44 protein-coding genes, 1 pseudogene and 1 CRISPR repeat array (1 of these 46 only partly in view) are annotated in these 57671 nt (G+C 35.9%); of the genes and pseudogenes, 19 read left to right on the top strand and 26 right to left on the bottom strand.

The window, feature by feature from the left end:
- Positions 1-180, top strand: the 3' portion of a protein-coding gene (gene ribA, locus A9G03_RS06610; RefSeq protein ID WP_065634900.1) for a GTP cyclohydrolase II. Its footprint begins 423 nt before the window's first position; the window shows 180 of its 603 coding nt (coding positions 424-603); the start codon falls outside the window, past its left edge; the stop codon is at positions 178-180.
- A 156-nt stretch (positions 181-336) separates the two neighbouring features.
- Here the strand turns inward: ribA and A9G03_RS06605 are convergent, their stop codons facing one another.
- From A9G03_RS06605 to zipA, 4 genes are all read right to left on the bottom strand, one after another.
- The gene (locus tag A9G03_RS06605) at positions 337-525 is read right to left on the bottom strand and encodes a 2-hydroxymuconate tautomerase (protein ID WP_065634899.1); all 189 of its coding nucleotides are present in this window, start codon (positions 523-525) and stop codon (positions 337-339) included.
- A gap of 9 nt (positions 526-534) precedes the next feature.
- Complete coding sequence (gene luxS, locus A9G03_RS06600) at positions 535-1050, bottom strand: S-ribosylhomocysteine lyase (RefSeq protein ID WP_065634898.1); 516 nt, start codon at positions 1048-1050, stop codon at positions 535-537.
- A 72-nt stretch (positions 1051-1122) separates the two neighbouring features.
- The gene (ligA, locus tag A9G03_RS06595; RefSeq protein ID WP_065634897.1) at positions 1123-3201 is read right to left on the bottom strand and encodes an NAD-dependent DNA ligase LigA; all 2079 of its coding nucleotides are present in this window, start codon (positions 3199-3201) and stop codon (positions 1123-1125) included.
- 188 nt (positions 3202-3389) lie between these two features.
- Entirely contained in the window at positions 3390-4316 is a 927-nt protein-coding gene (zipA, locus tag A9G03_RS06590) for a cell division protein ZipA (protein ID WP_179854748.1), read from the bottom strand.
- Positions 4317-4736: 420 nt separating this feature from the next.
- Here zipA and A9G03_RS06585 point away from each other — a divergent pair, with 420 nt between their 5' ends.
- Entirely contained in the window at positions 4737-5933 is a 1197-nt protein-coding gene (locus A9G03_RS06585) for an efflux RND transporter periplasmic adaptor subunit (RefSeq protein WP_065634896.1), read from the top strand.
- A gap of 19 nt (positions 5934-5952) precedes the next feature.
- Positions 5953-9171 (top strand): efflux RND transporter permease subunit, encoded by a 3219-nt coding sequence (locus A9G03_RS06580; RefSeq protein ID WP_065798758.1) that lies wholly within the window; start codon positions 5953-5955, stop codon positions 9169-9171.
- 479 nt (positions 9172-9650) lie between these two features.
- Here the strand turns inward: A9G03_RS06580 and ruvC are convergent, their stop codons facing one another.
- Both ruvC and A9G03_RS06570 read right to left on the bottom strand, forming a co-directional pair.
- The gene (gene ruvC / locus A9G03_RS06575) at positions 9651-10139 is read right to left on the bottom strand and encodes a crossover junction endodeoxyribonuclease RuvC (protein WP_065634894.1); all 489 of its coding nucleotides are present in this window, start codon (positions 10137-10139) and stop codon (positions 9651-9653) included.
- Positions 10139-10882, bottom strand: coding sequence for a YebC/PmpR family DNA-binding transcriptional regulator (locus A9G03_RS06570; protein WP_065634893.1), 744 nt, complete (start codon positions 10880-10882; stop codon positions 10139-10141). Before A9G03_RS06570 ends, ruvC begins: the two co-directional genes overlap by 1 nt.
- A 341-nt stretch (positions 10883-11223) precedes the next feature.
- On the opposite strand from A9G03_RS06570, the gene rbsD reads away from it, so the two are divergent.
- From rbsD to rbsR, 6 genes are read left to right on the top strand one after another with little or no spacing between them, the layout of a single operon-like run.
- Positions 11224-11643 (top strand): D-ribose pyranase, encoded by a 420-nt coding sequence (gene rbsD, locus A9G03_RS06565; RefSeq protein ID WP_065634892.1) that lies wholly within the window; start codon positions 11224-11226, stop codon positions 11641-11643.
- 32 nt (positions 11644-11675) lie between these two features.
- Entirely contained in the window at positions 11676-13190 is a 1515-nt protein-coding gene (gene rbsA, locus A9G03_RS06560) for a ribose ABC transporter ATP-binding protein RbsA (protein ID WP_065798757.1), read from the top strand.
- A complete protein-coding gene (gene rbsC, locus A9G03_RS06555; protein WP_065634890.1) occupies positions 13177-14127 on the top strand; it encodes a ribose ABC transporter permease in 951 nt (316 codons plus the stop codon). The genes rbsA and rbsC overlap by 14 nt, the downstream gene beginning before the upstream one ends.
- Positions 14128-14163: 36 nt before the next feature.
- Positions 14164-15051, top strand: a complete 888-nt coding sequence (gene rbsB / locus A9G03_RS06550) for a ribose ABC transporter substrate-binding protein RbsB (RefSeq protein ID WP_065798756.1) — start codon at positions 14164-14166, stop codon at positions 15049-15051.
- Between the two features lie 56 nt (positions 15052-15107).
- Positions 15108-16049, top strand: a complete 942-nt coding sequence (gene rbsK / locus A9G03_RS06545) for a ribokinase (RefSeq protein ID WP_065798755.1) — start codon at positions 15108-15110, stop codon at positions 16047-16049.
- A 3-nt stretch (positions 16050-16052) separates the two neighbouring features.
- Positions 16053-17045, top strand: coding sequence for a ribose operon transcriptional repressor RbsR (gene rbsR, locus A9G03_RS06540; RefSeq protein WP_082209415.1), 993 nt, complete (start codon positions 16053-16055; stop codon positions 17043-17045).
- 126 nt (positions 17046-17171) lie between these two features.
- Here rbsR and fis read toward each other — a convergent pair whose 3' ends face one another.
- From fis to A9G03_RS06515, 5 genes are read right to left on the bottom strand one after another with little or no spacing between them, the layout of a single operon-like run.
- Entirely contained in the window at positions 17172-17468 is a 297-nt protein-coding gene (fis, locus tag A9G03_RS06535; RefSeq protein WP_034883623.1) for a DNA-binding transcriptional regulator Fis, read from the bottom strand.
- 7 nt (positions 17469-17475) lie between these two features.
- The gene (dusB, locus tag A9G03_RS06530; protein ID WP_065634886.1) at positions 17476-18483 is read right to left on the bottom strand and encodes a tRNA dihydrouridine synthase DusB; all 1008 of its coding nucleotides are present in this window, start codon (positions 18481-18483) and stop codon (positions 17476-17478) included.
- Between the two features lie 35 nt (positions 18484-18518).
- Positions 18519-19385 (bottom strand): 50S ribosomal protein L11 methyltransferase, encoded by an 867-nt coding sequence (prmA, locus tag A9G03_RS06525; RefSeq protein WP_065798753.1) that lies wholly within the window; start codon positions 19383-19385, stop codon positions 18519-18521.
- A complete protein-coding gene (gene panF / locus A9G03_RS06520; protein WP_065634884.1) occupies positions 19360-20811 on the bottom strand; it encodes a sodium/pantothenate symporter in 1452 nt (483 codons plus the stop codon). Before panF ends, prmA begins: the two co-directional genes overlap by 26 nt.
- 8 nt (positions 20812-20819) lie before the next feature.
- Positions 20820-21056 (bottom strand): YhdT family protein, encoded by a 237-nt coding sequence (locus tag A9G03_RS06515; protein ID WP_065798752.1) that lies wholly within the window; start codon positions 21054-21056, stop codon positions 20820-20822.
- A 178-nt stretch (positions 21057-21234) separates the two neighbouring features.
- On the opposite strand from A9G03_RS06515, the gene ilvC reads away from it, so the two are divergent.
- On the top strand, positions 21235-22713 hold the full coding sequence (gene ilvC, locus A9G03_RS06510) for a ketol-acid reductoisomerase (protein WP_065798751.1): 1479 nt from the start codon (positions 21235-21237) through the stop codon (positions 22711-22713).
- Positions 22714-23795: 1082 nt separating this feature from the next.
- Positions 23796-24723: a CRISPR direct-repeat array (repeat unit 28 nt; unit sequence GTTCACTGCCGTGTAGGTAGTTTAGAAA).
- A gap of 385 nt (positions 24724-25108) precedes the next feature.
- Positions 25109-25681 (top strand): cell division protein ZapC, encoded by a 573-nt coding sequence (locus A9G03_RS06505; protein WP_065798750.1) that lies wholly within the window; start codon positions 25109-25111, stop codon positions 25679-25681.
- Here the strand turns inward: A9G03_RS06505 and A9G03_RS06500 are convergent.
- Both A9G03_RS06500 and greB read right to left on the bottom strand, forming a co-directional pair.
- Positions 25671-26771, bottom strand: coding sequence for a YcbX family protein (locus tag A9G03_RS06500; protein WP_257006550.1), 1101 nt, complete (start codon positions 26769-26771; stop codon positions 25671-25673). The genes A9G03_RS06505 and A9G03_RS06500 overlap by 11 nt on opposite strands.
- 152 nt (positions 26772-26923) lie before the next feature.
- Complete coding sequence (gene greB / locus A9G03_RS06495; RefSeq protein WP_065634879.1) at positions 26924-27409, bottom strand: transcription elongation factor GreB; 486 nt, start codon at positions 27407-27409, stop codon at positions 26924-26926.
- Between the two features lie 42 nt (positions 27410-27451).
- Between greB and A9G03_RS06490 the strand changes: the two are divergent.
- From A9G03_RS06490 to A9G03_RS06480, 3 genes and pseudogenes are all read left to right on the top strand, one after another.
- A pseudogene (locus A9G03_RS06490) lies at positions 27452-29617 on the top strand (Tex family protein); the annotation flags it as partial.
- A 682-nt stretch (positions 29618-30299) separates the two neighbouring features.
- On the top strand, positions 30300-31745 hold the full coding sequence (locus A9G03_RS06485; protein WP_143425828.1) for a hypothetical protein: 1446 nt from the start codon (positions 30300-30302) through the stop codon (positions 31743-31745).
- Between the two features lie 62 nt (positions 31746-31807).
- Positions 31808-32296 (top strand): hypothetical protein, encoded by a 489-nt coding sequence (locus A9G03_RS06480; protein ID WP_065798746.1) that lies wholly within the window; start codon positions 31808-31810, stop codon positions 32294-32296.
- 389 nt (positions 32297-32685) lie between these two features.
- On the opposite strand, the gene A9G03_RS06475 is transcribed toward A9G03_RS06480, so the two are convergent.
- From A9G03_RS06475 to A9G03_RS06430, 10 genes are all read right to left on the bottom strand, one after another.
- Positions 32686-33552, bottom strand: a complete 867-nt coding sequence (locus tag A9G03_RS06475) for a YjjW family glycine radical enzyme activase (RefSeq protein ID WP_065798745.1) — start codon at positions 33550-33552, stop codon at positions 32686-32688.
- On the bottom strand, positions 33527-35074 hold the full coding sequence (locus A9G03_RS06470; RefSeq protein ID WP_442903109.1) for a YjjI family glycine radical enzyme: 1548 nt from the start codon (positions 35072-35074) through the stop codon (positions 33527-33529). The genes A9G03_RS06475 and A9G03_RS06470 overlap by 26 nt, the downstream gene beginning before the upstream one ends.
- A 144-nt stretch (positions 35075-35218) precedes the next feature.
- A complete protein-coding gene (gene ushA, locus A9G03_RS06465; protein ID WP_081297556.1) occupies positions 35219-36904 on the bottom strand; it encodes a bifunctional UDP-sugar hydrolase/5'-nucleotidase UshA in 1686 nt (561 codons plus the stop codon).
- Positions 36905-36933: 29 nt separating this feature from the next.
- The gene (locus A9G03_RS06460; RefSeq protein WP_065798743.1) at positions 36934-38235 is read right to left on the bottom strand and encodes a pyrimidine-nucleoside phosphorylase; all 1302 of its coding nucleotides are present in this window, start codon (positions 38233-38235) and stop codon (positions 36934-36936) included.
- 163 nt (positions 38236-38398) lie between these two features.
- On the bottom strand, positions 38399-38794 hold the full coding sequence (locus A9G03_RS06455; RefSeq protein WP_065634872.1) for a cytidine deaminase: 396 nt from the start codon (positions 38792-38794) through the stop codon (positions 38399-38401).
- A 4-nt stretch (positions 38795-38798) separates the two neighbouring features.
- On the bottom strand, positions 38799-40799 hold the full coding sequence (locus A9G03_RS06450) for a bifunctional 2',3'-cyclic-nucleotide 2'-phosphodiesterase/3'-nucleotidase (protein WP_065798742.1): 2001 nt from the start codon (positions 40797-40799) through the stop codon (positions 38799-38801).
- Between the two features lie 26 nt (positions 40800-40825).
- Positions 40826-41995, bottom strand: a complete 1170-nt coding sequence (gene add / locus A9G03_RS06445) for an adenosine deaminase (protein WP_082209414.1) — start codon at positions 41993-41995, stop codon at positions 40826-40828.
- Between the two features lie 357 nt (positions 41996-42352).
- Entirely contained in the window at positions 42353-43606 is a 1254-nt protein-coding gene (locus A9G03_RS06440) for a nucleoside permease (RefSeq protein ID WP_065634869.1), read from the bottom strand.
- A gap of 224 nt (positions 43607-43830) precedes the next feature.
- Positions 43831-44547, bottom strand: coding sequence for a purine-nucleoside phosphorylase (gene deoD / locus A9G03_RS06435; RefSeq protein ID WP_065634868.1), 717 nt, complete (start codon positions 44545-44547; stop codon positions 43831-43833).
- A 54-nt stretch (positions 44548-44601) separates the two neighbouring features.
- Positions 44602-45831: a phosphopentomutase gene (locus A9G03_RS06430; protein ID WP_065798740.1), complete on the bottom strand. Its 1230-nt coding sequence runs from the start codon at positions 45829-45831 to the stop codon at positions 44602-44604.
- Positions 45832-46427: 596 nt separating this feature from the next.
- On the opposite strand from A9G03_RS06430, the gene murB reads away from it, so the two are divergent.
- The 3 genes from murB to birA are packed head-to-tail and all read left to right on the top strand — an operon-like array spanning position 46428 to position 49522.
- A complete protein-coding gene (murB, locus tag A9G03_RS06425) occupies positions 46428-47438 on the top strand; it encodes a UDP-N-acetylmuramate dehydrogenase (RefSeq protein WP_065798739.1) in 1011 nt (336 codons plus the stop codon).
- Between the two features lie 10 nt (positions 47439-47448).
- On the top strand, positions 47449-48573 hold the full coding sequence (locus A9G03_RS06420; protein WP_065798738.1) for an MFS transporter: 1125 nt from the start codon (positions 47449-47451) through the stop codon (positions 48571-48573).
- Positions 48566-49522, top strand: coding sequence for a bifunctional biotin--[acetyl-CoA-carboxylase] ligase/biotin operon repressor BirA (gene birA, locus A9G03_RS06415; protein WP_065798737.1), 957 nt, complete (start codon positions 48566-48568; stop codon positions 49520-49522). The genes A9G03_RS06420 and birA overlap by 8 nt, the downstream gene beginning before the upstream one ends.
- Before the next feature lie 73 nt (positions 49523-49595).
- Here birA and A9G03_RS06410 read toward each other — a convergent pair whose 3' ends face one another.
- A complete protein-coding gene (locus A9G03_RS06410) occupies positions 49596-51908 on the bottom strand; it encodes a zinc/cadmium/mercury/lead-transporting ATPase (RefSeq protein WP_065798736.1) in 2313 nt (770 codons plus the stop codon).
- 255 nt (positions 51909-52163) lie between these two features.
- Between A9G03_RS06410 and A9G03_RS06405 the strand changes: the two genes are divergently transcribed.
- Entirely contained in the window at positions 52164-53360 is a 1197-nt protein-coding gene (locus A9G03_RS06405) for an MFS transporter (RefSeq protein WP_065634862.1), read from the top strand.
- A 60-nt stretch (positions 53361-53420) separates the two neighbouring features.
- Here A9G03_RS06405 and surE read toward each other — a convergent pair whose 3' ends face one another.
- Both surE and ypfJ read right to left on the bottom strand, forming a co-directional pair.
- On the bottom strand, positions 53421-54206 hold the full coding sequence (gene surE / locus A9G03_RS06400; protein ID WP_065798735.1) for a 5'/3'-nucleotidase SurE: 786 nt from the start codon (positions 54204-54206) through the stop codon (positions 53421-53423).
- 22 nt (positions 54207-54228) lie between these two features.
- Entirely contained in the window at positions 54229-55086 is an 858-nt protein-coding gene (gene ypfJ / locus A9G03_RS06395; RefSeq protein WP_065634860.1) for a KPN_02809 family neutral zinc metallopeptidase, read from the bottom strand.
- A gap of 846 nt (positions 55087-55932) precedes the next feature.
- Here ypfJ and proP point away from each other — a divergent pair.
- Positions 55933-57438: a glycine betaine/L-proline transporter ProP gene (proP, locus tag A9G03_RS06390; RefSeq protein ID WP_065798734.1), complete on the top strand. Its 1506-nt coding sequence runs from the start codon at positions 55933-55935 to the stop codon at positions 57436-57438.
- Positions 57439-57671 lie beyond the last annotated feature (233 nt).

The following is a 57671-nucleotide window of genomic DNA, read 5'->3' as shown; positions in this document are numbered from 1 at the left end:
GTATCTGATATTAGACTATTAACCAATAATCCTGAAAAAATAAGAGTGCTTGAACAAGCAGGCATAAAAATTACTGAAAGGGTGCCGTTAGAAGTGGGTGAAAATCCTAATAATGAGCACTATTTGGCAACCAAAGTCAGTAAAATGGGGCATTTACTTCACCTTCATTGCAATCACTAAGTATTTTATATCATGTTAAATATTACAAACGTTGCTAAAGATTTAGACTAGATAAACCTTAAAAACACAATGATCTTTAAGGTTTTATATTAAATATGGATAGTGTGCTTAAATTATGACAAGGCTTGTCATTTTTAAATTGAGTTTTGGGTTTAATTAATCTTTATCGCACCGCAAAACGCCACCATTCGCAATTTGGTCTTTTGAAATTTCGTGCATAATAATTTGGACTGCTTCAGGCTTACAATTTAGAGTTTCGGCAATAGCATTGGTTACACGTTTAGCCATTTCTCTTTTTTGTTCTATAGTGCGACCTTCTAAAAAGTCAATAACAACGTTTGGCATATTATTTCCTTATTGATTAATTTTCACGAGTTGTTCTTCAGTTAATGCAATATCATGATTATTGCAAATTCCAATTCCTGACTGAATAATTTTATCTGCAATTACTTTCGCTTCATCTAATGAGTGCATTTTATAAGTCCCACACTGATATTCATTTAATTCGGGGATCTGTTTTTGTGATTCAACTTTTAAAACATCATGCATAGATTTTAGCCATGCATCAACCACTAATGATTCATCTGGTTTACCAATAAGGCTCATATAAAATCCGGTTCGACATCCCATTGGCGAGATATCAATAATTTCGACTTTATCACTATTAAGATGATCGCGCATAAATCCTGCAAATAGATGTTCTAATGTATGAATGCCTTTTTCTGGCAATAACTCTTTATTGGGAACAGTAAAACGAAGATCAAATACACTAATATCATCACCTTTAGGCGTTTTCATTGTTTTAGCAATACGGACAAAAGGTGCTTTCATTTTAGTATGATCGACTTTAAAACTATCTAATAATGGCATGACATTCTCCTTAGTTTTTGCTACTTCACTATTTTCAATAAATAGTGAAGTAGATGCCAGTATATTTGTTATTTATTCATTAAGTAAATTGATAAACTCTTGCTCATCAATGATTGTTATACCCAGCTGTTGTGCTTTGTCTAATTTAGAACCGGCAGATTCACCAGCAACAACAATATCGGTATTTTTAGATACGCTACCCGCCACTTTAGCGCCTAATTGTTTTAATTTATCTTTTGCTTCATCACGGGTTAAACTCGATAATGTACCTGTTAGCACCACAGTTTTACCTAAAAATGGTGAATCGATGTTACTAATTGGAGATTGTGGGGAAACCGCAGGCCAATGAATACCGATTTCATCGCTCGTTAATTGTGTTATGACATCACGATTATGCGGTTCTTGAAAGAAATCAATAATACTTTCGGCAATTACTGCACCAATATCATTGACGGTTTGTAATTGTTCAAGTGAAGCACTTTCAATCGCTTTTAAATCACCTAATTGATTAACTAAATTTTCAGCCGTTACTTCACCCACATTAGGAATACCCAATGCAAAAATAAAACGGTTTAATGTCGTATTTTTGGATGTGGTTAATGCATTTAATAAGTTATTAGCCAATTTTTCGCCTACTTTATCTAAAGAGCATAAAATTGGCAGTGTTAATTTATAGAGATCAACAGGTGTTTTAACATAATCTTTATCGACAAGCTGCTCAATGAGTCGATCGCCCATACCATCAACGTTCATCGCTCGGCGTGAAACAAAATGTTTAAGCGCTTCTTTTCGTTGAGCTGGACAAATTAATCCACCCGCACAGCGTGATATCGCTTGTCCTTCATCTCGAACAATTAACGAGCCACAAATTGGGCAATGAGTTGGAAAGGTGATGGCTTTACTATCAGTGGGTCTACGATCTAGTATTACCGAGACAATTTTGGGAATAACATCTCCGGCTCTACGTATTGTAACATAATCGCCTTCACGAATGCCTAATCTGATTATTTCATCGTTGTTGTGGAGGGTAGCATTACTGACAATAACGCCGGCAACTGAAACAGGTTCTAATCTTGCAACTGGTGTTATCGCGCCGGTTCTTCCAACTTGGAAGTCAACTTTTTTTAATTGCGTCACTTCTTCTTGCGCCGGAAACTTAAATGCTGTTGCCCAACGCGGTGCTCTGGCTACAAAGCCAAGCTCATTTTGTAATGAAATACTGTTAACCTTAATCACAACGCCGTCGATGTCAAACCCAAGTGACATTCTTTCTTGACCAACCTGATTAAAATAATTTAGCGCAGCTTGTGCGCCTTGGCGAATTTCAACTTTATTACTAACGGGTAATCCCCATGCCTTAAACTGCATCAAACGTTGATAATGGGTATCGGGTAACGTAGCACCTTCAACAATACCAACCCCATAACAAAAAAAGGTTAAAGGTCTTTTAGCGGTAATTTTAGGATCTAATTGTCGTAGTGATCCGGCTGCGGCATTACGAGGGTTTGCAAATAATTTTTCATTATGTTTTTGCGAATCGGCATTGAGTTTTTCAAATCCTTTATGTGTCATAAACACTTCGCCTCGAACTTCCAAACGCTCAGGGATATTGTCACCAATTAACACTAAAGGAATCGTTTTAATTGTTTTAACATTAGCTGTAATATCTTCCCCTGTTGTGCCATCACCACGTGTTGCCGCTTGAACAAATTTACCCTTTTCATAGAGTAAACTTACCGCTAATCCATCAAGTTTTAATTCACAGCAATATTCAACAGAGTGGTTTTCCGGTAAATTCAATCGGTCTTTAATTCGTTTATTGAAGGCAAGAAAACTCGATTCATCAAATACATTATCCAACGATAACATTGGTATTTGATGCCTAATCGTTGAGAATTGCCCTAACGGACTACCGCCTACTCGCTGGGTGGGTGAGTCAGGTGTAATTAGCGACGGATATTGCTTTTCTAATGATTGAAGTTGTTTGAATAATTTATCATACTCCACATCCGGGATTTCAGGGGTATCAAGAACATAGTAACAGTATTCGTGATGTCTAATTAAAGCACGTAATGATACTATTTGTTGTTTGATATCTTCATTCGGTATAGTTTGGTGTGCAGTATTTTCGGGTTTATTTGATAATGGCATAGTGTTCGACTCTTAAATTAATACATGAGCGTTAAAAGATTATCACATTCCTATTACTCTGATTTTGTCAGATAAGACAATTATTATTTCCAAACAGCCAATTTTATGAGCTGTTCAAAGTTTTAATTACCACCCTCAAATTACATTGAAGGTGGTATTGAAGAATCATTACTGAAAAGACGTTGGGATTAAATTTCGTTACACGCTTTTTTGATACGCTCTTTGTAACTATCAATTTTTTGCGGTGTCAGCATATGATGTTCATCATCTAACACAACACCATTAACATCGTCAGCAATACGTTGGGCAGTTTGAAGCATCAGTTTAAAGTTTTGTTGATTGTTACCTTGAGTCGGTGCAACCATAAAAATTGAAACCCCTGGCGTTGTAAATTCATGCATGGTTTCAGGATCGAGATAGCCTGGATTAACCATATTTGCCAAACTAAAGAGTATTGGACCATTACCGGCAGGGTCAACATGCCGATGGAAAATTCGCATATCGCCAAATTGAAACCCTGATTGCATAATACTGCCTAATAAAACATCGCCTTGCAATAACTTACCGTTGATGCCTTTAATGTTCAAGATAATGATTTCGGTTTTATCTTCATCATTTTTATTGATGTTAAGTTTTTCTTGTTTTGTTTTTTGTGTAGCCGGTTGAATTTTATCTTCCCGTTTAGCATCAGCTTTTTCAATTGATACATCAGGTTGAGCTTCAACTTTTGACGGTTCATCGTCAAATAGATCATGATTCAAGTTTATATTTGGCTCTTTAGAAACTGGCGCTTGTGTTGTTGGCTCTTGATGATTATTATTAACAAATAGATCCTCTTGCTTAGGCATGGTTTCTTGAACGAGTTCATCCGGTGTGTTTTTATCTACACTTTCACTATTTTTTTTGTTTTTAGGTGTGATTAATATCACATCATCTTCTTCTATATCATCGATATAGCTATTTTCATACTGTTGAGTATTTTGCTGGTTTTTCTTCCTTTTATCAGAATTAAATAAAGAAGAGCGCTCCTTTTTATTGATCCAAAATCCGTGAATCAATAATGCAATAATGACCAAGGACGCAACAACAATTAGAACAATACGTAAATTATCCATAATAACCATCTCAGAATTAAATTAAATATAGACTCAAATTATTCAAAACTATTTTTGAATAAAAATGATTACGGAGTATAACACCTGTAAATTTTTTAGTTATTCTTAGTAAATACAAATTAATATCACTTGAAAAGCTAGGTTTACCGTTTTACTTATTAGTATAACATTTTATCTAAACTATTTTATAGCACAAAAAATCAATTAACACATAGTACTTTATTTATTTAAAAAAGCATAATAACCAATATCATTTTTTTACTATCATCCCTTAGTTTGGCATTTTTTAGAACTCTGTGCTATTAAGCTGTAAAGATACTTACAATTTATGCATATTTTTTGTAAAATCCTCGGTTACTTTTGAATTACATTCAATGTTATTAAAAAAATAATTATTAAGTTTACTGAGGTCATTTTGATATGAGATTTAACAAACTATTATTAACCGTACCAGTAGCATTAAGCAGTCTACTTTTATTAACTAGTTGTGATAATAGCAAATCACAGGGCGGTAATAATCAAATACCAAAAGTAACCGTTTTTAAAGTTGAACCTTTGGACTTCACCTTAAAAATCAGTTTACCTGGTCGCGTAGTTGCGTCTCAAATTGCTGAAATTAGACCTCAGGTTGGTGGTATTGTGCTAAAACGCGAATTTGAAGAAAGTTCGAATGTCAAAGCAGGCCAATCACTTTATCAAATCGATCCAGCAATTTATCAGGCTAATTACGATAGTGCCGTTGCCAGTGTTGCTAGTGCCAAAGCGAATGCTAATATTGCGCAACTGACTTTAAAACGTTATGCAGGATTATTAACAACCAAATCGATCAGCCAACAAGATTATGATAAGGCAGCCGCTGATGCAAAACAGGCGGAAGCCAGTGTATTAGTTGCTCAAGCAGCAGAACATACAGCCAAAGTTAATTTAGATTACACCAAAGTGTATTCTCCTATTGATGGTTACATTGGTAAATCAAGTGTGACTGAAGGCGCGTTAGTGTCGGCTGGGCAAGCAAACCCGTTAGCATTAGTTCAACAGCTTGATCCGATTTATGTTGATATGACCGAAGCTGCAACCCGATATAATAAATATCTTCAAGAAGAAAACGTTATTTATGAACCAGCAAAAGGGGATAATGTTGAATTATACTTTAATGATGGGTCTAAATATGCTTTACCTGGTAATATCAAGTTTTCTGATATGACTGTTAATGAAACGACTGGAACGGTTACATTGCGATCTCAATTTGCCAATACTGAAGGCAAAATTTTACCTGGTATGTTTGTTAAACCGCAATTGACTCTTGGTTATATTAAAAATGCTGTACTTGTTCCACAACAAGGTATTACCAGTAATGTCAAAGGTGAATATACCGCTAAAATTTTAAAACCCGATAATTCAATTGAGTATCGCCAAGGTATCCAAATTTACACTGGTGTAAGTGGTTATTGGGTGGTAACTAAAGGCATTAATGTTGGGGAACAAGTGATTACAACAGGCTTACTTAACTTAACTGCTGTTGAAATGGGACAACCAATGAAAGGACAAATTGTGGGTGAGCCAGCTACTTTATCACAAGACCAGTTAGACAATATCATCAAAAACAGTGTGAAATAAAACAGGGGTAGATTTAATTATGGCTAAGTTTTTTATTGATAGACCTGTTTTTGCATGGGTTATTGCTATCATGATGATGTTAGGCGGTGCCTTATGTATAAAGTTGCTAGCTGTCGAACAATATCCCGATATTGCACCGCCTGCTGTTACAGTAACGGCAACTTATCCAGGTGCTGATGCGCAAACAATCGAAAATACAGTAACTCAGTTGATTGAACAAAATTTAACAGGTTTAGATAACTTGATTTATATGAAATCAACCAGTAGTGCACAAGGTGTGGTTCAAACTACATTAACATTTGCACCTGGAACTAATCCTGATTTTGCGCAAGTACAAGTATTGAATAAAGTAGAAAGTATCAAGTCACGCTTACCTGATAGTGTGCAAAAAAATGGGGTGTCAGTTGCTAAAAATAACACTAACTTTTTAAAGGTTATTGGTTTTTATTCGACAAACCCACAGAAAACACAAGCAGATATTGCTGACTTTGTTTATTCTACCGTACAAGATCCTATTCGTCGTGTTCAAGGTGTAGGCGATACACAGCTGTTTGGTTCTGAATATGCTATGCGTATTTGGTTAGATCCAAATAAATTAAATTATTTTAATTTATCAATTGAAGAAGTTACTGCTGCAATTCAAGCACAAAATGCTCAGGTTACAGCAGGTCAGTTAGGTGCTTTACCTTCAACTGAAGGTCAAGAACTCAATGCTACAATTACAGCTCAATCTCGTTTAAAAAACCCTGAGCAATTTCAGAATATCTTAGTTCGTGTAAATACCGATGGTTCTAATGTCTTATTAAAAGATATTGCCAATGTTGAAATTGGTGCAGCCGATTATAATTTTATTTCTCGTTACAATGGTAATGCATCAGCAGGTCTGGGGATCTATTTAGCAACGGGTGCTAACCAATTAAATACTTCAGAACAAGTCGATAAAAAAATTCAGGAATTATCTAAAATTTTTCCCGAAGATATCAAATTTGCTTATCCTTACGATACAACACCATTTGTTAAATTGTCGATTAGTAATGTGGTTCATACATTAATTGAAGCAATCATCTTAGTTGTTATCGTAATGTATGTGTTTTTACAAAACCTTCGTTCAACTCTAATTCCGACAATTACCGTACCGGTTGTACTATTGGGTACCTTTGCGGTGTTATATATATGTGGATTTACTATCAATACGTTATCAATGTTCGCGATGGTATTAGCAATCGGTCTATTGGTCGATGATGCTATCGTGGTTATTGAAAATGTTGAGCGTATTATGCATGACGAAGGGTTGTCGCCTTATCAAGCAACAGTCAAGTCGATGGAACAAATAACCTCAGCATTAGTGGGGATTGCCGTAGTACTTTCTGCAGTATTTGTGCCAATGGCATTCTATGGCGGCGCAGCGGGTGGTATTTACCGTCAGTTCTCCATCACTATTGTTACGGCGATGTCTCTATCGGTTTTAATGGCGATCGTATTAACACCTGCTCTTTGTGCTCAAATTTTAAAAGCGCCAACTAAAGACGGTGTCGTAGTCAAACAATCAATCGCGGCGAAATTAGCTACTATTCCTCCATTTACTTGGTTTAGTGAAGTCACTCACCGCTTTTTTGGTTGGTTTAACAACTTTTATAATAAAAGTTTGCATCTATACGAAAAAGGCGTAATTAAATTTATTCGTTACCCTTTAATCAGCTTTGTTTGTTATATTTTAATTGTTATTGGTCTTATTTTTGGTTTCCAGCGCTTACCAACAGGGTTCTTGCCTAATGAAGACCAAGGTGTGCTTATTGTTATGGTAGAACTACCACCCGGTGCGACATTAGAGCAAACCATGGCAGTATTAGATAAAACGACTAAGTTTTATACTACAAAAAAAGCAGACTCTGTTAAAGAGGTATTTACCGTTGCTGGTTTTAGTATGATCGGTCGTGGTCAAAATATGGGGCTTGGTTTTATTCGATTAAAAGATTGGGATGAGCGTAAACGTTCAGATCAAAAAGTCGATGCACTTGTTGCAAGTGGTTATGGATTTGCATCTACCGTTACTGATGGTCGAGTTATTATTACAAATTTACCAGCGGTACCTTCACTCGGTATGGCAAATGGTTTCTCTTATATGCTTAAAGATTCGGCTGGTCTAGGACATGAAGCATTAATGGCAACATTCTTCAAAGTGTTAGGTGCAGCCAGCCACAATCCTAGTTTGCAACAAGTTCGACCTGGTAGTATGTTAGATGTACCACAATACAAAATTAATGTTGATTTTGAAACAGCTCAAGCTTTAGGGGTATCAGTCAGTAGTGTAAATACCGTATTATCAACGGCTCTAGGTTCGGCTTATATTGATGACTTTGTCTACAATAACCGAGTTAAAAAAGTCTATTTGCAATCCGATGCACCTTATCGAATGCTACCTGATGACTTTAGTTATTGGCATGTAAAAAATCAAAAAGGTGAAATGGTACCTTATGATGCTTTTGCAACTACTTCAAAAAGTTATGGTTCGCCATCGCTTGTTCGATACGATGGGGTTGCTGCAATGGGGATCAGTGGTTCTGCGGCGCCAGGTTTAAGTTCTGGTCAAGCAATGGCTATTATGGAGCAAATATCTAACGAGATATTACCTAATGGTTATACTTTTGACTGGACAGATATTTCTTATCAAGAACGCCAAACTGGTTCACAAACAACCACACTTTATATTATCTCAATAATTGTTGTGTTCTTATCATTGGCTGCGCTATATGAAAGCTGGACAGTGCCAATATCTATCCTATTTGTTATACCGCTTGGTATATTAGGTACAGTTTATGCAACTATGTTTAGGGGGCTTGATAACGATATTTACTTTATCGTTGGTTTATTAACCACAATGGGCTTATCGGCTAAGAATGCTATTTTGATTGTAGAATTTGCCAAAGATGCACTTGATAAAGAAGGTAAATCATTAATTGATGCAACACTTGAAGCATGTCGATTACGTTTACGTCCGATTTTAATGACATCATTTGCGTTCATTTTAGGTGTTTTACCATTAGCTCTCAATAGTGGTGCTGGTTCTGCAAGCCAGAATGCAGTAGGTACGGGGGTAATTGGTGGTATGTTAACTGCAACATTTTTAGCAATATTTTATGTGCCGTTATTCTTCTTGTTTGTGACAAAATTGTTTACAAAACATAAGAATAAACCTGTTTTATTAACAGAGCAAAATATGAGCAAGGATAACAAGTAGCTGTAATTAAATTACCTATACCTAACTGTTGCTAGGTATAGGTTGAAAAAAAATTTGAAAAGTTATTAGGTTCTTTTACAACCCTCTATTTTAAGTGAACAAAAATGCGCTACTTTAGTTAGCGCATTTTTTATATTCTCTATATTGCATTTATTATTGCTTATTAAAAAGTTTGCTATCACATTAAATTTGCTAATTTAGCAATAGCATTTTTAGTTGTTATACCCAAAATAGAACCAAAGGTCGAATAAACGATTTTGAAAGTCAGTAGGTTATTTTTATAGCCATTTTTTATATTCGCATTGTATGTATATTTTATTTGATAACGAAGCTTGCTTAAAAACTAATGAGTTGAGTTAGTAATAGTTAGAAGTAGAATTTTTAGAGAGGGGGTAAAGGGCAATCTCAATTTAGATTATTAAAACATTAATGATGTTTTTGAGTAATAAGTATTCGTTAAGTCTGATTATTTAATCATTTTATTTACAGTTTTTTATCAGCTGTTGCCCAATGTGAGCATGCGTGATTGCAATAGCTAACGCATCGGCAGCATCAGCTTGCGGGCTGGCGGGTAACTTTAATAATAACTTCACCATATGTTGAACTTGCTTTTTGTCGGCTGCACCAGTACCAACTACACTTTGTTTAACTAAACGCGCAGCGTATTCAAACACGGGTAAATCATTATTAACAGCCGAAACAATAGCAGCACCTCTTGCTTGGCCTAATTTTAAAGCAGAATCGGCGTTACGAGCCATAAAAACCTGTTCTATTGCAAACATATCAGGTTGAAATTGCAATATGATTTCACTCACGCCAGCATAAATACGTTTTAGACGAGTAGGTAAATCTTCAACTGATGTTCGAATGCAACCGCTACCAAGATAGGTTAAATGGCGTCCCGTTTGTTGGATTACGCCGTAACCCGTCAAACGAGAACCAGGATCGATGCCAAGAATGATGGCCATTAGAGTGTTGCTGCAACCTCGTCAGAAACTTCACCATTATGATAAACTTCTTGCACATCGTCGCAATCTTCAAGCATATCGATAAGGCGTAATAATTTAGGTGCAGATTCAATATCAAGATCGATTTTGGTCGCTGGTATCATTGAAACTTCAGCGGATTCGGCAACTAAGCCAGCCGCATCAAGTGCATCTTTAACTTCACCAAATGATTCAGGTGTTGTAAATACATCAATTGCGCCATCATCATAAGTCACTACATCATCAGCACCTGCTTCAAGTGCGGCATCCATGACTTGATCTTCATCAGTTCCAGTAGGATATGAAATTACGCCTTTTTTGGTAAATAAGTAAGAAACTGAACCATCGGTACCTAGGTTGCCGCCAGTTTTAGTAAAAGCATGGCGAACTTCTGATACAGTACGGTTACGATTATCACTTAAGCATTCTACCATTACCGCAGTACCAGCAGGTCCATAACCTTCATAGATGATAGTTTCCATATTAGTATCATCTTCACCACCAACACCACGCGCAATCGCTCTGTTCATGGTATCACGTGTCATATTATTCGATAATGCTTTGTCCATAGCAGCACGTAGACGAGGGTTAGACGCTGGATCGCCACCACCAAGTTTTGCTGCTGTTACGAGCTCACGAATGATTTTGGTAAAGATTTTTCCGCGTTTCGCATCTTGCGCTGCTTTACGGTGTTTGGTATTGGCCCATTTACTATGACCTGCCATAAAATTCTCCAGATTAATAATTTAAAAATCGCACTATTCTAGCAAACTTTTATCGAAAATTCATTACCTATATATTGATAAGTTTTGCCCTGTGTTGCATTTATTATTGTAAGAGTGAAAAAGTTATTCCATGAAGTGCAACCCCCACTATTGTTAAAGTAGCCATATTCCGCCCTTTTTGATATCTATTTAAAAAACTATGTTAAAAGCTGAATCATTTCACATTGATCAAGATCACAACTTTGTATTTTTGCTATTGCCAGCATCATTTATTAAGTAGATGATGCATTATCGAAACGTTTCGATAATCGTCATAATTAAACTAATACAGGGATTTAACTATGCGTAAAGGTCAATTATTGAATTCTGAAATTATTAAAATTTTAGCTAGAATGGGTCATACCGATCAAGTTGCAATAGGTGATGCGGGCTTGCCAATTGCTAATGAAATTCCACGCATTGATTTAGCATTGACTTATGGTGTGCCATCGTTTATGCAAGTTTTTCAAACCGTTTCACATGATATGCAAATCGAAAAGGTGATATTAGCTGAAGAAATCCTTACCCATAATCCACACATCCATCAACAAATCCTTGAACAAATAAAAAAAATAGAGCAGGTTCAACATAACTGTATCGACATTTTATATGTCACTCATGAGCAGTTAAAACAACAAACTCATCATTGTAAAGCTGTTATTCGAACAGGTGAATGTACACCTTTTGCCAATATCATTTTACAGTCAGGCGTGATTTTTTAACTTAGTTTGTAAAACAAACAAAAGAGTAATTTATGAATGAAAATCTTTTACAGCTTATCAACATCCATAAATCCTTTCCTGGTGTAAAAGCACTCGCTGGCGTTAATTTAAATGTGCGTGCAGGGCAAGTGATGGCATTGATTGGAGAAAATGGTGCGGGTAAATCTACTTTAATGAAAGTGTTGACGGGTATATACCAGAAAGATGAAGGTGAAATTATTTATTTAGGCAGCAAAGTAAACTTTCATGGACCAAAATCCTCACAAGAAGCGGGCATAGGAATTGTTCACCAAGAATTGAATTTAATACCACAACTGAGTATCGCCGAAAATATATTTTTAGGTCGTGAATTTACTAATAAATTGGGTTGCATAGATTGGCATAAAACGTATAGCGAAGCTGACAAGTTATTAGCCGAACTTCATCTTGATTATGATAGTCGACGGTTAATTAGTGATCTATCTATTGGTGAACAGCAAATGGTAGAGATTGCTAAAGTGCTGAGCTTTAATTCTAAAGTCATCATTATGGATGAACCAACCGATGCTTTAACCGATACCGAAACAACTTCACTCTTTACCGTAATCAAAAAACTTAAGCAACAAAATTGTGGTGTTGTCTATATTTCACATCGTTTACAAGAGATTTTTGAAATTTGTGATGAAGTAACCGTTTTACGTGATGGCCAATTTGTTGGCGAAAAAAAAATAGCTGAATTAAATGAAGATACACTTATTGAGATGATGGTCGGGCGTAAGCTTGAAGAGCAATATCCCAGAATTAATGTTGCTAAAGGTAATGTTACATTAGAAGTAAAAAACTTAGTTGGTCCAGGCGTTAATGATGTCAGCTTTTCTCTTCACGAAGGTGAAATACTGGGAATTTCAGGTTTAATGGGGGCAGGACGAACAGAATTAATGAAAATGATTTATGGTGCTAATCCGGCCGAATCAGGAAAAATACTATTGCAAGGAAAAGCGGTAAAAATTGCTTGCCCGCGTGATGGTTTAAATCAGGGAATTGTCTATATTTCGGAAGATCGCAAAAAAGATGGTCTTATTTTAGGCATGTCTGTTAAAGATAATATGTCACTGAACGCACTAAATTATTTTACCAATAAGTTCAAAAAGCTACGATTAGCCGAAGAACAACAGGCCGTTGAGGATTTTGTCGGCTTATTTAATATAAAAACGCCTTCTATCAATCAGATCATTGGTTTTTTATCGGGTGGTAATCAACAGAAAGTTGCCATAGCCAAAGGATTAATGACCAGACCAATGATATTAATTTTAGATGAACCCACTCGTGGCGTTGATGTTGGTGCTAAGAAAGAGATTTATCAACTTATCAATCAGTTTAAGCAACAGGGTTTAAGTGTCATTTTAGTCTCATCTGATATGCCAGAAGTACTCGGCATGAGTGATCGTATTTTAGTTATTTATGAAGGAAAAGTGACTGGGGATTTTGCAATTAACCAGGCAACACAAGAAAAACTTATGGCAGCAGCCGTTGGCAAAGCAGAGGAGAGCGCTGATGTTGCAAAATAAAAAACTTAAAAATTTATTAATTGAACAAAAATCCTTAATTACTTTATTGGTTTTAATCATTATTGTTTCTTGTTTAAGCGATAACTTTTTTACCTTAAACAACTTTTTTAACATCTTACAACAAACTTCAATCAATGCCATTATTGCAGTAGGCATGACCTTAGTCATTTTAACTTCTGGTATTGATCTGAGTGTGGGATCAATCTTTGCTTTAACTGGAGCCATTACAGCTTCGATGATTGGGGCGGATATATCGCCATTTATTGCGATTTTTGCTTCCTTAGTTTTAGGGTGGATATTGGGAACCTTTTCAGGATTTATTATCGCCAAAGGTAAATTACAAGCATTTATTGCAACCTTAGTTATGATGCTTATTTTACGAGGTGTAACGCAAGTTTATACTAAAGGTAGCCCAATTTCGACAGGTACCAATGATAATTCGGAATTATTTGAATGGTTTGCATTTGGGCGTGTACTGGGGATTCCTGTACCAATCTTTATCATGGCAGTTGTTTTTATCGTAGCTTGGTACTTACTAAAATACACACGTCTGGGCCGTTACATTTATGCATTAGGTGGGAATGAAGCGGCAACCCGTCTATCAGGTATTAATGTTGATCGCGTTAAAATCCTTGTTTATGCCATTAGTGGTTTACTTTGTGCATTAGCTAGCACTATTGAGGTGGCTCGATTGTCTTCAGCACAACCTACAGCAGGTACAGGTTATGAAATGGATGCAATCGCAGCAGTGGTACTTGGCGGCACTAGTATGTCAGGTGGGCGAGGAAAAATTTTAGGTACTTTGGTGGGGGCATTAATTTTAGGGTTTTTAAATAATGGATTAAATATGCTAGGCGTCGATGCCTACTATCAAATGATCGTAAAAGGAGTGGTTATTTTATTAGCCGTATTAGTTGATAAAAAAACCAATAAATAAGGGTATTAAATCGAGATTTTATTTTGGGAGAAAGTTATGAAATTTAAAAAAATGATGGCGACTGTGATTGCTTCTGCACTAAGTGTTTGTATTGCTTTTCAAGCCTCAGCGAAAGAGCGCATCGCTTTAGTTGTTTCAACGCTGAATAATCCTTTTTTTGTTACCTTAAAAGACGGTGCTGTAAATAAAGCGAAAGAATTAGGTTACGACTTAGTGGTATTAGATTCACAAAATAACCCTGCTAAAGAACTAGCTAACGTTGAAGACACCATCGTTAAAGGCGCTAAAATCATTTTGATCAACCCTACTGATTCAGAAGCGGTTGGTAATGCTGTACTTGCTGCTAATAAAGCCGGTATTGCGGTTATTACACTTGATCGTGCTTCAGTCAAAGGTGATGTGGTGAGTCATGTTGCCTCTGACAATGTTGCTGGTGGCAAAATGGCCGGTGACTTTATTTTTGAAAAATTGGGTGCGAATGCCAAAGTGATACAACTACAAGGTATTGTTGGGACATCAGCTTCTCGTGAACGAGGTGAGGGTTTTGTCAAATCTGTGCAAGCAAATCACTTAACTATTTTAACCGCACAACCGGCAGACTTTGATCGCGCTAAAGGGATGAACGTGATGCAAAATCTTTTAACTGCTTATCCGGCTGTGCAAGCAGTATTTGCAGAAAATGACGAAATGGCATTAGGTGCTGTTCGCGCCATACAAACCGCAGGTCGTAATGATATTATCGTAGTTGGTTTTGACGGTACTGATGATGGTGTTAAATCAGTACAACGTGGAAAAATGGCTGCAACTGTCGCGCAGCAACCCGACAAAATCGGCTCAATAGGTATTGATATTGCTGATAAAGTGATAAAAGGTGAAAAGGTTGATAGAAAAATTCCTGTAGAATTAAAACTGATAACTCAATAAAATTATCAAGGACGCATGACTGCGTCCAATTTCTAGTTGATTAGGAACAAAAATATATGAATAGTAAAAAATTAATTGTACTTGGTAGTGTCAATATCGATCATATCTTAAATGTCAATGAATTTCCCAAACCAGGTGAAACATTAACAGGTACACATTATAAGATCTCGTATGGCGGCAAAGGTGCCAATCAAGCTGTAGCAGCTGGACGCCTCGGTGCGAATGTGCAATTTATTGCAGCTGTTGGTAACGATGATTTAGGCAAAAACTTCAAACAACAGCTACAAAGCGATCATATTGATACCCATTCTGTTGCCGTAATCGACCAAGAAAATACTGGTGTTGCGCTTATTTTGGTCAATCAACAAGGTGAAAACCAAATTGCAATATATGCTGGAGCGAATGCTGCTGTCACACCTGAGTATTTAGATCAATTTGCTGACGATATCACAAAAGCTGATGCAGTCTTAATGCAACTTGAAACGCCCTTAGCAACCGTTGAGCAAGCCGCCAAGTTGGCTAAACAAAATAATACACAAGTCATTTTAAATCCTGCGCCCGCACAAAAATTATCTGATGAATTACTCGCTCATGTTGATATCATTACGCCAAATGAAACAGAAGCAGAATTTTTAACTGGTATAAAAATTATTACCGAGCAAGATGCACAGCAAGCAGCACAATTATTACATGATAAAGGGATCCATACTGTGATTATCACTTTGGGAAGTAAGGGCGCTTGGGTGAGTCATGCACAAAACGGCGTAATAGTGCCGGGGTTTCGTGTCAATGCTGTTGATACAATTGGTGCTGGTGATACCTTTAATGGAATGTTGATTACCGCGTTGCTAGAAGGCAAAGATCTAAAACAAGCTGTTTATTATGCACATGCAGCTGGGGCATTATCTGTGACCAAAGCAGGCGCACAAACATCCGTACCAACACGAAAAGAAGTCGATGATTTTATTCAATCACAACATTTATCAATGAGAAATTAACACTTGGCTACCATGAAAGATATCGCAAATTATGCGAAAGTATCTACTTCAACCGTTTCTCATGTTATTAATAACGATCGCTATGTTAGTCCGGCTATTCGCAGCAAGGTCGAGTCTGCAATAAAACAACTAAACTACACGCCATCAGCTATTGCACGTAGTTTAAAAAGTAATAAAACCTTTACTATTGGTATGTTAGTCACCACAAGTAATAACCCTTTTTACGCTGAGGTAGTGCAAGGTGTCGAGCGGAGTTGTTATGAACTCGGTTATAATTTAATTTTATGTAATACCGAAGGCGATCAGCAACGAATGCTCAACAATATTGAACATTTGTTACAAAAACGTGTTGATGGTCTATTAGCTATGTGCACGGAAACGTATTCTTTTCCGGAACAAATTTTTGACCGTTATCCTAAGTTACCCATGGTCATGATGGACTGGACGCCTTTCAAAGGCGTGTGTGATACGATTCAAGATAATTCATTTTATGGCGCAACATTAGCGACCCAGTATCTGATTGAACAAAATTATCAGCGTATTGCTTGTATTACCGGACCATTAAACAATACTCAGGCGCAATCGCGCCTTCAAGGGTATCGTCAAGCTATGCAGGATGCGCAATTAACCATTTTACAAGGTTACCAAGCGCAGGGCGATTTTCGATTCGCTTCCGGCATTGAGGCAATGCAGCATTTATTACAGTTGCCAATTCCGCCACAAGCTGTTTTTTGCTTTAATGATGCTATGGCTATTGGTGCTTATCAGGCTCTATATCGTAATGGTTTGAAGGCTGGAGAAGATATTGCTATTATGGGGTATGATGATATAGAAATTGCACAATATATGTCCCCTCCTTTGACTACAATCCATCAACCCAAAGAAGAATTGGGACAATTAGCGGTCGAAACCTTATTAAATCGATTGCATTATCCCGATGATGCACTGCATACCTTAACGTTAACACCAACGTTAGTTAAGCGTTTATCAGCCTAATTTTTATTTAAGCAAGTTGAACTAAAAAACGTTAAGTTCAATTGAATAATGATTAATACATGATAGTAAAAAAGCGCCTGATTCGGCGCTTTTGGATTGTAAAACAAGATATCAATAAAGAGTTGATTAACTCATTCCATATTGTTTTAATTTTTTGCGTAAAGTACCACGATTAATACCAAGCATATTGGCAGCTCTTGTTTGATTGCCACGGGTGTATTGCATAACCATATCAAGGAATGGGTGTTCAACTTCAGCTAACACTAATTCATATAAATCAGTAGGATCTTCACCATTTAGTTGTGATAAATAGTTTTTTAAAGCCTGCTTTACTGAATCTCGCAATGGTTTTTGTGTTATTTGGTCTTGTGAGTTTACAGTTGTAAATTTAAGTGCTGCAGCTGTAACGCGTTGTTCTGACATAGTATTTTTAACTCTTTTGGTTGTTTCTAATTTGAATAAAAAATGCTTTTAGTGTTTTAACTTGCTCACTTGTATTGCTAAGTACACTAAATAAGCGCCTAAATTGATCGCTATCAGCATAATAGTTGGTATACCAATTTACATGCTTTCTGGCAATCCGTAATCCTTTGTATTCTCCATAAAATTGATAAAGCTCATCAAGGTGTGTTAACACGATTTGCTCCACTTCATCAATTGTTTTTCTTTTTTTTAACTGTCCATGTGTTAAATAGAATGCAATTTCTTCAAATATCCAAGGTTGCCCTTGTGCCGCTCGGCCGATCATTATAGCATCAGCTTGCGTATATTGAAAAACATCTTTTGCTTGTTCCGGTGTACAAATATCGCCATTAGCAATGACAGGAATTGTCACATTTTGTTTTACCGCTCTAATCGACTCATATTCAGCCTCACCTTTGAATAAGCAAGCACGTGTTCTTCCGTGTATGGTTATTGCCTTAATACCACAATCCTGTGCAATTTGTGCGATTTCAATGCAATTTCTATGATTTTTATCCCATCCAGTCCGCGTTTTCAAAGTTACAGGTACGTCAACAGCACCAACAACTTTTTGCAAAATCTTTCTAATTAGCTCAGGATGCTGCATTAAAGCAGATCCTGCTAATTTTTTATTAACTTTTTTTGCTGGACAACCCATATTAATATCGATTAACTCAGCGCCATGTTTGACATTAAATTCTGCTGCTTTTGCCATTTCGTCGGGATCTGATCCAACAATTTGAACAGCTCGCACACCAATATCATCTGTTGACACCATACGTAATGCCGATTTATCTGTATGCCAAACATCTGAATTTGCTAAAAACATTTCTGATACAGTCATTCCAGCACCATATTTATGGCATAGGTGACGAAATGGTCTATCGCTAATTCCAGCCATTGGTGCAGCAATTAAATTATTTTTTAATTTTACCTCACCAATGCTAAGCAAATTGAGGCCGGCTATATTACGCATTTTTTCTCGAAGTTAAAAGGGGTAATGTTAAATTTTTACTTTTTTTTGCCGGTTATACGGCACCATTCGTCTTGCTCAATAACTGGATCTAACTCAAAATGCGCTTGATAAGCTAGGCAAACACTTTGTGCCTGCGATGCCAAAATGCCGGATAATCCTAATAGCCCACTTGGTTTAACCAGCTTATTTAGGTTTGGTTCGAGTTCTTTTAATGGACCGGCTAAAATATTGGCTACAATAACATCAGCTTGTAAATTATTGGGAATGTCGTTAGCAAGATAAAGCTGTAAATTATGGCTAACATTATTACGCTCAGCATTGTCACGACTAGCTTCGATAGCTTGTGGGTCGATATCGATACCAATAACTTGTTTTGCGCCTAATTTTAATGCGGCAATGGCCAAAATACCAGAACCACAGCCGTAATCAATCACAATTTTATTGTTTAAATCTAGACCGTCTAACCAAGTTAAGCATAATGCTGTAGTTGGGTGGGTTCCTGTGCCAAATGCTAGACCGGGATCTAACATCACATTAACCGCATTAGGATCGGGCACGTCTCGCCAACTTGGACAGATCCAAAGTCTCTTTCCAAACTGCATAGGATGAAAGTTATCCATCCATTCTCGTTCCCAATCTTTGTCTTCTAGTTGCTCAATTTTATAAGAATATTGGTCTAAATTAAGTATCGCTTTTAATTCATTAATATCTGTTTGAGCATCATACAGTCCGACTACATCGGTGTTTCCCCAAAGTTTAGTTTCACCCGGTAAAGGTTCAAAAACAGGATTATCATAAGTATCTTGAAAAGTGACTGATACAGCTCCCGATTCTTCTAGTTGTTCGCTGATTTGTTCAGCTAATTCATTAGTCGTATTAATTCTGAGTTGAATCCAAGGCATAATTTTTTCCTTTGTTGCCAAACATATTGGCTATAATAAAAACCACTAATCCAATAATTAAAGAAGGCACAATTGGGTGGAATGACAATAACTTAATATCATAACTGGCTAATAGTGTATAACTTATTGCACCAGCCAGCATTGAGCAGAGTGCTCCTGTGGCATTGGCTTTTTTCCAATATAATCCTAGTACTAAAGGCCATAAAAACACTGCTTCAAGCCCACCAAAAGCAAGTAAATTTAGCCAAATTATCATATTAGGTGGATTCCAAGCGGCAAAAATCAGTAAAGCACCAAAAATGAAGGTAATGGTAACTGAAATACGCGTTAGAAACTTATCACTTAAATTGCTATTGGTTTTAATGCTTAAAAATAGATCTTTAATCAGAACGGATGATACTTGTAATAACTGCGCATTAATTGTTGACATGATCGCAGCTAGTGGCGCAGCTAAAAAGATCCCCGCAGCAAAAGGTGGTAATACATTAATAATTAATGTTGGTACAATTTGATCTGGTATTGTTAAATCATCAATGATTGCTCGTCCCAAGCTACCAGATAAATGCATCGTTAACATTATGATTGTGACAACAATTGTACCAATAATAATTCCCTGATGCACTGCTTTGCTATCTTTGTAAGCCATGCAACGCACCGCGGTATGAGGTAACCCCACCACGCCAAAACAGACTAACACCCAAAATGAAGCCATAAACGGAAAATCCATAAAATGGTTTGGGCCTTGTGGTGTAAGCAGTGCTGGATCGATTTCTTGTAGTCGATGAATAATGGTTGTCATGCCGCCACCAGCATAGATAATCGCGCCAAGCAATAAAACGGCACCAATGATCATAACTAAACCTTGGAATGCATCATTTAATATACTCGCTCTAAAACCACCAAAAGCCGTATAAATAACGGTACCAATACCAAATATTAGTAATCCGCTATGGTAGGGAATACCTACTGATGATTCAAGCAGACGAGCGCCGCCAACAAATTGTACAGTCATAGCACCAATAAAGGCCACTATTAACGCGATACTTGCAAACCAAACAATGGTTTTACTTTTGTAATGCGCATAAAGCATATCGCTTAAGGTAATAGCATTATATTGACGTGCTAAAATAGCAAATTTTTTACCTAATATTCCTAATGATAACAATACGGTAGGGACTTGAATCATGGATAATAACACCCAACCTAAACCATATTTATAAGCAGCGCCAGGTCCACCAATAAACGAACTTGCGCTAATATAAGTTGCCGCAAGCGTCATGGCGAGTAAAAAGCCCCCCATGGTTCGATTACCAATAAAATAATCGGTAAATTGATTGACCTTTTTTCGCTTTATATAAGCATAGAGCGATAATGCAAATACAAAAATCAGGTAGATAACCAGTGGTAAAATAATATCGAAATGCATGGTTTGAATCACTTAGTCTGTTCTAAAGAGATATCTTTGAATTGAGATTTTACAACAATAATACATAACAAAATAAAAGCTAAAGGTGTCATTATGCAAGATAGTTCAAACCACAATGGTAAACCCCAAAAGCCTATTTTGTCACCCACGCAATAAGCGCAAATAATCCAAGCAATGAGGTAAATAGCCGTTAACAGCAATGATAACTTAGCTTCTTTTTTAGCTTGCTTAAAGCGAGTATCCATCTTATACAAATTGCCGATAAATAAAAGGTGGCTTAGAGTAAAAGAAACCGTAAAACTTAGCAAGTATATTGCAATTTATGCAATATAATATTTTAAATATATCAATTTTAGCAATAAAAAATTTACTATATAGTGTAGTGCATATCAGTTATGAATTACTCAACTCATGGAGAGAACAATGTCAAATTACTTTAATACTCTAAATTTACGTGAAAAGTTACATCAACTTGGTCAATGCCGCTTTATGGCGCGTGACGAGTTTGCATCTGAAGCCAATTTTTTGAAAGGTAAAAAAATTGTCATAGTCGGTTGTGGTGCACAAGGTCTTAACCAAGGCCTTAATATGCGTGATTCTGGTTTAGATATTGCCTACGCTTTACGTAAAGAAGCGATTGCTGAAAAACGTGCATCTTGGAAAAAAGCGACCGAAAATGGTTTTAAAGTAGGAACTTATGAAGACTTAATTCCGACAGCTGATCTTGTTATTAATTTAACGCCAGACAAACAACATTCAGCTGTTGTCAAAGCTGTTCAACCACTGATGAAACAAGGTGCTGCACTGGGTTATTCTCATGGGTTTAACATTGTTGAGGTGGGCGAAAAGATTCGTTCGGATATTACAGTTGTTATGGTTGCCCCTAAATGCCCGGGTACCGAAGTACGTGAAGAGTATAAACGTGGCTTTGGTGTGCCAACGCTTATCGCTGTCCATCCTGAAAATGATCCTAAAGGTGAAGGTTTAGCCATTGCTAAAGCATGGGCCGCTGCAACTGGTGGTCATCGCGCGGGCGTTTTACAATCTTCATTTGTAGCCGAAGTTAAATCAGACTTAATGGGTGAACAAACTATTCTTTGTGGTATGTTACAAACGGGCTCACTACTTTGCTTTGATAAGCTTGTTGCTGATGGTGTTGATCCTGCTTATGCATGTAAATTATTGCAATTTGGTTGGGAAACGATCACTGAAGCATTAAAACAAGGTGGTATAACGTTAATGATGGATCGCCTATCTAATCCTGCTAAATTACGTGCGAATGCTCTAGCTAAAGAGTTAAAAGTGATTATGACTGATCTTTATCGTAAACATATGGATGATATTATTTCAGGCGAATTCTCATCAACGATGATGAAAGATTGGGCAAATGATGATGCTAACTTATTAAAATGGCGTAAAGAAACTGGTGAAACAGCATTTGAAAAAGCTGCCGAATATCAAGGTAAGATCGACGAACAAGCTTACTTTGATCAGGGCGTTGTCATGATTGCGATGGTTAAGGCTGGTGTTGAACTTGCATTTGAAACTATGCTTGAATCTGGTATTTTAGCTGAATCAGCTTATTATGAATCACTACATGAGTTACCACTTATTGCTAATACGATAGCGCGTAAACGCCTGTATGAAATGAATGTGGTTATTTCGGATACAGCTGAATATGGTAACTATCTATTTGCTAATGCAGCAGTACCTTTATTAAAAGAAAAATTTATGCCAATGTTACAAGCGGGCGATCTTGGCAAAGCTATTCCAGAAGGTAGCGTTGACAATGCACAATTACGTGATGTAAATGAAGAAATTCGTAATCATCCAATTGAAATTATTGGTCGTAAATTACGTAGCTATATGACTGATATGAAACGCATAAATGTAGCAAGTTAATCAACTATCCTAACTAATAAAAGGTGTCAAATGACGCCTTTTATTATTTTAAAGTAAATATTCTCTATTGTTTGAATAAATGTTGACGTCATATCGACTAATATTAATCGTGTATATCAAAATCCTGTCACAGGATTGAGGATAACAGTACTACGATTTATCACTTACAATTTACTTCAACTTTAAGAAATGCTAGTTAATATATAGTAACCTTTAATTGGATGATAGCGACTTAACTTACTTGGTTATATGGCATTTTTTTGTATTTTTTGGCAGCAAATAACGCTATGATATAGCCCATTTATTACTGAAATTTGAGTCTTAATACTCTTTTTATTTAAAAAACTTTTAAGTTTTAGCAAGACGCTTTAGTGAGTTAGAAAGCTATTTAAAAATTTGTCAAAACTAGTCAAATAAAAAAGCATTATGATTATCATCAACAACCTGCCATGCAGCTAAACAATGCATTGATTGCGTTATCAATAACGGTCGATATTTAACAACCCACACTGCAGTGAATGCAAACTATTTTTCCCAACTGATCTATATCTATCTACACCATATACCTGACTGTGAACCGGTTACCTAAGGTTAGGTGATATTTACAAGATTTCTAAACTATTTATACGGCAGTGAACTTAGCGGGTCGAGGAGGTCAATTATCTCGAATTTTCTAAACTACTTACAGAGTAGTGAATAAAAATACAGACTAATAGTAAAAATTACAGAGTGTTAATTAATTGTCCTATCTTGGGTATGAATAAAATCAATGTTAAAACGTCGAACTTATTTATTACGTTAGTCACAGGTTATCAGCAATATATTATTGATTTTATTTTCTTACTGTAACCAGATTAATTGATTGATTTCTTGCTAAGAATTATAAGGGTATAAATAAATTTTAGTTTTATTACAGCTGAATAAATAAAACAAAAAATTCCCCTTTTTTTAACCCTTTTTTTTCGCCCATTTTAAAAGTTAATAAAATCAATAGATTAAAAATAGCTACAAAAAAAGGGTTTTTAAAAGCAAAAATATCATTTACCTTTATCTGAACAACGATTATAGTAGGTCGTACTCTAGTTCACTGCCGTGTAGGTAGTTTAGAAATGCGCACTAAAAGTGTGGCAAATTGTGCAAAGGTTCACTGCCGTGTAGGTAGTTTAGAAAATACTTGAATCAGCCAATGAGTTCATAAACTCGTTCACTGCCGTGTAGGTAGTTTAGAAATGTGCAAATTGTGAAATTAAAATCCACAACTTGTTCACTGCCGTGTAGGTAGTTTAGAAACATTATTGCAAGATGTAAACAAAGGTTGGTTAGTTCACTGCCGTGTAGGTAGTTTAGAAATAAGGATAATCCAGCAATTATCATTGATCATGGTTCACTGCCGTGTAGGTAGTTTAGAAACAAAGAATTGGGCGATGCAACCGAGGCTGGTAGTTCACTGCCGTGTAGGTAGTTTAGAAAACTTTATGATGAATGGTGGAAACATCTTAGTAGTTCACTGCCGTGTAGGTAGTTTAGAAAGCTGCATCAATTAATTTTTTGAATTCAGTTAAGTTCACTGCCGTGTAGGTAGTTTAGAAATCTTTCAAGCGCTAAAGATCTGCTTAACTATTGTTCACTGCCGTGTAGGTAGTTTAGAAATGCACCGCCGAATGGCTCAACATAAATAGAATGTTCACTGCCGTGTAGGTAGTTTAGAAATGTTGCTGCAGATGCTATTTGCTGATTCAATTGTTCACTGCCGTGTAGGTAGTTTAGAAAAAGGAAAAAGTAGAGCAGATTAAACAACAAATGTTCACTGCCGTGTAGGTAGTTTAGAAATCTTCGACATCAAAAATTATCATACTATTCTCGTTCACTGCCGTGTAGGTAGTTTAGAAAGATTGCATATATAACTAGCGTTAAAAACATAAGTTCACTGCCGTGTAGGTAGTTTAGAAACGACTGCCCTATTGGCGTTCGGGTGAGAAATAGTTCACTGCCGTGTAGGCAGAGTTAAAAATTTTACAGAAATTTAGTTGTGATTAATATCTGGTTTACAATCATTTTATACCTTGGATAAACCAAGGTAATCTTCTTCCTATTAATTATCTCATCATCATTTAAAATTATCTAAATCGATCATAATCCTATCTCGCATTGATATTCTGTAAAGAAGTTTAATTTAAGCTATATGTTATGATATAAAAAAAGTCGGATCGAATCGGATCAATGATCCTTAAAAAAGATCCAAGTTAGATCGTTTTGATCTTTACCCATTACTGATAAATTTTTTAAAAATTAAGCAATTAAAAAGTTTTTATTTTAATTTATTATTTATTTTTTATCTAAGTTATGTTATCTTTTTGTGCAAATTTAGTTCAACTTTAAAAAGGGTAATATCTCAATGAAATTAGCTTTTCGACCAACTGATAGTTGGCGTTGGTATTTTGATAGTGATTATGATAGCTTGATGCTTGAAGTATCGCCCGAAATGCTATTTCGTTCATGTTATCCTAGTAAAATGTTGATTCCCGATGTTTTTGGCGAGTTTCCTTTTTCTGTCAGTGATGCAACCGCTTATTATCAATTTTTTGATAGCTGTCAATTATTGAATCTTAACGATTCGCAAAAAATTGAATTGTCGATAAATGCAATTGTTGCTGCCAATTTTTTAAAGCCACAAATGCCAAAAAGTTGGTACTTTTCACAGCAAATAACGGCATATCGACCTAAAATGGCCGATATTGTTGTAGTAAATATGCAAGAAGGGGGGCAATCAGTGTTTTTAATGGTCGTTGAAGCCGGCGAAAACGCGTCGCTTTGCATTGTTGCTCAACCGACGTTTGTGGCTATGAACAAAACCTTCTGTTTTTCAGAAGCGATTAAAGTGATGAATGATAGATTAATGCCAATTTCAACAAGTTCAATTGATGATATTCATAGTAAACATCCACTTGAGTTAGAAGCTATTTCTTAACTAATTCAATTTCAATATTACTTTTGGGTATACAGCTACAAGCTAAAATTCGATTTCCTCTTTTGATAGCAGCTTTAGTCATCGCTGTTACTTCACCACTTTTCAAAAGCACCTGACAACGTCCACAAATACCGGCACGACAAGAATAGGGCACAGCTATTTGATGTTGTTCTAATTGTTCTAAAATTGTTTGCTGATTATTACCTTTAATTTTTTTATCTTGAAAAGTAATTGTACAAGGTTGATAGTCTTTTCTTGATTCTTTAGGAAAGTTTTTAATATAATTTTTAGCTGGTTGTCGCTCCAGTACTTCTATCGGATCATCTAAACAGACGGTACCATGATTACGAGCAATCATATTCATACCAAAATCAATTTTATCCTCACTATCAGCTCTGAAATAGCGTAACGTTTTCAGCGGTTCATTATCGGTTGATAGTTTACTTGTTTCAACATTCATGGTTGTTACAACACATCGCGTACAGGGTTTAACAATATCAAATATAACTTGACCAATTTTAATGGTTTTCCAACCATCTTCTGCAAAGGGTAACGCATCTTTAATAATAATATTACCGCGAAATTGGCGAATATCGAGTTTTTCCGGGCATTGTTGTTGTAAATAATTAAAAGAGGATTGATTAAGTAACAGATAGGGATATCCATCAGCAAAGCTTACCGCTACATCAGAATAGTGTTTTGCACGTCGTGATAAATGGTTACCTACCCAACGTACTTGTACATCTTTTTGCAAGAACTGACTCATAAATTGATTGACACTAATTGGCGCAATATGCGAAGTAAAATGATTTTCCCATACTTGAGTAGGTTCAACATCTTGTGAAAAATCATCTAAATCAATAGCCATTGCTTGCTTAGAGGGTAATTGTAGATGAATCTTATTATCTACCAGTGTGGTTTCGATTTTTAATAACTGTGGATATTGTCTTGCTGTAATAAAAGTCCCATCGGGTTCACTTATCATCAAAACACGATCGTATTGAAAGCCGCCTTCGGTGGTGGTGGCTTTTTTTACGGGAATACCTTTCATGGATTTGCAGGGATAAATGTATAACTGATCAACTAACATCATGATAATTGTACTTAAGATTCAATTGTTAAATTATAGCTTTATTTGCCTACAAGTTATAGAAAATTATTTGTCAGACAATATTAGTAACATCTGATTGAGCATAATAAATTATTTGATTTTTAAAGTGTCATTTTAATCAATTAAATAGATTAAAGAGTTAATTCTTGATAGCTAATAGCCATGATATAAAGGTAATTTGTGCCATTAGGGGTCATAACCGATATTTCATCATCGACCTTATGACCAATTAATGCGCGGGCAACAGGGCTGTTTATTGAGATCCAATTTTTTTTCGGATCGAATTCATCGGTACCAACAATACGATAAACATGTATATCGCCGGACTCATCTTCTAGCTTTACCCAAGCCCCAAAAAATACTTTACCTTCCTGCTTAGGATCGGGATCAACAATTGTCAGTGTTTCTAAACGTTTAGTCAGAAAGCGTACTCGTCTATCAATTTCGCGTAATCTTCGCTTGCCATAAATATATTCTGCATTTTCACTGCGATCGCCAAGTGCTGCGGCATCAGAAACCGCTTGTGTCACTTGTGGTCTTTCTATTTTCCATAAATATTTCAGTTCACGATCGAGTGCCAAATAGCCCTCTCTTGTTATATAATTAGCTTTTTGCATAATAAAATTCTATTCCGTTAATCGATGATATACAGAGATACCATGATAAATAATCAAATTAGCCATATTATAGCCGGTGAACTCACGGTAAAACCAGAACAAGTTTTAGCGGCTATTCAATTATTAGATGAAGGAAGTACCGTCCCTTTTATTGCCCGTTATCGTAAAGAAGTAACGGGAGGATTAGACGATACCCAACTACGCACGCTAGACAGTCGTTTGAGTTATTTGCGAGAGCTTGAAGATCGTAAACAAACAATATTAAAATCAATCGAAGAGCAAGGTAAATTAACCACAGAATTAAGTGAAAAAATCACACAGACACTTAGCAAAACTGAGCTTGAGGACCTTTATTTACCTTATAAACCTAAGCGTCGTACCCGAGGGCAAATCGCCATTGAAGCAGGACTTGAGCCACTAGCTGATGATTTATGGCAAAGCCCACACCTTAATCCAGAAACCGAAGCAGAAAAATATATTAACAATGATAAAGGTATTGCTGATAGCAAATCAGCGCTAGATGGCGCACGCTATATTTTAATGGAACGTTTTGCTGAAGATGCCGCTTTACTTGCTAAAGTTCGTCATTATTTATGGAACAATGCCCATTTAGTGTCGCAGGTTGTTGCGGGTAAAGAAGAAGACGGCGCCAAATTTCGTGATTATTTTGCGCAAAGTGAGCTTATCTCTAAAGTGCCTTCTCATCGCGCATTAGCAATGTTCCGTGGTCGTAATGAAGGTTTTTTACAACTATCATTAAATGCTGATCCTCAATTCGAAGAGCCGCCAAAAGAGAGCTATTGTGAACAGATTATTACCGAGCATTTGGGTGTTCATTTTAATGATCAACCTGCTGATAAGTGGCGAAAGGCAGTAATTAATTGGACATGGCGCATTAAAATTTTAATGCACATGGAAACTGAACTGATGACGACTTTACGTGAGCGAGCAGAAGAAGAAGCAATTAATGTTTTTGCAGCTAACTTACATGATATGCTCATGGCTGCGCCTGCTGGTATGAAAGTCACGATGGGGATGGATCCCGGCTTACGTACCGGCGTTAAAATCGCGGTGGTTGATGCTACAGGAAAACTTGTTGCGACCGAAACAATCTATCCGCATACAGGACAGGCAGATAAAGCTGCGATGATAATTGCGGCCCTTTGTATTAAGTATCAAGTCGAATTAGTGGCGATTGGTAACGGCACGGCATCGCGGGAAACAGAACGTTTTTATCTTGATGTGCAAAAAAAATATCCCGAAGTGAAAGCGCAAAAAGTGATTGTTAGCGAAGCGGGGGCATCGGTGTATTCTGCCTCAGAACTGGCCGCGCAAGAGTTTCCGGACCTTGATGTATCATTACGCGGCGCAGTATCGATTGCGCGTCGGTTACAAGATCCATTAGCTGAACTGGTGAAAATCGATCCTAAATCAATTGGCGTAGGACAATATCAGCATGATGTAAGTCAAACACAATTAGCCAAAAAGCTTGACGCTGTTGTCGAAGATGGGGTAAATGCGGTAGGGGTTAATTTAAATACGGCTTCTGTGATGTTACTCGCGCGCATTGCAGGGCTTAACAAAGTCATTGCCCAAAATATTGTTGATTGGCGTAATGACAATGGTCAATTTTTAGACCGTAAGCAATTGCTCAAAGTTGCAAGATTAGGGCCTAAAGCTTTTGAACAGTGTGCAGGTTTTTTGCGTATCATGGATGGTAAAAATCCGCTCGATGCCTCTGCTGTGCATCCTGAAGCTTATCCGGTAGTTGAAAGGATTTTAGAAAAGAATCATAAATCCTTAAAAGAGATTCTAGGTGATAGCAGTTATCTTAAATCATTGAAAGCGGTTGATTATGTCGATGATCATTTTGGTGTGCCAACAGTCACAGATATCATCAAAGAACTTGATAAACCCGGACGTGATCCAAGACCTGAATTTAAAACTGCCCAGTTTGCTGATAATATCGAAACAATGGAAGATTTAAAAATAGGCATGATTATGGAAGGTGCGGTAACAAATGTTACCAATTTTGGTGCATTTGTTGATATTGGTGTACATCAAGATGGTTTAGTGCATATTTCAGCTCTTTCAGATAAATTTGTAGAAGATCCGCGATCGATTGTCAAAGCTGGCGATATTGTAAAAGTTAAAGTGGTTGAAGTCGATATTCCACGTAAACGTATTGCATTAACCATGCGTTTAGATGATGCGGTGACCACTAAAGCCGAAGTAAATAAAAGCCAGCATCGTAGCAATCACGTGCAAAAAAATCACAATGCACCTTCAAGCACCAATAGTGCAATGGGTAATGCGTTTGCTGCTGCTTTTAAAAAAGGAAAATAATAACTTTTTTATCTGCTTTAATTTATTTTAGCGAATTAAAAGGGTGATGATTTGTCATCCTTTTATTCAATCTATTTGATATTATTTTCATTTTTATCGTTTGTAGAAATCACTTTGAAATCTATTTTTTTTGGTATAGAATTGCACAAATTATATTCTATTTTGGACGAATAAATTTAACAAGTTTACATTTTTTGCTCCAAATAGACGTTTAATTTTATACTCGGGTATAACCAACATATTCTTTTCTTTAATTAGCTTTTCTTTTGTATTTTTTTAATGTCATTATTTTAGTTTTAAATGCAACATAGGAATGGATTTTAAAAAAATAGTTACTATTTTTGCATCTAGCAATAATTTCAAAACGACATCTCTTTATATTTAGATGCATAAAGTTGGTATAAACACTAACAAAAAGTAATAATCGATAACTGCTAAAAAGTTCACAATTTTTTTATCAAATGATAATTAATTTGTTCGTTCAAACTTCAACTCAATAATCTTGCTCAGCACTTTGGATAAGTTAATGAATAGAGGCTTAGAAATGAATAACATTATATATTATATAAAGAAAGTGTGTTTTGTTCGATTTAAATTAAACATTATAGTTTTATTTATATTGTTATTTTACAGTCGTATAACAATAGCAAATTACTCTATTATAACGGTAAATTATATCCATGGTAATCCTCCTGATATTCTTGCAAGTGCGGATACTAAAGTTTTAAACGGAATTAAAATCAAATTAAAATTAGATGATCTCGATCCAGTCGTTATTTCGCCGGGTAGTGCAAATAAGATTTCTGTTGCTTACAATACTTCACCTAGCCTTTATTCATTTGATGTCGATATTTCGAGTTTAAATGATAGTGATATTATTGATGTGGACGGGGATAAATTGTCGAGTATTGATAGTTTCGTCATTCAATCGATTAATGCTCAATGGCTTGACCAAAACAATAACATTATTGCTTCTGATTCTACAGCCCCCCTTGGTCGTGATGTATGCACGTCATCTACGGTTAATGCAAATTTATCGGTGAAGGTGACCATTACATTTATTGCTAAAACCCAATACGGTATTCCTGACACTTCAAAACCAAGAGAAGTGTCTAAAACATTTAAAGTAAGTGCTGATGATGGTATCTGTTACATCAGACCTGGCGTACTGGCATTGATTACAAACAATGGTTGGAGTGAAGGGAATAACTATGCTTCTTATGGCGCGGATACAATAAGTGTTGATCCTTCTTATAACAGTGATCAATTTACCTTTCATCAAGGCTTCAAGGCAACAGCAACAGATTTAAATGGAAACCATTTTCCAACTTATGGTTTTCCAGAGGCTCGTTTCAGAATTGTACCAGTCAATCCCATATCGGATTATAGTTATACCTTGGTCAAAAATCCCAATAGTTCATTAGTAAATACTGCTCGATCTTCAAGCGCTGATTCTAAAAGTGAATTTAAATTTACCAATAATGCACCTAAAAAAGGTGATAAATTTATAATATTAGTCACGAATAATCGGACGTTAGCCCAATTTTATTATACTTTTTCTATCAATCATTGGTTATATTTCTTGAATAACATACCTGGTAATTGGTCAAACTCGAATAAATTATGTCAACAAAATAATGATAGATTGCCAACACGAGCTGAGATCTCGAATTCTCCTTTATCTTACATTCCAACAACTAACGATAGTTATTATATAAAAGGCAATGGGTACAGAAGAGCAATCGGTGAAGGGTTAACGCCAGAATGGGGTAAAGTCTACTTCTATGCACCTTTAGATATTATTGGTCGAGATATGATGTCTGGATTGCCAAATTTAAAAAATTTAATCTACTATAAATTCTATTTCACAAATGAACAATCATCAGTAAAAGATGTATTGGGTAATAACAGATATTATAGTGTAGGGATAGTTGAGGGTAATGTTATTGTTGAACCTGGTTTGGCATATACTGCATGTGTTAAATATTAATCTGATGAACGTCATAATTTATCAAATCAAAAAGTTTATATTAGACATTAGAAGGTATTTTTATGATAAAAAAGAGATCGATAATGTATGTGATTAATAATATGTTTAAGTTTGATTCCAATATTATCCCAAAAAAACAAATGTTTTTTACATTACTTTTTACGATAGTAGTTTTTAATCTTTTTTTTAATATGCAAGAGGTTAAAGCATTATCTTCAACCGAGGTGAATGTGATTAAAAAAAATATCACTTATTCCCAACAAGTGATGAAAATAGGTTGTTTTTATTCGGATATAATCTATTTGCCTTTATCCGAAAATCAAAAGACAACATTAAATCAAGTTGACCTTGATGAAAGTGATATCGTTAAAAATACTTGCTTTGATAATAAACACGATATTTGTTGTCATTTTTCTGAGCCAATTACATTTTTTACCTCATCAGCAGCAATAACTGAACTAGGACAGAGGTATCAAACAAGGATGTTTGAACTTAATCATTTTGACCTCAACCGTATGTGCCATTTACACACCACTGTACACATTCAATAAATACAATATTTGAGTTATATAAGAAAATTATCAGATACACTATTCAACCTTAAGTTGATAATTGTCACTGTATAAAATATAAGTATTTTTCTTAAAAAATATAAAAAGTTTGATTATTACTCAATTCATTGTTACTTAACGTTGAATTTATTGTGATAAGACCGGTAAAAGATATTGTAATCCAGTAGCGAATGGGCCTTGGCAATGTCGATGAATAATAACTTTATCTCAACGATTTGAGTTCTGCCAATATTCTGCACACATCCTCGATGTATAACGTAAAGTTGTTGGTACCGATTGAGCATTTTGTTTAGTGATGAATAATGGCGGAAACAGATTGGGGAGGTTTTAATTAAAGGAATTTTATCTTTTTTTGCCCATTATCAATCTTACAAATAGACGCTGGGAAGCGTAATATTATGTAAACCATTATTTTTTAATTGCATGGCAAAAAGTTCGACTTGATCTTGCGTGGCGGGTTTCCAAGTTTTGGCTATGCCGTGTACCCCATGATTATGAAAGGCATTTATTCTAATTTTGATATTCGGATCGATATCCATTAAAAATTGTGCAAGATGCGTGGCATTATGTTGTAAGTCAGTATGCTCAGGAATGATTAAAAATCTCACTTCGTAGAGTTTGTTGATTTTCGCCAGGTAGGCGATAGTTTGTTTTACTCGATGGTTATCTCGACCGGTTAGTTTTTTATGTATTTGGCTGTCCCAAGCTTTCAGATCAATCATTGCTCCATCAAGTACAGGTTGTACTTTTTGCCAGCCAGATTGTGACAAATAACCATTGCTGTCTATAAAACAGGTTAAGTGTTTTAAATTTTGGTCTTGTTTAATAGCACTAAAAAGTTTTGTAATGAAAGGGAGTTGCATAGTGGCTTCACCACCACTAACGGTAATTCCTGTTAAAAAAGGTTGGTATTTTCGAATTGTTTGCAAAATATCTTCAACACTGTAACGGTAAGTCATGGGCGTTGAATTATGGCTACAGGTGTTTATGCAGGTATCACATTGCTGGCAAGCTGATGTTTGCCAAATAACTTTATTATCAACTAGGTTCAAAGCTTGATGAGGACAACTAGATACGCAACTACCACAATCACTACACAAGGATATGGTGTAAGGATTGTGGCAGTTTAAACACTTAAAATTACAGCCTTGTAAAAAGATGACCAAGCGATTGCCTGGTCCATCAACACAAGAAAAGGGTAACAGTTTATTAACGATTGCCCATGATTTGTTCATGACTAATCACCCGAGGTGTACGACATAGATAACTGTTATTAACAGTATCTTGTGCAGCTTCACTACCTAAAAAAGTAGTATTGATACGAGAACCTTCTTGTTTATACTTTTTGATATCTGATAATCTCACCATATAACCCGTTACACGAACTAAATCATTACCACTTATATTAGCGGTAAATTCTCTAAAACCAAATTTGAATGCCGCTTTGCAAATTTGTACTAAGGCTAATGGATTATTTTTAATCGTTTCATCAATCGTTAAAATATCGCTGATACCTGACGCATAATATTTATGGTGTTTAAACAGCGCCATAATGTGGGTGACCGGATCCGGTTCATGCCCATAAGGGATACGTAATCCCGGTGTTGCTCCTCTATCAGTACTAATGCCGGACTGTGCATGTAACATGGCTTTACCATGCCATGCATGCTTAATTTCATGACTATCAACAAAGTCGGCTAGTTGTTTAGAAATGGTGGTAGCTAGCTCATTGGCATCTTCATCGACACCGTAGCGACCGGCTAAGTTAGATTTCTCTTGTAGAATATTTACCGCTTCAGCCATGGCATAGACACCAAACATAGGCGCAAAACGATTGGTATCAATCAATCCTTCTTTAACCAAAAAGCTATTTTGAAAGAAGTTAGATTTTTCATATAAAAATGCGGAGCGGGCTTTGATTAAATTCAGCTGTAATTGACAGTAGAAAGGTAGGGTATTTTGCAAAAAGTCGACAATATTTTTACTGCGTAGTGCAACTTCCTTTAAGTTGATTCTTGAAAGGGTACTACCGCCACCCGCAACAGGAAGAGAGTTATAACAGCTTACAACCCCATAGCCTTTTTCATCAAAATCTTTTTTTATCATCATATTATTGGCAATATGTGGTTTGGCTGTTTGGCAAATATTTTCAATGGCTGTATTTAGTAAAGATTCGGGTGTGATGCTTTCGTCATAAATAAACGTTAAATTAGGGGCGACTTGTTTAAGTTCGCGATCAACACGTAAAATAGTTCGACTAATAACATTGTCGGTCGGTCCAATGTTGGCATGCATAAACGCATCAGGTAAATTGCGATCAAGCATAATCCAAAAACGTTTTAATCGCGGGTAAAGATCTGATTCTGTTAAATTGCCAACATAAGGAAGGAGCACTTGGTCTAAACAACCTAAATAAACGGGCATGCCGGTAACAGATGGAACATGATGATAAGCAATTGTCAGCATATTTAATGCATCATCAAAGCTTTTTGCCGGCTCAAGTTCTAAATATTCTGATCCTTGCTTAAGAAATTTTTCATAATCAGGTAATACATATCGAGGCTTGTATGGGGCATGACCTTCATACATATCACAAATTACACGCTCATCTAAAGCTTGTTTAGTCTCACTATCCAAATCAACATAAGGTAAATTATTTTCGGCGGCTAAAGCGAGTAAGTTAGATTTTTGTTTTGGTGACAAATTGGGATCTGTCACTATGTTATAACAATTTTGTTGAAATTCAGTCATGTCCATTATCACCTCGACACTTAAAGTAAGTAGAGCAAACTTATGTTAATATTGAATTTTGTTGCTAGCTAGCTAAAAATATTAATACTTTTATGCTTAATGATTTTTGACTAAACTTAACAACAAAATTTTTATCGTATTAATTATTGTTTATTTATCCGTAATGAATGGTTTAGGTTCATAATCGGATGCATTAATAGGCGAATGTGCCTCAAAATATTGTTTTACTGCATCGGCATCTCTATATCCAGTATCAACATAAGTTGGTAAAGTATTTGTCACCGGATAGCCATCTCCACCCGCAGCTAAAAAGTCGAGTGTGGTAATTCGATAAGATTTTTGTAAATCTATTGGTTCATCTTTAATTTTTACATTATCGATACTGTCACCAGTGCGTGTTAAACTAATATTTTTTAAATGAGTAAAGCCACCTGAACCCGGTTTTTTACTTAATGCGACTTTCAAATAATCAAGTAATTGTTTGCCGGTTAATTCAAAATAAACAACGCTATTACCAAATGGCTCAACTTTTAAAATATCGCGATAAGTAATATCGCCTTCAATGAGTGAATCACGAATCATACCACCCGACATGATGCCTATATCAGCATTGGTTTTTTCAATAAATGCACTTAATAAGAGTTGCCCCATATTACTTTGTTGATATCTAACAACACTACGGTCACCTTCTAATCGGCCAGTGAGTTCACCCGTTTTAATCAATAATTGTTGCTTACCTTGTTCTTGATAAGGTTGTAAGGTTTCTAATAACTTTTTATCTTGTGGTATCTCTTTAGTGTAATATTCGAGTCGTTTAGTATCATTACCATTATCCACTTCTTTTTTTAGATTGATTGGGATTAATTGGTAATTTTGTAGGGTTATTTTGCCATTTAAAAAGATAAAATCTGCACGACCAACGTATTTGCCCCATTCATGAGCTTGAACAATCCAAGTACCATTTTGTTGATCTGGTGCACAAGGCGTTCCGGGTACATACTCAGTAATACGTTTATTTGGGCTGGCCATGCAAACAGGATTTTGAGAGTGCCCACCCACTATCATATTCAATTCACCAGTTGGTAAGCCTCTGGCTAATTCAACATCGCCTGGTGCCATTGAACCATGTTCACCATTTTCGTAATGCCCCATATGGGTGACGGCTATTATCATATCGGGGCGTTCAGTTTGTTTTATTTGAGTAATAACTTTTTGCGCTTCGGGTAGTGTTTTACGAAATTCGATACCATCGGTATTTTTAGGTGAAGCAAGCGTGATAGTATCGTCAGTTGTTAAGCCAAAAACCGCTATTTTAATGCCATTCAAGTCAAACATTTTATAGGCATCAAAGACTCGATTATCAGTGTCTTTAAAATAAGTATTGGCTGATAGAAAAGGGAAGTGCGCTAGTTTTTGCTGTTCACGAATAATCGTGAGTGGGTGATCAAATTCATGATTACCAACAGCCATTGCATCGTAACCAATCTCGTTCATACCAATAAAATCGGGCTTAGCTTGTTGTACATCAGATTCAGGAACACCTGTATTAATATCACCACCTGATAGTAGCAGTAATTTACCACCTTTATCTGCTACTTCTTTACGAATTTCATCAACCACCGTTTTTTGGGCGGCAAGCCCATATTCGCCAATATCATTTTGCCAAAAGCGGCCATGATGATCGTTGGTATGTAAAATAGTAAATTGATAAGTTTTATTTTTTTCCCAATTAGGTCCAATTGGTTGTTTAGTTGCCACAACAGCAATTGCATTAACCGAAAATAAGCCTAAAACAATCAGCAGTGATAGTTTTTTATTTAATTTTAAATACTTCATGGTGTCTCCTAAATCCTGATGCAAAACGCCTATTCAGTTATTACTTTAAAAATAAGCTGAGGTTGCTTAGCGCTATCACTAATAGTGATATTGTCATAAAGCTTTTGCTTAATGGCATCTAACTTGTCTGTATTGGCATGAATAGTGAGTAGTGCTTCACCTTCGGCAACTTTATCACCTACTTTTTTATGTAATACAATGCCTACAGCTGGATCGATAATATCCTCTTTAGTTGCACGACCTGCACCTAATTGCATAGCAATAATCCCAATTTGATCTGCAATAATTCTTGAAACATAACCCGATTTTAATGCAGGTAGGGCTATTTGATAAGGCGCGCTAGCGAGTTTTTCTGGGTGATCAACAACCGAACTATCGCCGCCTTGTGCTTCAATCAAATCTTTGAATTTTTGGATAGCTTTGCCATTTTTGATGACCTCTTGCAGTTTTTCTCGCGCTTCTTCTAATGTTTTAGCTTTATTAGCAAGAACAACCATTTGGCTACCAAGCGTTAAGACCAATTCGGTTAAATCAGCAGGACCATGCCCTTTTAAGGTATCAATGGCTTCTTTGACTTCAAGTGCATTACCAATAGCAAAACCTAGCGGCTGTGACATATCTGAGATAATCGCCATGGTTCTACGGCCAATTTGATTACCAATATTCACCATTTCGTGTGCTAATTTTTCAGAGTCTTCCATGGTTTTCATTAATGCACCATCACCCGTTTTGACATCAAGCACAATGGCATCGGCACCGGCGGCTAGTTTTTTACTCATAATTGAACTAGCAATCAACGGAATAGAACCGACTGTTCCTGTTACATCGCGTAGTGAATACAATTTTTTATCTGCTGGTGTTAGGTTGCCTGATTGCCCAATTACCGCAACGCCTTTTTGATTTACTTGGTCAATAAATTCTTGTTTACCTAATTCAATTTTAAATCCTGGAATGGATTCAAATTTGTCATTGGTTCCACCTGTGTGACCAAGGCCACGCCCTGACATTTTGGCAACAGGAATATCTAATGCCGCAACTAAAGGCGCTAAAACTAAAGTTGTCGTATCACCAACGCCGCCAGTTGAATGTTTATCGACTTTTATACCTTTAATCGAAGATAAATCAACCGTATCACCAGAGTGCATCATTGCGCTAGTTAAATCGGCACACTCTTTTGATGTCATTCCTTGAAAATAGATCGCCATTAATAGTGCGCTAACTTGATAGTCAGGAATGGTGCCATTAGTATAGTTGGTGATAAAAAATTGGATTTCTTCAGTTGTAAGGGGATGACCGTCACGCTTTTTTTCAATAATATCTACAAATCTCATTAAATTTCTCTCTTAATATCAATAAATCAAGTTAGTGTGTTTGAATTTATATAAAGTGAGTCACTTTATATTTGTCGAATAGTGTCGACGTAATTAACATAACTTTAATAATACCTAGATTATTAAAATTATTTTATTATCAATCTTATTAACTAAATAAGATTTAATCTAAATCACTCGGTGAAAAAGACCAAGGTAATAATTCACCTACTGTGGTTTCCTGAATTTTTCCATGCATATTAGTTAATATAACAGGCATATCTTTAGCACAAAATTCGCTAATCACTTGGCGACAAGCACCGCAAGGTGAAATAGGACCATCTGTATCACCAATAACCACTAATTTTTTAAATTTGCGTTTACCTTCCGACACAGCCTTAAAAATGGCAGTGCGTTCAGCGCAGTTAGCTAATCCATAAGAAGCGTTTTCAATATTACAACCTAAAATTGCTTCGTCATCTTCGGTGATAAGTACTGCACCCACCTGAAATTTAGAATAAGGAACATAGGCTTTTGAACGAGCGGTTTTAGCAAGTTCAATCAATTTTTCAATTTTCATGGTGTTAGTCCTTTTTAGTTTCAATTGTACTATTTATTTGGGAGTGATTTTTTGCTGGTGATTGTAAGTCTAGTTGATATACACCAAAGCCTAAATTGTCTTTATCGATAAATTTTATTGGATAAAGCGAATTGTGTTCAATATACGCTTTGGCTTCTTTACTTGGTGAAGACTCAAAGCGGATATCTAATTTTGTTTGACTCGATATTGGCGCTATTTGCCAATTATTATCGGTGGTGACATTAACCACGCCTTTTTCTTTTGTGGTATTCGTAATATATGCAGATAGAATGACTCTCAAATCGTCGGGCGAATTGAATTTAACATTCTTACCGCCGGTACCAGGAAAATTACCGGTATAAGCCCGATAATTATTAGTCGCTATTAAAAATGGCTGTTTAACATCAATTGGTTTTTGCTGATAAGTGAGATTTTTAATACGTTCAGCATTGGCATTGATCAATTGGCAATTGCCATCGTAACGTGCGGGTTGTGTTACATCTATTTCATAATTCACGCCATCAATGGTATCAAAATTATAAGTTCTAAAGTGCTCCCAATTGATTAAGTATTGAGGTTTATCAGACTGTATGTCAATTTGATTATAAACACCCGCTGAACATTCCAGCCACTCTTTGACATCTTGACCAGTAATTTTTACCGCAGATAAAATATTTGGATACAAGTAAATATCGGCTGCATTTCTAAACGTGAGATCACCTTTTTTTACATCCACATAAGCTGAAGGATCATTTTTTCGACCACCCGCTTTAAAGGGTGCAATTGCTGATAAAATTGGTAAGCCATCCAGATCAGGATCGCCTTGAACAAACTGTTTTACGTAAGCTATTTGCGCATCACTAATGATTTGTAATGCAGATGTATCTTCCACTAATGCTAAATAACTATTGATATCGGTTGATACTTTACCAATTGGTTTGCTGACAAATTCACGGGTAGCTTGGTGATCGTGTTTTAATACTTTAGTAATATTTTGGTCGGCCTCAACCAGTGCTTTTTTATTTTTGATGTCATAGATTGGCCTAGCTTCGGATTTTCCTGAAGTGACCTGCCAATGATCCTTATTGCCATCGAGTACTAAATCAACGACACCTAAATGACTCCCCCATTGACCAGGCATGACCGCTGGAACATGGTTGATATTGCCTGTTTTAATATCGGTATTAGGTAAGGATTTAAAATCGTCACCCGGGAAAACACCATGCGAATGACCAAACATAATGGCATTGATACCTTCGACTTGACTTAAATAATAAACAGAATTTTCGGCTAAGGCTTTATACGGGTCTGCTGACACACCAGAATGTGCGATAGCTATAATGACATTTGCTCCTTGCTGTTTCATCTCTGGCACCAGTTGTTTAGCGGTTTCGGTAATATCTTTAACTACCACTTTACCCTCTAAATTCAGTTTGTCCCATTGCATGATTTGCGGTGGGACAAAGCCGATATAACCAATTTTGATTGTATGATTATGACCATCAGTATCAATTACTGGGGTATCAACAATAATGTAGGGTTTGAAAAAAGGCTTATTGGTTTTTGCATCATATACATTCGCATTTACATAAGGAAATTTAGCTCCCGATAGGCTTTTTTGCAAAAAGTCTAAACCAAAATTAAACTCGTGATTGCCGATATTACCAACTGTGTAGTTAAGGGTGTTTAATGCTTTATATACTGGGTGGATTTCACCTTGTTTGAGCCCTTTATTTTTAGCATAATCGGCCATTGGGCTACCTTGAATAAGATCACCATTGTCAACCAAAACACTATTTTTGACTTCTTGTCTTGCTTGATGAATTAAGTTAGCGGTTTTTACTAACCCAAAAGTATCAATATATTGATCTTTGAAGTAATCGTAATTCATCATATTGCCGTGAAGATCACTTGTTTCGATAATTCTTAAATCAACTGTTGCTGCATAAAGTGAGCCAGAAATTAATAGGGTTAAAAGGGGGAGTGTTATTTTGTATTTTTTCATGTGAATCTCCTATTGCTCTGGCATTGTTATCCGTTAACTTGTTTTAATAATAATTTTTGGTACTGAGTAAATCTTGCAACGATTGCAGGATGATATTTTGTACCAGCAACGGCCTGTTTCAGGTCCTGTTTATCGGCTAGTGTAAAGCAAGATAAAACATAATCGGTTAAGTGTGTTTTAATTGAATCTTCAATAAAAGCGGCATCAATACCACATAGGGTGATATCGAGTAATTCTAATCTTGAAAAATGAAATATTGATTGGGCAAGTTGATATTCCTTCTCAATATCAGTGCCAAAAATGCCTGCATCATCGGTATTGAGTGTTATACGAACGCCATTTTCGTACAGTTGTCGTATTGGGTGATTGTGAAGGTCACCTTGTAATTCATTGACTAAAATGCGATTACTGGTTAATGCTATTTCTAACGTAACGTTTTTAGCCACTAATTGTTGTATTAAATTTTGATCTTCAATGGCGCGAATACCGTGCCCAATGCGGCTAGCTCCATGTTTAAGTGCATTAATGATACTTTCAGCCGATTCAATTTCGCCAGCGTGATAAGACTTTTTTAAGTTTAATTTTGATGCAAGCTGATGAGCTTTTTCAAAATCATCAAAATGTCCTGCTTTTTCATTACCAGCAATATTAAATCCCGTGATAAATGGATGAGGATTCTTTTCGATAAAACGCAACGTATCATAAACTAGTTTAGCGCCAAGATGTCTTACACCAATAACATGGTATCGTACCGTGATATTAAATTGTTTTTGTACATCAATAATGGCGTTATCCATTTGTTGTAATGTTTGATGAAATTTATCTTGATCCCAAATGATGTTACCCGCATTTTCTGTTGCGCAGATGTGATAAGGCGAAAGAAAGAGTTCGCAATAAATTAAGCCTTGTTTGGCGTTTCGATAAAGAAAATCATAGGTAATCAGGTAATAATCTTCGGGCGTTTTTACAAAATTGGAAACAGTATCATAAGTCTGAATGAACTGAACAAAATCAGTTTCGTCATAGCGGTATCGCCCGTAAGGGTAAGCATCTTTATCATATTCGCCAGATGAATAACATAATGATGGGGAAAATGGCATATGATTCTTATCAGCTAACGTTTTAGCCATTAAAGGCGTTATGCTACCTTCTACGTGTTCATGTAATATTACTTTCGGAACTATTAGCTTATTCATCGAGTCTTTATCTTGTTAACTAAGCGTGTTGAGCGCTGAAATCATGATTAATAAGTGTTTTAAAACATTGTCGTGAATCTTAAGTTATCTACGTTGTTTGCTTTATTCTACCTTGATAAGGATCAACATTTCCATACATTTTATGTGACTTCTTGATAATTTTGTGAGGTAGTCAATCGTTTATGAGTCATTAATAGGCAACTAATTGATTTGTTGCCTTAATATAGTGTAGACCGAATGTTAACAATCAAGTTATCATTAAACTGTTTTTTACTTAATAAAGGTAATATTTAGCATTTCTACTTAATTTACCATCAATTATTAACAAAATGATAACTTAATTGTTGGTGTATTAATTTAACTTACTGTTTTAGCTGTTGTTAATTTACTTGTATCGTTTTTAAATATTAATAAAAAGATAATAGCAAGAATTAATGAGTAACCAGCAAAAATAAGCCAGATGGTACGCCAATCAATAATGCCACCTGTAGTGTAATGATCAACAACAATGCCGCTGATAGTTGAACCTAAATAAGCACCAAGACCATTAGTCATAATCATAAACAGACCTTGTGCACTATTACGAATCGTTGGTGAAACCGATTTTTCAACATACATTGATCCTGAAATATTATAAAAATCAAATGCACAACCATAAACAATCATTGATAATAGCAATAGTACAAAACCAGCAGGAGAAGGATCACCATAGGCAAATAAGCCAAAGCGTAGCACCCATGCCAACATACTGATTAACATCACATATTTAATACCTAAACGTTTCATAAAAAATGGGACAAATAGGATAAATACGACTTCTGAAATTTGCGAAATGGAAAGTAATACTGATGGGTATTGTACCACTAAGCTATCGGAATATTGTGGGATCTCGGCAAATGAACGTAAGAAAGGGTTACCAAACGTATTGGTGATTTGTAAAATACCACCAAGTAATACAGCAAATATGAAAAATATTGCCATTCTTGGTTGTTTAAATAGTACAAATGCATCTAATCCTAAAGAACTGACCAATGATTTTTCTTTACTGTCATTTTTAGTTGTTGCGCTGACAGGTAAACTTAGTGAATACAGGCTAAGTAAAATAGAGCTACCTGCTGCTATATAAAGTTGCATGTTGCTCAGTTCTAATTTTAAAAAGCTCACTAACCACATCGCCACAATAAAACCAATGGTACCGAATATTCGGATACTAGGGAATTGGCTGATAACATCAAGGTTTTTTGATTCTAAACAAGAGTACGAAATTGAGTTTGAGATTGCTATTGTAGGCATAAACGCTAGACAATGAATTAGCATGACTGCCACCATCATAAATGGAGATGTGATTGATGCAGCAATAAATAGTGTAATTGCACCAATTAAATGACAAAGCATAAATAGGCGATTAGCCGGTATCCATCTGTCTGCTACTACACCGAGTAAGCCAGGCATAAATAAAGAAGCGATCCCCATTGTGCCGTAAACTGAGCCTACAGTTGTGCCACTAAATTTTAGTGTCTCCATCATATAAGAACCTAGGGTAATAAGCCAGCTACCCCAGATGAAAAATTGTAAGAAAAATATAACTTTAAGTTGTACCTTGATATTCATTTCGATTCCTTATTAAACGAGATCTTTTATACCCTATTGTTAAAACTAATGAATAAATTTTAAATATTACGTCTGATAAGTATTCAACTTTCAGACAATTAACTTATGCAGTTTATTAACTTAAAACAGCTTGGTAATGAAATGTTACTCAGTTAGTTCACTGCCAGCACTGTTTATTACATAAATTATTGATCAAAAAAAATGGCAGAAATTCTGCCATTAATTTAATTTGAATTCAGTAATACCGACTCTAAAGCAACAGTGATCATCTCTTTAAAGCCTAGCTGTCGTTGTTCTGCCGACATAGCTTCACCTTTACGGATATGATCTGATACAGTACAAATTGCTAAGGCTTTGGCGCCATATTCGGCTGCGACACCATAAATGCCTGCCGCTTCCATTTCAACACCTAAAATGTTGTATTTTTCCATTACATCAAACATTTCAGCATCAACGCTGTAAAATAAATCTGCTGAAAACAAGTTGCCGATTTTAACATTGACACCTAATTTTTTTGCTGCATTAACCGCATGGCAAGTCAGATCGAAATCAGCAATTGCCGCAAAATCATTGTCTTTAAAACGTTGACGATTTACTTTTGAATCAGTACACGCGCCCATGCCTACAATCACATCACCGACATTAACATCAGGGCTAATTGCACCGCATGAACCGATTCGGATAATATTTTTTACACCATAAAACTTAATGAGTTCTGTTGCGTAAATTGAACATGATGGAATACCCATTCCATGCCCCATAACCGAAACTTTTTTACCTTTATAGTAGCCGGTAAAACCTAGCATAGATCTGACATTCGTCACTTCTTTTGCATTTTCTAAAAATGTTTCTGCAATAAATTTTGCCCGAAGTGGATCGCCTGGCATTAAAACTGTTTCGGCAAAAGCATTATCATCAGCATTAATATGTGGGGTAGACATCAAAATCTCCTGAATATCTTTTTCTAAAAAATTGTCCTACTTTAAATAAAATGGTTACTTCTTAATAAATGATTGACCATAATCCATTGGTGACAAATCAAAATAGTCCGCAACACTTTGCCCGATGTCAGCAAAAGTTTTACGATGACCTAATGAACCAACCGGAACACTATCACCATAAACTAAAACAGGTATGTGCTCACGAGTATGATCTGTTCCGGCCCAAGTTGGATCGCAACCATGGTCGGCACTAATAATGAGTAGGTCGCCCGGTTGGATTAAGGCTAACATTTCAGGCAGTCTACTATCGAAATATTCAAGTGCTGCGGCGTAACCAGCAATATCTCGGCGATGACCGTATGACGAGTCAAAGTCAACAAAGTTTGTAAACACGATAGTGTTATCTTTGGCTTGTTTGATCTCTTCTAATGATGCATTAAATAATGCTTCAATGCCTGTTGCTTTAACTTTTTTAGTGATGCCAACCTCTGCATAAATATCGGCAATTTTACCGATGGATACTACAGTACCCTGTTTTTCATCAACCAGTTTTTTGATCATTGTTGGTGATGGTGGTTCAACGGCTAAGTCATGGCGGTTACCTGTGCGAATAAATTCACCCGCTTTTTTACCAATAAATGGGCGAGCTATAACACGCCCAATGTTGTAATCACCTTTATTAAGTTCATCACGTGCGATTTCACATATTTCATAAAGTCTATCTAAACCAAAGGTCTCTTCATGACAAGCTATTTGAAAGACTGAATCAGCTGAGGTATAAAAAATTGGTTTTCCGCTAGCCATGTGCTTTTCACCTAGTTCATCAAGAATGACCGTACCTGATGAGTGACAATTACCCAAATAACCTGGGAGTTTAGCACGTGCAACAATTTTATCTAACAATTCTTGGGGGAAACTATTTGTGGTGTTAGTAAAATAGCCCCAATCAAATAATACAGGCACACCGGCAATTTCCCAATGTCCTGACGGGGTATCTTTACCGGAAGAAATTTCGCTAGCATAACCATAAGCACCAATGATGTTACCTTCAGTCTTCATGCCTTTCGGATAACTTCCCGATGATTCGTATGCAGCTTCAATTAACCCTAGTTTAGCTAAGTTTGGTAATTTTAGTGGACCTTTGCGACCGTGATCTGCTTTACCTAATGCACAAGCTTCGGCAATATGACCTAGTGTATTAGCACCTTCATCCCCGTATTTTTTTGCATCCTCTGCACCGCCGATTCCGAAGGAATCAAGGATCATAATAAAAACTCTTTTCATAATTTCCTCTGACTTCTAATAAACTTAACTTCACTACAATATAAGGAATAACAGTCCCTAAAACCGTGATCATGTGCTCATTTATTAAGTATATAAATATGATTTAAATCATTATAGCTATGTTTCAATCGTTCAAGCTAGAATTTTACTACGATTTATAAAAAGATCGCTAGCTCGTTATGATACATGATAAATGAAAACAAAAAAGATCAAACCATCAGTTTAGTCGATTATTTATTCAAAATTGGTCAGTTATTCTTATTTTTTTAGTCGACAGGTAACTTAGCACAACGCGTTTTAAATGCACTATAACCTATTGAATGTATTTTACTTTAATTCGCTTATTTATCAGTGTTTGAATAATTAATAAAACATCATTTATCGTTGTGGTAAAATAATCATTTTTATGCAAAATATAATGCATTACACAATGCTTTGCCGATATTTAAATGCTGAGCTTATTTCGAATAAAAAGCGTATATAGACTAAAAATCTTAAAGTTAATTAATCAAATAATAAAAACGCTCTTAATTCAATTATGATGCAGGTTAATTTTAATTAGCACATCTCTATAAAGAGATTAAAGGTAGTGAGTGATGAAACAAAAAATTCCAAATACCTTTGGGCTGCCGGTTTATGCTCGAAGTGTCGTTACCGTTTCAACCGTTGAGCAATTACAACAAGTTTGGGATCAAAATCAAGAAAAGCAGCCGATTATGATCATCGGTGAAGGGAGTAATACATTATTTACTGCTGATTTTGACGGTATTGTGGTTGTCAATCGTATTAAAGGCATCACGATTACTGAAACTCAAGAGTATTGGCTTTTAAACGTTGGTGCTGGTGAAATCTGGCATGATTTGGTGTCAACGACGGTAGAAAAACAGTTAGCAGGATTAGAAAATCTTGCTTTAATTCCTGGCTGTGTTGGATCGGCGCCAATCCAAAATATTGGCGCTTATGGCATTGAGTTTCAAAAAGTGGCTGATTATGTGCAGTTACTCGAACTTGCAACCGGTAAAATTATTACTGTTACTGATGGTCAATATGGTTATCGTGAAAGTATTTTTAAGAGCCGTTATAGCAATGGCTATGCTGTTATATATGTAGGCATTAAATTATCAAAACAGTGGCAACCAGTATTAACTTATGGTGAATTAAAAAACTTTGATCCACAAACGGTCACCTCCAAAATAATTTTTGATAAAGTTTGTGAAATTCGACGCAGCAAATTACCGGATCCTAAAATTTTAGGCAATGGCGGTAGTTTTTTTAAAAATCCGGTTGTCGATAAAATTGTTGCCGATAAATTACTTGAAATTTACCCAGCAATGCCCATATATCCTCAAGTTGACAATCAAGTCAAATTAGCCGCTGGATGGTTAATCGATCAATGTGGTCTAAAAGGTTTTCAAATCGGTGGAGCGGCTGTACATCAACAACAGGCATTAGTATTGGTCAATAAAAATAATGCAACAGCGCAAGATGTTGTCGCGTTGGCGCGTTATGTTAAAAATGCAGTATTGGAAAAATTTTCAGTGGTTTTATCACCTGAAATTCGTTTCATTGGCCGTACTGGTGAAATTAATGTAGATAACTTCTTATAATTAATTATTCATGAAACACTCTTATTCTTTTCCAATTTTATTAACAAGTTTGTTATTTGTGACTATTTCGTTGTCGGCGTTAAATACACAAGTGCCGCTGTGGTTAGTCGGGCACCAGTTTTCACTTGGTCAAATCGGCTTAGTCGGCTCCAGTTATTTTACTGGCAACTTAATTGGGACAATTATGGCGAATTGGTTTATTAACCGATTTAACGCTAGGTATACCTATACCTATAGTTGTATTATTTTTGCCATTGCAACTATTGGTTTGAGCTTTTCAATTGATTTTTATAGCTGGGCAATTTGGCGATTTTTAATTGGTATTGCTTGTGCCGTAACTTGGGTGGTCATTGAGAGTTGTATACTTGTCACAGGTACCGTTAGAACACGCGGTAAAATGCTAGCGGTTTATTTAACTACTTACTATTTAGGTACCGTTTTAGGGCAAGCGCTATTACAGTACTTTCCGCAAAATGTGCTATATTTTGGTCTTGTGGTGGCAATTTTAATGGGACTGGCGAGTTTATTTATATTACTCACCCACTATAAATTGCCTAAACGAAAAAACAGTAGTTTTAATATTGTACCTATGATTGTAAATAAACCCTCTCGACTCGGGTTAGTGGGGTGTGTGATTGCTGGTATGTTAATTGGTTCTTTATATTCACTGATGCCAGCTTATTATTCCCATTTAGGTTACAGTGATAATCAAGTTGCCAACTGGATGATTCTTCTCATTTTATCTGGCGTTGTTGCGCAAATGCCGGCTAATTGGTGTGCTGATAAATATGGTCGCCGCCTTGTTTTACTGGTTGAATCGTTTCTAATGATAATAGCTTGCCTAATGTTGGTATTTAATTTATTTGATATCGTTGCCATTATTTTATTGGGCGCAACAATTTATACCATTTACCCGATTTCAATGGCATGGGCTTGCTCGTGTGTAAGAAAGCAAGACATTGTTGCTATGAATCAAGCTATGTTATTGACGAATACTTTAGGTAGTCTTGTTGCACCTGCTGTAATAGCATTTATTATGGATAAAACAAGTAATAGTTATCTATTTGTGAGTTTTACAGTAGTTTCAATCTATTTTTTTATTTTATTATTAATAAAGCGAGGCACTAATGCGTAATAACCAAAATCCGCTTAAATTGATCGAAATATTAGCTGATGGTGAGTTTCATTCGGGAGAAGAATTAGCTTCTTATTTTGGTATCACACGTGCAGGGATCAACAAATATATTAAAATTCTGCGCGAATGGGGGATTGAGCTATTTTCCGTTCAAGGAAAAGGTTATTGCTTGGCTGCACCTATCGAGCTTTTGAAAAAAGAAAAAATCGATAATTATTATGGAGCAGATAGTGCTATTGAAGTTTTACCCATCATTGATTCAACTAATCAATATCTTCTTGATCGTATTGCAACGTTGAAATCAGGTGATGGTTGTGTTGCTGAATTTCAAACTCAAGCAAGAGGGCGGCGGGGGCGTAAATGGTTTGCGCCTTTTGGAACAAATCTCTATTTTTCAATGTATTGGAGATTGGAACAAGGTATCGCTGCTGCAATGGGATTAAGCTTAGTTGTTGGGATTGTTATTGCCGATACATTAAGAGCAATATCTGGGCAAGATGTGAGAGTAAAGTGGCCAAACGATCTTTATCTTAAAGATCAAAAACTAGCAGGTATTTTAGTTGAGCTTGCGAGTAAAACCGGCGATAGTGCGCATGTGGTTATTGGTGTGGGTGTTAATTTAAATATGACCAATCCCGATGCTAATATTGTTAATCAAAAATGGGCTAATTTAGGTAATTTTGATCGTAATTTATTGGTTGCTCAAATTGCGAAAACGTTAAAAACCAAATTGATTCAGTTTGAGCAGCAAGGGTTAGCACCATTTATAAAAGATTGGGATCGGCTCGACAATTTTGCTAACCGTCCAGTAAAATTATTGATTGGTGACAATATTATACGCGGTATTGCTAAAGGAATTAATGATCAAGGCGCATTAAAGCTTGAACAAGATGGCAAAATCATGACTTACATCGGCGGCGAAATATCGCTAAGAAGTGATGAGATGTAACACAACATTAAAACCTATTGCATCTAAGCAAATAGGTTTTTAATTAATGTGATAAAGAATTGAATCCTAATCCTTATTTTTTAAATCTTAACACTCGTAATGCATTAGCGGTCACAATTGCCGTCGTACCTGAATCAGCTAATACTGCTAACCAAAGCCCAGTGTAACCCAGTAAACTTGTTATCAAAAATATCAGTTTTATACCCAATGCAATGGTAATATTTTGTTTAATATTTTTGTTAGCAAAACGCGTTAAGCGAATTAATTTAGGTAAACTTAATAAACTATTTTTGGTTAATGCTGCATCTGCCGTTTCAAGTGCAACATCACTGCCACTGCCCATTGCAATGCCAACGGTTGCCGCTTTCATTGCTGGTGAATCGTTGATACCGTCGCCAACCATGGCAATTGTAGAATCTTGACCAATTTTTTCAATTTCAGTTAATTTATCGGCAGGTAATAATTCCGCAAGGTAATCCATATTCAGTTGCCCTGCAATGGCTTTAGCTGCTCGCTGGTTATCACCGGTGAGCATTAAAGTTTTTAACCCCAATTGTTGTAGTTCATTAATTGCAGCAGTGGCATCATTACGTAACACATCTTGTAATGCAATAATACCTAATAATTTATCACTTGTTACTACAACTACTACCGTTTTTCCTGCATTTTCTAATTGATTAATGATCTGCTTATTTTGATCAGTGATAGCATTTGAAACTGTTGTTATTTTATTGGGAGAAACAATATAAATCAGTTCTTGACCAATTTGACCTTGAATACCAACACCGGCTATCGCTTTACGGTTATCTGCTTCTTTGAATTGAATTTGCTGCTGTTGAGTGTAATCAACGATGGCTTTCGCCAGTGGATGATGCGAACCACTTTCAATGGCTGCGGCTATAGCGAGTAAATCGTTGGTAGATTTGTCACCATCAATAATATCTGTGACTTGCGGTTTGCCTTGGGTTAAGGTTCCGGTTTTATCAAAAGCAATCGTTTTAATTGATCCAATATGTTCAAGTGCTGCGCCGCCTTTGATCAAAACGCCTTGTTTAGCCGCACAAGAAAGGGCCGAGGTAATAACGGCAGGGGTTGATATCACTAAGGCACAAGGACAACCAATAAGCAATAGTGTTAGTCCACGGTAGATCCAAGTATACCAGTCGGCGCCCATCATCAATGGTGGAATTAATATGACTAAAAATGCGAATAAGGCGATAGATGGCGTATAGTAACGACTAAATTTGTCAATGAAGCGTTCGATGGATGCTTTGCGATCTTCAGCATCTTCTATCAATTGTAAAATACGATCGACAGCATTTTGTCCTGTTTCAGAAATAACTTTTAGTTGTACGGTATTATCGACGACCAATGATCCAGCTAAAATTTTATCGCCGCAAAGATAATTGACGGGTATTGATTCTCCGGTTAGTGCGCTTTCATCAATATTGGCTTGTTCGCTAATCAAAATAACATCAGCCGGTAGTCTTCCACCTGATGATATTTCAATAATATCATTCGGTTTTAGGGTATGACTTGCAACTGTTTTTCGTTTACCATCAATAATAATGATCGTCTCTTCTGGCATAAGTTGGACAAGTGATGAAATGCCTTTTTTAGCTTTATTGCTTGCGACACCTTCAAGCATTTCACCAATCATGAACAGAAATATGACCATGGTTGCTTCTTCAGCTGCGCCGATAAAAAGTGCACCAATGGCCGAAATACTCATTAATGATTCAATCGCAAATGGTGTTCCACTACGGGTTAAAACGATGGCTTCTTTTAGAATCGGTAGTAAACCAATAATGGCCGTTATAATAAATGCATATTGTCCAACTTGATGATTAACAAAAAGTAAAATATAGCTGACAACAATTAACGTCCCCAATAGTGCTAATGGGATTAACTCTTTTTTATTCAAAATACTTGAATGTTGATGTTGAACTGATTGTTCTGGTGAGGATTCAAAAATGGGTGTATAACCTAATTCAGTTACTTTATCTTCGATAAGTTTTACAATCTGCTCATTTTTTTGAGGTACAAATACAATAAGTTTTTCTGTGGAAAAGATAATTTTTGTTTGACTAACATTGGGTAACGTTTTAACACCATTTTCGATTTTTTGAGCACAATGTGCACAGTCCATTCCTTGAATTTTCCAAGTTAACTTGATGTGTCCGCCTTGCTGCTTGGGATCGTCTGTCGGTTCATCATATTCATTGGCTTCAGTGTTGCAATTGTCTTGATCTTCACAGCAGTCAATAGTTTGATGATTTTCATGTGAATGATGAGAATCATGGTTGTGCCCAATATTTTGACAATCATCATGGCAATCATTTTGATGAACTGGGTGGTTATTTTTCGATTTGTTATTATATAACATAACGTTACCTCATTTTATTGATGATTTTGATTGTACTCTCAATTGAATAAAAATAAATCATTTTTTATTTAATCAGATCGATATTAATAAGGTTTTTTATAAAATAATATTGAAAATGCGGTGTTACCATCTAACTTGAATATCGGAAAAACGCTAAAAGCCTATTTTAGGTAGCTAGACTAAAATTTGATTTTTTATACATTAGCAACAGTTTTGAGTATATAATCATGACCATTTCAATGATTGAGAGCATATATGACTAATTTTTACTCGCTTCGTCGACGTTCAAGTGTGATTTTTGCGGCTTTTTTATTCAATACCTTTATTATTGGTATTGCAGGAGCCTTACAGTCACCAACGTTAAGTCTATTTTTATCAAAGGAAGTTAATGTTGAACCTAGTTTAGTGGGGCTTTTTTTCTCGATCAATGCATTTGGATGTATTATTGGTAGCTTTTTATTAGCCAAATATTCAGATAAAAAAGGTGATAGACGTAATATTGTTATCTTTTGTTGTTTAATGGGTGTTGCCAATAGCTTAATTTTCGCTTTTTCACGTCACTATTATGTTCTCATCACATTGGGTGTTTTTTTTGCTGCGTTAGCGTCCGCAGCCATGCCACAAATTTTTGCTTTAGCACGGGAATATGCGGTTAAAACAGGGCGCAATGTTGTGGCATTTAATTCATTGATTCGTGCTCAGCTCTCTTTAGCGTGGGTGATTGGTCCACCGTTATCTTTTACTTTAGCCACTAGTTTTGGTTTTACCTCGATGTATTTATGTGCAGTAGGCATGTTTATGGTTGCGATCTTATTTGTTGCAATCTTTTTACCTTCTGTTGAAAAAAATCCTATTTCACATTCAGACAATACTATCGATTTAGCAGCTGCTAACCAACCTATATATAAAAATCGAAATGTGGTTTTCTTACTGCTTTCAACGATATTTATGTGGACCGCTAATATGATGTATATCATTGATATGCCTTTGTATGTCAATTCTGTATTACACTTATATGATTCCTTACCCGGTCATTTAATGGGCTTGGCGGCAGGCATCGAAATTCCAGTCATGTTGATAGCCGGATTTTTGGTTCCTACCATTGGTAAACGAAATTTATTTTTTATCGCTATAATTTGTGGTTTGCTGTTTTATATTGGGATGATTTTATGTACCAGCCAATTTGCGTTATTTGCTTTGCAGTTGTTTAATGCCCTTTTTATTGGCATTGTGGCTAATATTGGTATTATCTATTTTCAAGATTTATTGCCGACTAGAATGGGTGTTGCGTCAACTTTATTTAATAACGGTATTATTTGCAGTATCATTTTAGCCGGCGTGATTCAAGGTTTCATTTCTGAATCTTACGGGCACGAAATAATTTATTGGATTGCATTCGCGATGGTTTTTGTTTCGTTAGTGTTTTGTGCATTGGTAAAAAAAGATAAATAAAGTCATTAATAATGGCTTATTAAAACAAGCGTCTTCCTAATTTTAGGAAGACGTAGCTATTTATTCATCGGTGTTGATTTGTTGTTTTAATTTCTCATAAATTGCATAATGGGTTCTTTCATAGCCCATAGGTGTAACGGTTATGTAATTGTTGTTAGCTGCATCAAGCTCTTTGTCTTTACCCAATATTTGTTGGTTACGTTTCGCTCTAAACCAATAATAATCATGTCCTTCAGGATCTTTAGTTGGCGTTAGGACTAATTGGCTGGCATCACTTTCCCCTTGTTTGGTAATTCTCATGCCTTTAGTTTGTTTGGCTGAGCAACATGGAAAGTTAACATTAAAGCAGATGTTGTCAGGTACATTTAATGTATAGAGTTTTTTTATAACCTCTTGCGCATGATGAGTTACACAATCCCAATTGGTTGGTTGCATGTCTTCTGTGCTCACTTGACTAAAAGCCATGGCTGGAATACCAAGTGTCATTGCCATTATTGCCGCACCTACGGTTCCAGACAAAATGGTTTCAAAACCCACATTAGAACCGTTATTTATTCCAGATAAAACCAGATCAGGTAAGTTATCGACCATTAAATATTTGATTGCAAATAACATACAATCAGCAGGGGTGCCATAGACAGCATATCTTTTTTCATCTCGCTGGGTTACGCGAAAAGGCGTTTTTAGACTGACCGAACACGAAACCCCACTCTGATCGATAATTGGTGCAACCACCCAAACTTCATGTGCAATTTTTTGGGCAACATTTTCTAATATTTTAATGCCGGGAGCATCGATGCCATCATCATTAACTAATAAAACGCGATTTACTAATTTATCAAACATATCACTTCCTTTTGCTATTTACTTATTGATCAAAGGTATTACATTGATTAATTGATCCACTGTCGAATCCTCTTTTAAACCAAGTATAACGTTGTTTGGATGTGCCGTGGGTAAAACTATCTGGCATAACATAACCATTACTTTCTCGTTGTAAGCGATCATCGCCTATGGCTTGTGTTGTGTTTAAGGCTTGTTCGATATCACCCACTTCAAGAATATTTTGTTTTTGCATAGCATTACCCCATAAACCGGCATAACAATCTGCTTGTAATTCTAATTTTACCGATAACTGGTTGCTACTCATATCTGGTTGAGTTTGTTTGAGCTGCTCAATTTTATTAAACGTACCTAATAAATTTTGTACATGATGACCTATTTCGTGAGCAATGACATAACCTTGGGCAAAGTCACCGCCGCCACCAAGGCGCTGCTTCATTTCTTGATAAAAGGAGGTGTCTAAATAGACGGTTTTATCTATGCTACAGTAAAAAGGCCCCATAAAAGTTTGACCCGTTCCGCATGAAGTTTGAGTTGATCCGGTGTAAAGAACCAATTTGGGGGGAATATAGGTTTTACCTAAAGCCGTGAACTGTTGGCTCCAGTAATCCTCGGTACTGGCTAAAATAACCGAGGTAAATTTTGCTGCATCGGGATCTTCGTCATTATATTGAGTAATTGTTTGCTCAGTATTACTTGAATCAATCAAATTACTATTAAGTAAACTCGTTAGATCAATACCATAATAGCCAGCAATTAATACCACTAAAAATAAAATAACTTTTCCTTTGCCTTTAATTGGGATCCTTGTTCCCAATTCACTTCCTGATTGTGAGCGGCGATCTTCAATATTATCACTCTCTCTTTGGTCTCTCCAGCGCATAGGGGTACCTCATCAGTTATAGTTAGATTATTGTAATGGATAACTTACTGGGATGCTAGGTTCAGTGATGATTATCATCTTAACTTGATAACATCTAACATTGCCTGTTTATAAGCTAATGATTATTTTAATATTTAATCACTCTTTAATCTTTTGTCTATTTTTATCGTTGTTAGCATATTAGATTATGGTGACTCAATTCACCACTCAACTCTATCAGCAAGCTTTTATTTAGATCACTGACAACAGTTATTATCTTTATTAAAAGATGGTAGTGTGATGATTGAATTATTGACTATTTTAGTCTCTCAACTTGTGAGTTATCGCAACGGGTTAGAATTAAAAATATTCTAAGATAATTAGTTGGTTAATTAGCTTAACACAACACTATTACGCCATAATGGTAATTTATGTAACAGTTTTAGATTATCATTTCACTATCAAAAATGGCACCTTTTTTGTTTTATGGCAGTGGTCGAGATCATTTGGTTGAGTGATTGTTAATTATATACAGTATAAATAATTTGTAAGACAAACATACTGGTTAAAAATCGAATTTGATTGATAGTGGATTTTGCAAAAATTAACGATGTTGTTATAATTAGCTAACAATTTCCACTAGATAGATGGATGTTGTTGTCAGTGAATAAGCTTTAGCGTAATCAATAAAATATTCGTTTTATAATTATTATCAAGTACCTTCTTTTATCTTTACAAGATTTTGTTCTACATTTAAGTCAATACATATTTTGAACTCGAGTTTAATTGGTCATTAAATCGATATTAATTACTTTGCTTAATTGCATTGTCCAATATCATTTTATTAGTATTCAATAGGTGTATTTTATGAAAAAAATATCAAAATCGACAAGTAAACCTTTAGATATTAATGATATTACTATCATCGATGATAGTAAGTTAAAAAAAGCAATAATTGCAGCAGCACTCGGTAATGCGATGGAATGGTTTGATTTTGGCGTTTATGGCTTTTTAGCTTATGTTTTAGGTCAAGTATTTTTTCCTGATGCATCACCGAGTATTCAAGTTGTTGCTGCCTTGGCAACTTTTTCGGTGCCGTTTTTAGTTCGTCCATTAGGTGGATTAGTATTTGGTGTTTTAGGTGATAAATTGGGTCGACAGAAAATCCTTTCTGTTACCATTATTATCATGTCTTTAAGTACCTTTTGTATTGGTTTAATTCCTTCTTATGCCTCTATCGGTATAGCTGCACCCATTTTATTATTAGTGGCCAAACTAGCCCAAGGATTTTCTATCGGGGGAGAGTATTCTGGTGCAGCTATTTTTGTTGCTGAATATTCACCGGACCGTAAACGTGGATTTATGGGGAGCTGGCTTGATTTTGGCTCGATTGCCGGCTTTTTAGTTGGGGCAGGGCTAGTTGTGCTCCTCTCTACATTACTTGGCGAATCAACATTTCATCAATGGGGATGGCGCATTCCATTCATCTTTGCTTTACCCTTAGGTATAATCGGTCTTTATTTACGGCATGCATTAGAAGAAACCCCAGCCTTTCAACAGCATACAGATTCAACCAATAGTCAGCAAAATAGCGATAGTGATACCTCAGCAACAATGTCATTTAAACAAATTTTCAGCAAATATTGGAAAAGTTTATTGGTTTGTGTTGGCTTAGTGATTGTCACCAATGTCACTTATTACATGTTACTCACTTATATGCCGAGTTATTTATCACATAATCTAAATTATCCTACCGATCATGGCGTTTTAATTATTATTGCTATCATGATTGGTATGTTATTTGTACAACCTGTGATTGGTCTAATTAGTGATAAAATTGGTCGAAAACCCTTTATTGTTGGTGGTAGTTTAGGATTACTGGTTCTTTCTTATCCCGCTTTTGCGATGATCAATAGCGATGTTATTGGTCTTATCTTCTTAGGATTATTAATTTTAGCCGTACTGCTTAACTGCTTTACTGGTGTTATGGCATCAATTTTACCTGCTATTTTTCCAACGAGTATTCGCTATAGTGCCCTTGCTATTTCATTTAACATTTCGGTACTGATCGCTGGTGCGACACCAACTGCTGCCGCTTGGCTTGTTGAAGAGAGTGGCAATTTATATATGCCAGCTTACTATTTAATGGTGGTCGCATTAATAGGGTTAATCACTGGTTTTAAAATGAATGAAACAGCCAACCAACCCTTAAGAGGTGCAACCCCAGCGGCATCTGACAAGTCTGAAGCAAACGAAATTCTAACAGAACATTTTGATTCAATTGAACAAAAAGTCGAAGATATTGATGAGCAAATTGAATCATTACAAGAACAACGACAAGATTTAGTCGATCAACATCCAAAGCTTGATTAATATTATTGAGTTATCATAAAACAAGCCAATATTTGTTAATCAATTGATTTTTTATAATGAGTCGTAAACGTAGCTAATTTGGTAATGTTGATGATGCTGTTAGCCGTCTAATTAAGGGAATCCGATGATTCCCTTATCTAAACTTAGGCAGTGATAAAACTATTTTCACAGTAACATATGAGTAATATTTAATTTTGTTATATTAAGATCTATCTCGGTTTTAACCATTATCC

Origin of the sequence: Gilliamella sp. wkB171 (assembly GCF_001693755.1) — a bacterium.
In the GTDB taxonomy this organism is placed as follows: Bacteria; Pseudomonadota; Gammaproteobacteria; order Enterobacterales; family Orbaceae; genus Gilliamella; species Gilliamella apicola_F.
The sequence above is the reverse complement of the archived record's forward strand: the minus strand, read 5'-3'. Positions and strand labels throughout refer to the sequence as shown.

Bases quoted from the DNA above. Each gene is read 5' to 3' on its own strand.
- A9G03_RS06605 (WP_065634899.1), bottom strand. From the start codon at position 525: ATGCCAAACGTTGTTATTGACTTTTTAGAAGGTCGCACTATAGAACAA.
- luxS (WP_065634898.1), bottom strand. From the start codon at position 1,050: ATGCCATTATTAGATAGTTTTAAAGTCGATCATACTAAAATGAAAGCA.
- ligA (WP_065634897.1), bottom strand. From the start codon at position 3,201: ATGCCATTATCAAATAAACCCGAAAATACTGCACACCAAACTATACCG.
- zipA (WP_179854748.1), bottom strand. From the start codon at position 4,316: ATGGATAATTTACGTATTGTTCTAATTGTTGTTGCGTCCTTGGTCATT.
- A9G03_RS06585 (WP_065634896.1), top strand. From the start codon at position 4,737: ATGAGATTTAACAAACTATTATTAACCGTACCAGTAGCATTAAGCAGT.
- A9G03_RS06580 (WP_065798758.1), top strand. From the start codon at position 5,953: ATGGCTAAGTTTTTTATTGATAGACCTGTTTTTGCATGGGTTATTGCT.
- ruvC (WP_065634894.1), bottom strand. From the start codon at position 10,139: ATGGCCATCATTCTTGGCATCGATCCTGGTTCTCGTTTGACGGGTTAC.
- A9G03_RS06570 (WP_065634893.1), bottom strand. From the start codon at position 10,882: ATGGCAGGTCATAGTAAATGGGCCAATACCAAACACCGTAAAGCAGCG.
- rbsD (WP_065634892.1), top strand. From the start codon at position 11,224: ATGCGTAAAGGTCAATTATTGAATTCTGAAATTATTAAAATTTTAGCT.
- rbsA (WP_065798757.1), top strand. From the start codon at position 11,676: ATGAATGAAAATCTTTTACAGCTTATCAACATCCATAAATCCTTTCCT.
- rbsC (WP_065634890.1), top strand. From the start codon at position 13,177: ATGTTGCAAAATAAAAAACTTAAAAATTTATTAATTGAACAAAAATCC.
- rbsB (WP_065798756.1), top strand. From the start codon at position 14,164: ATGAAATTTAAAAAAATGATGGCGACTGTGATTGCTTCTGCACTAAGT.
- rbsK (WP_065798755.1), top strand. From the start codon at position 15,108: ATGAATAGTAAAAAATTAATTGTACTTGGTAGTGTCAATATCGATCAT.
- fis (WP_034883623.1), bottom strand. From the start codon at position 17,468: ATGTCAGAACAACGCGTTACAGCTGCAGCACTTAAATTTACAACTGTA.
- dusB (WP_065634886.1), bottom strand. From the start codon at position 18,483: ATGCGTAATATAGCCGGCCTCAATTTGCTTAGCATTGGTGAGGTAAAA.
- prmA (WP_065798753.1), bottom strand. From the start codon at position 19,385: ATGCCTTGGATTCAACTCAGAATTAATACGACTAATGAATTAGCTGAA.
- panF (WP_065634884.1), bottom strand. From the start codon at position 20,811: ATGCATTTCGATATTATTTTACCACTGGTTATCTACCTGATTTTTGTA.
- A9G03_RS06515 (WP_065798752.1), bottom strand. From the start codon at position 21,056: ATGGATACTCGCTTTAAGCAAGCTAAAAAAGAAGCTAAGTTATCATTG.
- ilvC (WP_065798751.1), top strand. From the start codon at position 21,235: ATGTCAAATTACTTTAATACTCTAAATTTACGTGAAAAGTTACATCAA.
- A9G03_RS06505 (WP_065798750.1), top strand. From the start codon at position 25,109: ATGAAATTAGCTTTTCGACCAACTGATAGTTGGCGTTGGTATTTTGAT.
- A9G03_RS06500 (WP_257006550.1), bottom strand. From the start codon at position 26,771: ATGTTAGTTGATCAGTTATACATTTATCCCTGCAAATCCATGAAAGGT.
- greB (WP_065634879.1), bottom strand. From the start codon at position 27,409: ATGCAAAAAGCTAATTATATAACAAGAGAGGGCTATTTGGCACTCGAT.
- A9G03_RS06485 (WP_143425828.1), top strand. From the start codon at position 30,300: ATGAATAACATTATATATTATATAAAGAAAGTGTGTTTTGTTCGATTT.
- A9G03_RS06480 (WP_065798746.1), top strand. From the start codon at position 31,808: ATGATAAAAAAGAGATCGATAATGTATGTGATTAATAATATGTTTAAG.
- A9G03_RS06475 (WP_065798745.1), bottom strand. From the start codon at position 33,552: ATGAACAAATCATGGGCAATCGTTAATAAACTGTTACCCTTTTCTTGT.
- A9G03_RS06470 (WP_442903109.1), bottom strand. From the start codon at position 35,074: ATGGACATGACTGAATTTCAACAAAATTGTTATAACATAGTGACAGAT.
- ushA (WP_081297556.1), bottom strand. From the start codon at position 36,904: ATGAAGTATTTAAAATTAAATAAAAAACTATCACTGCTGATTGTTTTA.
- A9G03_RS06460 (WP_065798743.1), bottom strand. From the start codon at position 38,235: ATGAGATTTGTAGATATTATTGAAAAAAAGCGTGACGGTCATCCCCTT.
- A9G03_RS06455 (WP_065634872.1), bottom strand. From the start codon at position 38,794: ATGAAAATTGAAAAATTGATTGAACTTGCTAAAACCGCTCGTTCAAAA.
- A9G03_RS06450 (WP_065798742.1), bottom strand. From the start codon at position 40,799: ATGAAAAAATACAAAATAACACTCCCCCTTTTAACCCTATTAATTTCT.
- add (WP_082209414.1), bottom strand. From the start codon at position 41,995: ATGAATAAGCTAATAGTTCCGAAAGTAATATTACATGAACACGTAGAA.
- A9G03_RS06440 (WP_065634869.1), bottom strand. From the start codon at position 43,606: ATGAATATCAAGGTACAACTTAAAGTTATATTTTTCTTACAATTTTTC.
- deoD (WP_065634868.1), bottom strand. From the start codon at position 44,547: ATGTCTACCCCACATATTAATGCTGATGATAATGCTTTTGCCGAAACA.
- A9G03_RS06430 (WP_065798740.1), bottom strand. From the start codon at position 45,831: ATGAAAAGAGTTTTTATTATGATCCTTGATTCCTTCGGAATCGGCGGT.
- murB (WP_065798739.1), top strand. From the start codon at position 46,428: ATGAAACAAAAAATTCCAAATACCTTTGGGCTGCCGGTTTATGCTCGA.
- A9G03_RS06420 (WP_065798738.1), top strand. From the start codon at position 47,449: ATGAAACACTCTTATTCTTTTCCAATTTTATTAACAAGTTTGTTATTT.
- birA (WP_065798737.1), top strand. From the start codon at position 48,566: ATGCGTAATAACCAAAATCCGCTTAAATTGATCGAAATATTAGCTGAT.
- A9G03_RS06410 (WP_065798736.1), bottom strand. From the start codon at position 51,908: ATGTTATATAATAACAAATCGAAAAATAACCACCCAGTTCATCAAAAT.
- A9G03_RS06405 (WP_065634862.1), top strand. From the start codon at position 52,164: ATGACTAATTTTTACTCGCTTCGTCGACGTTCAAGTGTGATTTTTGCG.
- surE (WP_065798735.1), bottom strand. From the start codon at position 54,206: ATGTTTGATAAATTAGTAAATCGCGTTTTATTAGTTAATGATGATGGC.
- ypfJ (WP_065634860.1), bottom strand. From the start codon at position 55,086: ATGCGCTGGAGAGACCAAAGAGAGAGTGATAATATTGAAGATCGCCGC.
- proP (WP_065798734.1), top strand. From the start codon at position 55,933: ATGAAAAAAATATCAAAATCGACAAGTAAACCTTTAGATATTAATGAT.